Annotated in this window: 42 protein-coding genes, 1 tRNA gene and 2 pseudogenes (2 of these 45 running past the window's edge); 24 read left to right on the top strand and 21 right to left on the bottom strand. The window is 73.0% G+C overall.

The genetic code is table 11. The features are described from left to right. The 3 genes from GHR20_RS26905 to polA all read right to left on the bottom strand — a co-directional run. Nucleotides 1-991, bottom strand: the 5' portion of a protein-coding gene (locus GHR20_RS26905) for a lytic transglycosylase domain-containing protein (protein ID WP_153814625.1). It extends 788 nt beyond the left edge of the window; only the first 991 of its 1779 coding nucleotides appear in the window; the start codon lies at nucleotides 989-991; its stop codon lies beyond the left edge, outside the window. Nucleotides 992-1301: 310 nt separating this feature from the next. Further along, complete coding sequence (locus GHR20_RS26900; RefSeq protein ID WP_153814624.1) at nucleotides 1302-1703, bottom strand: hypothetical protein; 402 nt, start codon at nucleotides 1701-1703, stop codon at nucleotides 1302-1304. 229 nt (nucleotides 1704-1932) lie between these two features. Further along, the gene (polA, locus tag GHR20_RS26895) at nucleotides 1933-4659 is read right to left on the bottom strand and encodes a DNA polymerase I (RefSeq protein WP_153814623.1); all 2727 of its coding nucleotides are present in this window, start codon (nucleotides 4657-4659) and stop codon (nucleotides 1933-1935) included. A gap of 846 nt (nucleotides 4660-5505) precedes the next feature. Between polA and GHR20_RS26890 the strand changes: the two genes are divergently transcribed. The 7 genes from GHR20_RS26890 to GHR20_RS26860 all read left to right on the top strand — a co-directional run bounded on the left by GHR20_RS26890 (nucleotide 5506) and on the right by GHR20_RS26860 (nucleotide 14693). Then, entirely contained in the window at nucleotides 5506-7809 is a 2304-nt protein-coding gene (locus GHR20_RS26890) for an FdhF/YdeP family oxidoreductase (RefSeq protein WP_153814622.1), read from the top strand. Nucleotides 7810-7889: 80 nt separating this feature from the next. Further along, nucleotides 7890-8378, top strand: coding sequence for a hotdog fold thioesterase (locus GHR20_RS26885; protein ID WP_148027318.1), 489 nt, complete (start codon nucleotides 7890-7892; stop codon nucleotides 8376-8378). A 584-nt stretch (nucleotides 8379-8962) separates the two neighbouring features. After that, nucleotides 8963-10186, top strand: a complete 1224-nt coding sequence (locus GHR20_RS26880) for a branched-chain amino acid ABC transporter substrate-binding protein (protein ID WP_187279371.1) — start codon at nucleotides 8963-8965, stop codon at nucleotides 10184-10186. Between the two features lie 108 nt (nucleotides 10187-10294). Next, entirely contained in the window at nucleotides 10295-11224 is a 930-nt protein-coding gene (locus tag GHR20_RS26875) for a branched-chain amino acid ABC transporter permease (protein ID WP_111582470.1), read from the top strand. Between the two features lie 5 nt (nucleotides 11225-11229). Beyond that, nucleotides 11230-13002 carry a branched-chain amino acid ABC transporter permease gene (locus GHR20_RS26870; RefSeq protein WP_153814621.1) on the top strand — a complete coding sequence of 591 codons (1773 nt, stop codon included), beginning with the start codon at nucleotides 11230-11232 and terminating at the stop codon, nucleotides 13000-13002. A gap of 6 nt (nucleotides 13003-13008) precedes the next feature. Next, entirely contained in the window at nucleotides 13009-13980 is a 972-nt protein-coding gene (locus tag GHR20_RS26865; RefSeq protein WP_148027319.1) for an ABC transporter ATP-binding protein, read from the top strand. After that, a complete protein-coding gene (locus GHR20_RS26860) occupies nucleotides 13977-14693 on the top strand; it encodes an ABC transporter ATP-binding protein (protein WP_148027320.1) in 717 nt (238 codons plus the stop codon). The genes GHR20_RS26865 and GHR20_RS26860 overlap by 4 nt, the downstream gene beginning before the upstream one ends. A gap of 74 nt (nucleotides 14694-14767) precedes the next feature. On the opposite strand, the gene GHR20_RS26855 is transcribed toward GHR20_RS26860, so the two are convergent. Then, nucleotides 14768-15424, bottom strand: coding sequence for a response regulator (locus tag GHR20_RS26855; RefSeq protein ID WP_037653222.1), 657 nt, complete (start codon nucleotides 15422-15424; stop codon nucleotides 14768-14770). Nucleotides 15425-15524: 100 nt separating this feature from the next. Between GHR20_RS26855 and GHR20_RS26850 the strand changes: the two genes are divergently transcribed. Next, a tRNA-Leu gene (locus tag GHR20_RS26850) sits at nucleotides 15525-15599 on the top strand. 96 nt (nucleotides 15600-15695) lie between these two features. Here GHR20_RS26850 and pyk read toward each other — a convergent pair. The 3 genes from pyk to GHR20_RS26835 all read right to left on the bottom strand — a co-directional run bounded on the left by pyk (nucleotide 15696) and on the right by GHR20_RS26835 (nucleotide 20069). Beyond that, the gene (gene pyk / locus GHR20_RS26845; RefSeq protein ID WP_153814620.1) at nucleotides 15696-17135 is read right to left on the bottom strand and encodes a pyruvate kinase; all 1440 of its coding nucleotides are present in this window, start codon (nucleotides 17133-17135) and stop codon (nucleotides 15696-15698) included. A 127-nt stretch (nucleotides 17136-17262) separates the two neighbouring features. After that, nucleotides 17263-18714: a SidA/IucD/PvdA family monooxygenase gene (locus GHR20_RS26840; RefSeq protein WP_153814619.1), complete on the bottom strand. Its 1452-nt coding sequence runs from the start codon at nucleotides 18712-18714 to the stop codon at nucleotides 17263-17265. Continuing rightward, a complete protein-coding gene (locus GHR20_RS26835) occupies nucleotides 18711-20069 on the bottom strand; it encodes an aminotransferase class V-fold PLP-dependent enzyme (protein WP_153814618.1) in 1359 nt (452 codons plus the stop codon). Before GHR20_RS26835 ends, GHR20_RS26840 begins: the two co-directional genes overlap by 4 nt. A 179-nt stretch (nucleotides 20070-20248) precedes the next feature. Between GHR20_RS26835 and GHR20_RS26830 the strand changes: the two genes are divergently transcribed. Next, the gene (locus GHR20_RS26830) at nucleotides 20249-20794 is read left to right on the top strand and encodes a GNAT family N-acetyltransferase (RefSeq protein ID WP_194859000.1); all 546 of its coding nucleotides are present in this window, start codon (nucleotides 20249-20251) and stop codon (nucleotides 20792-20794) included. A 496-nt stretch (nucleotides 20795-21290) separates the two neighbouring features. Here GHR20_RS26830 and GHR20_RS26825 read toward each other — a convergent pair whose 3' ends face one another. The 4 genes from GHR20_RS26825 to GHR20_RS26810 form a co-directional block, all read right to left on the bottom strand. Next, entirely contained in the window at nucleotides 21291-22115 is an 825-nt protein-coding gene (locus GHR20_RS26825) for an NAD(P)H-binding protein (RefSeq protein WP_153814616.1), read from the bottom strand. Between the two features lie 105 nt (nucleotides 22116-22220). Then, nucleotides 22221-24713, bottom strand: a complete 2493-nt coding sequence (gene pepN / locus GHR20_RS26820; RefSeq protein WP_194858999.1) for an aminopeptidase N — start codon at nucleotides 24711-24713, stop codon at nucleotides 22221-22223. Nucleotides 24714-24836: 123 nt separating this feature from the next. Beyond that, nucleotides 24837-25169 carry a chorismate mutase gene (locus GHR20_RS26815; protein WP_046426519.1) on the bottom strand — a complete coding sequence of 111 codons (333 nt, stop codon included), beginning with the start codon at nucleotides 25167-25169 and terminating at the stop codon, nucleotides 24837-24839. Between the two features lie 34 nt (nucleotides 25170-25203). Then, on the bottom strand, nucleotides 25204-26106 hold the full coding sequence (locus GHR20_RS26810; protein WP_111582462.1) for an AraC family transcriptional regulator: 903 nt from the start codon (nucleotides 26104-26106) through the stop codon (nucleotides 25204-25206). A 99-nt stretch (nucleotides 26107-26205) separates the two neighbouring features. On the opposite strand from GHR20_RS26810, the gene GHR20_RS26805 reads away from it, so the two are divergent. Together GHR20_RS26805 and GHR20_RS26800 are read left to right on the top strand one after the other, a co-directional pair. Continuing rightward, nucleotides 26206-28020, top strand: a complete 1815-nt coding sequence (locus GHR20_RS26805; RefSeq protein ID WP_153814614.1) for a beta-galactosidase family protein — start codon at nucleotides 26206-26208, stop codon at nucleotides 28018-28020. 98 nt (nucleotides 28021-28118) lie between these two features. After that, nucleotides 28119-29000 carry a hypothetical protein gene (locus GHR20_RS26800; protein WP_153814613.1) on the top strand — a complete coding sequence of 294 codons (882 nt, stop codon included), beginning with the start codon at nucleotides 28119-28121 and terminating at the stop codon, nucleotides 28998-29000. Between the two features lie 65 nt (nucleotides 29001-29065). Here the strand turns inward: GHR20_RS26800 and GHR20_RS26795 are convergent, their stop codons facing one another. Further along, complete coding sequence (locus GHR20_RS26795; protein ID WP_153814612.1) at nucleotides 29066-29980, bottom strand: SDR family oxidoreductase; 915 nt, start codon at nucleotides 29978-29980, stop codon at nucleotides 29066-29068. 7 nt (nucleotides 29981-29987) lie between these two features. Further along, nucleotides 29988-30746, bottom strand: a complete 759-nt coding sequence (locus tag GHR20_RS26790; protein ID WP_153816149.1) for an SDR family oxidoreductase — start codon at nucleotides 30744-30746, stop codon at nucleotides 29988-29990. Nucleotides 30747-30889: 143 nt separating this feature from the next. On the opposite strand from GHR20_RS26790, the gene GHR20_RS26785 reads away from it, so the two are divergent. The 4 genes from GHR20_RS26785 to GHR20_RS26770 are packed head-to-tail and all read left to right on the top strand — an operon-like array spanning nucleotide 30890 to nucleotide 34373. Continuing rightward, nucleotides 30890-31654: an enoyl-CoA hydratase family protein gene (locus tag GHR20_RS26785; protein ID WP_153814611.1), complete on the top strand. Its 765-nt coding sequence runs from the start codon at nucleotides 30890-30892 to the stop codon at nucleotides 31652-31654. Continuing rightward, nucleotides 31655-32506 (top strand): CoA-transferase, encoded by an 852-nt coding sequence (locus GHR20_RS26780; RefSeq protein ID WP_153814610.1) that lies wholly within the window; start codon nucleotides 31655-31657, stop codon nucleotides 32504-32506. Next, nucleotides 32503-33243, top strand: a complete 741-nt coding sequence (locus tag GHR20_RS26775; RefSeq protein WP_153814609.1) for a CoA-transferase — start codon at nucleotides 32503-32505, stop codon at nucleotides 33241-33243. The genes GHR20_RS26780 and GHR20_RS26775 overlap by 4 nt, the downstream gene beginning before the upstream one ends. Next, nucleotides 33243-34373, top strand: a complete 1131-nt coding sequence (locus tag GHR20_RS26770) for a nitronate monooxygenase (RefSeq protein WP_153814608.1) — start codon at nucleotides 33243-33245, stop codon at nucleotides 34371-34373. The genes GHR20_RS26775 and GHR20_RS26770 overlap by 1 nt, the downstream gene beginning before the upstream one ends. 36 nt (nucleotides 34374-34409) lie before the next feature. On the opposite strand, the gene GHR20_RS26765 is transcribed toward GHR20_RS26770, so the two are convergent. From GHR20_RS26765 to GHR20_RS26755, 3 genes are read right to left on the bottom strand one after another with little or no spacing between them, the layout of a single operon-like run. Next, a complete protein-coding gene (locus GHR20_RS26765; RefSeq protein WP_153814607.1) occupies nucleotides 34410-35567 on the bottom strand; it encodes an acetyl-CoA C-acetyltransferase in 1158 nt (385 codons plus the stop codon). Nucleotides 35568-35598: 31 nt separating this feature from the next. After that, nucleotides 35599-36276: a TetR/AcrR family transcriptional regulator gene (locus tag GHR20_RS26760; protein ID WP_243878139.1), complete on the bottom strand. Its 678-nt coding sequence runs from the start codon at nucleotides 36274-36276 to the stop codon at nucleotides 35599-35601. Nucleotides 36277-36306: 30 nt separating this feature from the next. Then, a complete protein-coding gene (locus GHR20_RS26755) occupies nucleotides 36307-37092 on the bottom strand; it encodes an SDR family oxidoreductase (protein ID WP_153814606.1) in 786 nt (261 codons plus the stop codon). 53 nt (nucleotides 37093-37145) lie between these two features. Between GHR20_RS26755 and GHR20_RS26750 the strand changes: the two genes are divergently transcribed. After that, nucleotides 37146-38285 (top strand): acyl-CoA dehydrogenase family protein, encoded by a 1140-nt coding sequence (locus GHR20_RS26750; protein WP_153814605.1) that lies wholly within the window; start codon nucleotides 37146-37148, stop codon nucleotides 38283-38285. Next, nucleotides 38285-39247, top strand: coding sequence for an acyl-CoA dehydrogenase family protein (locus GHR20_RS26745; RefSeq protein WP_153814604.1), 963 nt, complete (start codon nucleotides 38285-38287; stop codon nucleotides 39245-39247). Before GHR20_RS26750 ends, GHR20_RS26745 begins: the two co-directional genes overlap by 1 nt. 10 nt (nucleotides 39248-39257) lie before the next feature. Here GHR20_RS26745 and GHR20_RS26740 read toward each other — a convergent pair whose 3' ends face one another. From GHR20_RS26740 to GHR20_RS26725, 4 genes and pseudogenes are all read right to left on the bottom strand, one after another. Beyond that, on the bottom strand, nucleotides 39258-39983 hold the full coding sequence (locus GHR20_RS26740) for a VWA domain-containing protein (protein WP_111582452.1): 726 nt from the start codon (nucleotides 39981-39983) through the stop codon (nucleotides 39258-39260). 484 nt (nucleotides 39984-40467) lie between these two features. Then, nucleotides 40468-41931 carry a glutamate synthase subunit beta gene (locus GHR20_RS26735; protein ID WP_148027337.1) on the bottom strand — a complete coding sequence of 488 codons (1464 nt, stop codon included), beginning with the start codon at nucleotides 41929-41931 and terminating at the stop codon, nucleotides 40468-40470. Then, a pseudogene (gene gltB / locus GHR20_RS26730) lies at nucleotides 41924-46434 on the bottom strand (glutamate synthase large subunit). The gene GHR20_RS26735 and the pseudogene gltB overlap by 8 nt, the downstream one beginning before the upstream one ends. A gap of 561 nt (nucleotides 46435-46995) precedes the next feature. Continuing rightward, the gene (locus tag GHR20_RS26725) at nucleotides 46996-47727 is read right to left on the bottom strand and encodes a VIT1/CCC1 transporter family protein (protein WP_111582449.1); all 732 of its coding nucleotides are present in this window, start codon (nucleotides 47725-47727) and stop codon (nucleotides 46996-46998) included. A 275-nt stretch (nucleotides 47728-48002) separates the two neighbouring features. Between GHR20_RS26725 and GHR20_RS26720 the strand changes: the two are divergent. The 7 genes and pseudogenes from GHR20_RS26720 to GHR20_RS26690 form a co-directional block, all read left to right on the top strand. After that, a pseudogene (locus tag GHR20_RS26720) lies at nucleotides 48003-48980 on the top strand (ADP-ribosylglycohydrolase family protein); the annotation flags it as partial. Between the two features lie 1372 nt (nucleotides 48981-50352). After that, a complete protein-coding gene (locus GHR20_RS26715; protein WP_111582448.1) occupies nucleotides 50353-51468 on the top strand; it encodes an ADP-ribosylglycohydrolase family protein in 1116 nt (371 codons plus the stop codon). 7 nt (nucleotides 51469-51475) lie between these two features. Further along, nucleotides 51476-52780: an ADP-ribosylglycohydrolase family protein gene (locus tag GHR20_RS26710; RefSeq protein ID WP_153814603.1), complete on the top strand. Its 1305-nt coding sequence runs from the start codon at nucleotides 51476-51478 to the stop codon at nucleotides 52778-52780. Beyond that, nucleotides 52768-54129, top strand: coding sequence for an ADP-ribosylglycohydrolase family protein (locus GHR20_RS26705; RefSeq protein ID WP_153814602.1), 1362 nt, complete (start codon nucleotides 52768-52770; stop codon nucleotides 54127-54129). The genes GHR20_RS26710 and GHR20_RS26705 overlap by 13 nt, the downstream gene beginning before the upstream one ends. Further along, entirely contained in the window at nucleotides 54126-55019 is an 894-nt protein-coding gene (rbsK, locus tag GHR20_RS26700) for a ribokinase (protein WP_111582446.1), read from the top strand. The genes GHR20_RS26705 and rbsK overlap by 4 nt, the downstream gene beginning before the upstream one ends. Next, nucleotides 55016-56296 carry a CoA transferase gene (locus tag GHR20_RS26695; protein ID WP_275549793.1) on the top strand — a complete coding sequence of 427 codons (1281 nt, stop codon included), beginning with the start codon at nucleotides 55016-55018 and terminating at the stop codon, nucleotides 56294-56296. The genes rbsK and GHR20_RS26695 overlap by 4 nt, the downstream gene beginning before the upstream one ends. Then, nucleotides 56293-57099: a CoA ester lyase gene (locus GHR20_RS26690; RefSeq protein ID WP_153814601.1), complete on the top strand. Its 807-nt coding sequence runs from the start codon at nucleotides 56293-56295 to the stop codon at nucleotides 57097-57099. Before GHR20_RS26695 ends, GHR20_RS26690 begins: the two co-directional genes overlap by 4 nt. A 93-nt stretch (nucleotides 57100-57192) precedes the next feature. On the opposite strand, the gene lgt is transcribed toward GHR20_RS26690, so the two are convergent. Beyond that, nucleotides 57193-57671, bottom strand: the final stretch of a protein-coding gene (gene lgt / locus GHR20_RS26685; RefSeq protein ID WP_194858998.1) for a prolipoprotein diacylglyceryl transferase. 517 nt of this gene lie beyond the right edge of the window; 479 of the gene's 996 nt are visible here — the last part of the coding sequence; the start codon falls outside the window, past its right edge; the stop codon is at nucleotides 57193-57195.

The raw sequence follows: 57671 nt of genomic DNA, 5'->3' as shown, positions 1-57671 counted from the left end.
GCCGCGGGGCCGGGTCGCCGCCGTCCTGGCCGCCGCCGGGCTTCGACGGCGAGGGTGAGGGGCCCGGCCGGCCGCCCTGGTCCTTCGAACCCGGCTTGCCCTGGTGCGGGTCCGCGGGCTCGGCGGGGACGGACGGCGTGGTGCGCGGGGTGCCGTCGTCGCTGCGGCGGCCGGGCGCGGTGCCGGTGCCGTCGGGCACGGAGTAGGTGCCCTTGCTGTAGTACTCCATCCACGACAGGACGGTGTTCAGGTAGTCCTGCGAGTTGTTGTAGCCGAGGATCGCGCTGCGCAGATCGGCCGCCTGGGACAGGTCCCGGTCGCCGCGGCACAGGTAGTGGCCGGCGGCGAGGGCGGCGTCGTAGATGTTGTTGGGGTCCTTGACGCCGTCGCCGTTGCCGTCGCGGCCGGCCCAGGCCCAGGTGGACGGGATGAACTGCATGGGGCCCACGGCCTGGTCGTACTGGGCGTTGCCGTCGTACAAGCCGTGGTCGGTGTCCTGGATGAGCGCGAAGCCGTTGCCGTCGAGGACCGGGCCGAGGATCGGTCGCAGCGTCTTGCCGGTGGCGTCGACCTCGCCGCCGCGGGCCTGGCCGGACTCCACTTTGCCGATGGCGGCGAGGAGTTGCCAGGGCAGGTTGCAGCCGGGCTTGGAGCTGCGCAGCTCCGTCTCGGCCTTCTTGTAGGCGTCGAGGACCGTGGCGGGTATGCCGGCCTCGGCGGCGCCCTGGGCGACGGGGGTGCCGGTGCTCGGTGAGGGGCTCGGGTTGGGGCTGTTCAGGGGCGGCAGGTCCGTGTAGTACGGCGAGTTGCCCGTGGCATCGTCGCCGATGGAGTCCGGTACGGGGGCGGAGGCGCCGGCCGTCGTCTGTCTGCCGTGGTCCTCGCCGGTCGCTCCCGGAGCCTGGGACGCGGAGAGAGCCGCGACCGCTGCCGCGGCCACGGCGGTGGTCGCCGCCCCCTTGCGCAGCCGCCTGCCGATATGCGCCGCCATAGAGTGAACCCCTCCCAAGGACGCCCTGCGTCCGTATCCACGTGTGTGTCTCGCCCTGGTCTGACGTACGACCCGGCGTTCCGGTTGCCCCTGCGCGGCCCTTTCCCTGCGTGACGTGTCCGGCTCGTGCGCCCGGCACCGCGCCGCAGGCGACCCTACGGCAACTTGCTTTGCCGGGGCACCCGTTCATGCCCGATTTTCACCGGTTGGCCACCTGCCGTTGAAGTGGGCGCGCCGGGCGGTCGGCCAGGGCGGTGACAATGGCCCGCTGTTGAGTTGGGGGGAGGGGGAGGCTTGCGGGGGCCTGCCTCTAGCGGACGGCGCGCGGTCCGGGGTCGCGGGGGTCCTGGCGGGCCGGGCGTTCGGCGAGGGGGGCGACGAAGACCGTGAGGGTGGGACGGGGGCGGGATCTCGGGATCAGGGTGAGCGTGAGCGCGAGATAGCCGCGGACCAGATCGGTCCACTGGCGCCAGTCGTGGGCGCGGGCGGCGGCCCCGGTCCGGGCGGTGCGGTCCCTGAGGCCGCGCCGGACGTTCCGGGCGGCCCTGCGGACGGTCACGGCCGGGTCGGCGGGGATGCGGGCGGTGCTTGCGTCGGCCGCGAGGGCCGGGACCGGCGAGGCGGGCAGTGCCTGTGCCTGCGCCGAGGCGGTGTCCGCCCAGACCCGGGTGACTGCCTCGGGCGTCCGGCGGTGAAGCATGCGTATACCCATGCCCGCAGTTTTGCGGCTGCGGGGGGTGCGGGGCGTTTTGGCGGGGGCCACGTGAGTGACGGTCCCGCCGGGGGTTGAGCCGTCTTTGTGGTGCTGACGCGGAATGGCCGATTCCGGGTTGCGCGAGCCGAAGGGGGCGCCGTGTTCCGTCGGAATACGGCGCCCCCTTCACAGGTGCGGTCCAGGACAGGTGCGGTCCGGGTCGGTGGCTCCTGCGGTGGCGCGGCGGCTAGTGCGCGGCCGACTCCCAGTCCGGGCCCACGCCGACCGAGACGTCCAGGGGAGCCTTGAGGGTCACCGCGGCGGACATCTCCCGGCGGACGATCTCCTCGACTCGGGCGCGCTCGCCGGGGGCGATCTCCAGGACGATTTCGTCGTGGACCTGGAGCAGCATCCGGGACTTCAGGTCCGCGGCCCGCAGGGCGGTGTCCACCTTGAGCATGGCGATCTTGACGATGTCCGCCGCCGTGCCCTGGATGGGCGCGTTGAGGGCCATCCGCTCGGCGGCCTCGCGGCGCTGGCGGTTGTCGCTGTTGAGGTCGGGCAGGTAGCGGCGGCGCCCGAAGACGGTCGCGGTGTAGCCCGTGGCCCGGGCCTCGTCCACCGCGCGGCGCAGGTAGCCGCGGACCCCGCCGAAGCGCTCGAAGTACGCGTCCATCAGGGCGCGGGACTCCGCCGCCTCGATGTTCAGCTGCTGGGAGAGGCCGAACGCGGACAGGCCGTACGCCAGGCCGTACGACATCGCCTTGATCTTGCGACGCATCTCCGCGTCCACCGCGGCCGGCTCGACGCCGAAGACCTGGGAGGCGGCGGTGGTGTGCAGGTCCTCGCCGGAGGTGAACGCCCTGATCAGGCCCTCGTCCTCGGAGAGGTGCGCCATCACGCGCAGCTCGATCTGGCTGTAGTCGGCGGTCATCAGGGACTCGAAGCCCTCGCCGACCACGAAGCCGCGGCGGATCGCCCGGCCCTCGTCGGTGCGGACAGGGATGTTCTGGAGGTTCGGGTCCGTGGAGGACAGCCGGCCGGTCGCGGCCACCGTCTGGTTGAAGGTGGTGTGGATACGGTCGTCGGTCGCGATGGTCTTGATCAGGCCCTCGACCGTGACGCGGAGCTTGGCCTGCTCGCGGTGGCGGAGCATGATCACCGGCAGCTCGTTGTCCGTCTGGGTGGCGAGCCAGGCCAGGGCGTCGGCGTCCGTGGTGTAGCCGGTCTTGGTCTTCTTCGTCTTCGGGAGAGCCAGTTCGTTGAAGAGGACCTCCTGGAGCTGCTTGGGCGAGCCCAGGTTGAACTCGTGGCCCGCGGCCGCGTGCGCCTCCTTCACGGCCTGCTGCACCGCGCCCGCGAACATCTGCTCCATGGCGTCGAGGTGCGCGCGGTCCGCGGCGATGCCGTGCCGCTCCATGCGGGCGAGCAGGGCGGAGGTGGGCAGCTCCATGTCGCGCAGCAGATCGGCGGCGCCGACCTCCTCCAGACGCCCTTCGAACGCCTCGCCGAGGTCCAGGACGGCGCGGGCCTGGATCATCAGGGCCTCGGCCTCGGCGGCCTCGTCCGTGCCGAAGGCCAGCTGGCCGTCGGCCGCGGCGGCGGGGACCAGCTCGCGGTGCAGGTACTCCAGGGAGAGCGCGTCCAGGTCGAAGGAGCGCCGGCCGGGCTTGACCAGGTAGGCGGCGAGCGCGGTGTCCATGCGCACGCCCTCGATGCTCCAGCCGTGCTCGGCGAAGACGCGCATGGCGCCCTTGGCGTTGTGGAACACCTTGGGGCGCTCGGCGTCCGCCAGCCAGGCCGCGAAGGCGTTCTCGTCGGCCTCGTCCAGCTCCGCGGGGTCGAACCAGGCGGCCGCTCCCCCGGCCGCCGCCAGGGCGACCTCGGCGACCGAGCCGGTGCCCAGCGCCCAGGTGTCGACGGTGGCGACGCCCAAGGGCTGCGTGGCGTGCTCGGCGAGCCAGGAAGCCAGCTCGCCGGTGCGCAGCACGGTGCCGTCGATCTCGACGCCCTCGGTGGTGACCGGGGTGGTGTCGGTCTCCTCGGCTCCGGGATCGACGGCGAAGAGGCGCTCGCGCAGGGACGGGTTGCGGATCTCCAGGGTGTCCAGGACCAGCGAGACGCCCTTGCGGTCGTACGGCGCGCGCTCCAGGTCGGTGACCGCCTTCGGCAGCTCGACCTGGCGCTCCAGCTCGGTGAGGACCCGGTTGAGCTTGACCGACTCCAGGTGGTCGCGGAGGTTCTGGCCCGCCTTGCCCTTGACCTCCTCGGCCCGCTCGACCAGCTCGGCGAAGGAGCCGAACTGGTTGATCCACTTCGCGGCGGTCTTCTCGCCGACGCCGGGGATGCCGGGAAGGTTGTCGGACGGGTCACCGCGCAGGGCGGCGAAGTCGGGGTACTGGGCGGGCGTCAAGCCGTACTTCTCGAAAACCTTCTCCGGGGTGAACCGGGTCAGCTCCGAGACGCCCTTGGTCGGGTAGAGCACCGTGGTGTGCTCGCTGACCAGCTGGAAGGAGTCGCGGTCGCCGGTGACGATCAGTACGTCGAAGCCCTCGGCCTCGGCCTGGGTGGCGAGGGTGGCGATGATGTCGTCGGCCTCGAAGCCGTCGACGGCGAAGCGCGGCGCGTGCATCGCGTCCAGGAGCTCGCCGATCAGCTCGACCTGGCCCTTGAACTCGTCGGGGCTCTTGGAGCGGTTCGCCTTGTACTCGGTGAAGCGCTCGGAGCGCCAGGTCTTGCGGGAGACGTCGAAGGCCACGGCGAAGTGGGTGGGCGCCTCGTCACGCAGGGTGTTGGCCAGCATCGACGCGAACCCGTAGATCGCGTTCGTCGGCTGGCCCGTCGCGGTGGTGAAGTTCTCCGCGGGCAGCGCGAAGAACGCGCGGTAGGCCAGCGAGTGCCCGTCCATGAGCATCAGCCGGGGACGGGAGCCGCCGGGGGTCTTGTCGGTCTTCTTCGATGCTGTCTCTGCCACGCCACCGATCCTGCCACGCCCCACTGACACTCCGGACCGCGTGTGCCTCCGGCGGCCGGGCGGACGGTGCCGGCGGGGCCCGGTCCGGCGTCATCGGGCCCCATGGGTCGCCGCCGTCGCGCCCGCTCGCCGGAAGGCCACCGGCTGGGGAGAGCGACACATCGCGGGCGGCCCGGCGCCGGGCCCCGAGGGGGCGCTCGGCCGGGCCCCAAGGGGGCGCTCAAGGGCAGCGGGCGGCCGAGGACGGCCCAGGTCGCGGACCGGGCCGCCGACCGGCGCGGGCGGGGGCGCGGGCCGGGCACCGTCGCGGCGGGGAAGGGCGCCCCGGTCAGGCCGACCGATCGCCGCCGTCGCGCTTCACCGCCTCGCGGCGAATAAACCGGCGGCCCCGGGCGGAACAGACCGGAGCCCCGGGCGGAGACACCGCACGGGCAGCCCCCTCGGAGCCCCGGGGACGGCGGCTCACGAGGCGGCGGGGGCGGCGCAGGACGGTCCCGTATCGCCGCCGCGCCGGGTCACCGTCGGGCTTCCCCAGGTAAGCCGATCACCATCACCCGCTGACCAGCCTCCAGGCAAGCCCATCCCCGCCACCGCTTACCGCCCTCCAGGCGAGCCCATCCCCGCCCACCGCTCACCGCCCTCCCGGCCGAGAAACCCCACCCCACCGGCCGTCCCACGAACCCCGGCAAGCCGGACCCGCACGCCCCCGCCGCCGCGCCCCCACCCTCCTCCCTCGCTCCCTCCTCGCGCCCTCCCCGCCCCCCTGGAGCCGCCCGTTCCCCCTGTCAGTCCCCCGTGGGAGGATCGGCCTTGTACGTGGTACACGCAGTCGAAGGGGAGCGCGCGATGGCGACGAAGCCGCCCAAGGGTGATCCGGTGCAGGACGCGCCGCAGGTCGCGGAGCCGAAGCACGCGGCGGCGGGGTTGCCGGCCATCGGGCACACCTTGCGGATCGCCCAGCAGCAGATGGGGGTCCGGCGCACCGCGCTGACCCTGCTGCGGGTGAACCAGAAGGACGGCTTCGACTGCCCGGGCTGCGCCTGGCCGGAGCCGGAGCACCGGCACACCGCGGAGTTCTGCGAGAACGGCGCGAAGGCGGTGGCCGAGGAGGCCACCCTGCGCCGGGTCACCCCGGAGTTCTTCGCCGCGCACCCCGTCGCCGACCTGGCGGACAGGAGCGGGTACTGGCTGGGCCAGCAGGGGCGGCTCACCCATCCCATGTACCTCCCCGAGGGGGCGGCGCACTACGAGCCGGTCACCTGGGAGCGCGCCTTCGGCATCATCGCCGAGGAGATCGCCGCCCTCGCCTCCCCGGACGAGGCCGTCTTCTACACCTCGGGCCGCACCAGCAACGAGGCGGCGTTCCTGTACCAGCTCTTCGCCCGCGAGCTGGGCACGAACAACCTGCCGGACTGCTCGAACATGTGCCACGAGTCCTCGGGCTCGGCGCTCACGGAGACCATCGGCATCGGCAAGGGCAGCGTCCTCCTGGAGGACCTGTACCAGGCCGATCTGATCATCGTGGCGGGCCAGAACCCGGGCACCAACCACCCCCGGATGCTGTCCGCGCTGGAGAAGGCCAAGGCGAACGGCGCGAAGGTGGTCAGCGTCAACCCGCTGCCCGAGGCGGGCCTGGAGCGGTTCAAGAACCCGCAGACCCCGCAGGGCATGCTCAAGGGCGCCGCGCTCACCGATCTGTTCCTCCAGATCCGCATCGGCGGCGACCAGGCACTCTTCCGGCTCCTCAACAAGTTGATCCTGGAGACGGACGGCGCGGTCGACGAGGAGTTCGTGCGGGAACACACGCATGGATTCGAGGAGTTCGCCAAGGCCGCGGAGTCCGCCGACTGGGACGAGACGCTGGCCGCGACCGGCCTGAGCCGCGCGGAGATCGAGCAGGCGCTGGAGCTCGTGCTCGCCTCCGAGCGGACCATCGTCTGCTGGGCGATGGGCCTGACCCAGCACAAGCACTCCGTGCCGACCATCCGCGAGGTCGTCAACTTCCTGCTGCTGCGCGGCAACATCGGCCGGCCCGGCGCGGGCGTGTGCCCGGTGCGCGGTCATTCGAACGTGCAGGGCGACCGCACGATGGGCATCTTCGAGCGGCCCGCGCCCGCCTTCCTGGACGCCCTGGAGCGGGAGTTCGGGTTCGCGCCGCCCCGGGAGCACGGCTTCGACGTCGTACGGGCGATCCGCGCGCTGCGCGACGGCGAGGCCAAGGTGTTCTTCGCCATGGGCGGCAACTTCGTCTCCGCGTCCCCGGACACCGAGGTGACCGAGGCGGCGATGCGGCGGGCGCGGCTGACGGTGCACGTGTCGACGAAGCTGAACCGCTCGCACACGGTCACCGGCGCGCGGGCGCTGATCCTGCCCACCCTGGGCCGTACCGAGCGCGATGTGCAGGCGAGCGGCGAGCAGTTCGTGACCGTCGAGGACTCCATGGGCATGGTGCACGCCTCGCGCGGCCGGCTGGCGCCCGCGAGCACGCGGCTGCTGTCCGAGCCGGCGATCGTGTGCCGGATGGCGCGCGCGGTGCTCGGGGAGCGCAGCGTGGTGCCGTGGGAGGAGTTCGAGAAGGACTACGCGGCCGTCCGCGACCGGATCGCGCGGGTGGTCCCGGGGTTCGGGGACTTCAACGCGCGGGTGGCCAGGCCCGGCGGTTTCGCGCTGCCGCACGCGCCGCGCGACGAGCGCCGCTTCCCGACCGCCACCGGCAAGGCCAACTTCACCGCGGCGCCGGTGGAGTACCCCGAACTGCCCGAGGGGCGGCTGCTGTTGCAGACGCTGCGTTCGCACGACCAGTACAACACCACGATCTACGGTCTGGACGACCGCTACCGGGGCATCACGGGCGGCCGCCGGGTGGTGCTGGTGAACGCCGAGGACGCGCGTTCGCTCGGGTTCGCCGAGGGGACGTACGTGGATCTGGTGAGCGAGTGGCGGGACGGCGTGGAGCGGCGGGCGCCCGGTTTCCGGGTGGTGCTCTACCCGACGGCCCGGGGCTGCGCGGCGGCGTACTACCCGGAGACCAATGTGCTGGTGCCGCTGGACGCGACGGCCGACACCAGCAACACCCCGGCCAGCAAGTCGGTGATCGTACGCCTGGAGGCGCGCGCGGAAGGCCGTCTGGAACAATCGACGACCGACTGAGCGTTCGCTCAGGTCACGACAGATGTCAGGTCATGGCGGATGTCGGGTCACGACAGGCGCACGACGAACGGAGCCGGCTCATGGGCGAGCAGCAGCAGGTGCAGTTCCCGCAGGAGGTCATCGAGGAGTACGCGGCGCTCGGTGTGGACCTGCCCGCGCTGTTCTCGGCCGGTGACCTCGGCACGCGGATGGGCGTGGAGATCGTGGAGGCGTCCCCGGAGAAGGTCGTCGGCACGATGCCGGTGGAGGGCAACACCCAGCCGTACGGCCTGCTGCACGGCGGCGCCTCGGCGGTGCTCGCGGAGACGCTGGGCTCGATCGGCGCGATGCTGCACGGCGGCAGCACCAAGGTCGCGGTCGGCGTGGACCTCAACTGCACGCATCACCGCGGGATCCGCTCGGGCCTGGTGACCGGTGTGGCCACGCCCGTGCACCGGGGCCGTTCGACGGCGACGTACGAGGTCGTCATCAGCGACGAGCAGGGCCGCCGGGTGTGCAGCGCCCGGCTGACCTGCCTGCTCCGTGATCTTGGAAAGCAGAGCGGCGAGCAGGCGCCCGCCGCGGTCTGACGCTCCCTCACAAAAGGCCCGGTCCGCTCCCCAAAAGGGGTGCGACCGGGCCTTTTTGTCACCGATGCGGCGTCATCCCCCGCACGGAAAAGTGGAATTCTTTCGTCCGGGCGGTACGACCCCTTGACGGCCGCCGGGAGCGGGGCGGGGATATCGGCATCCGGCCGCGCGAAATTGCTGTACACCGCACCTTTCTTTTCCGGCGTAACGCTGCGTAACGCGCGCGCAATAAGCACCCCTCGCGTCCCCTCCGGGGGCGCACCCCTGGGTGATCTTCCCCGGGCGCCCCGGGGCCACGGCGCCCACCGGCCCGCGACCTCGGCTCGAGGGCCAACCGGAAGTGCGCATTCTCAAAATGTGGACCGAGCGGAAATTCCGCCAAATCGGCCGAGAGTATCCCCGGCGGAACTTTCCCGTCCACGCCGTCATAACAAGAAAGTCACAAGGACGCCTACGGCGCTGCCCAGGTCTCCATAGCGGGCTTAGAGTCACGGCCAGTCACCGCTCCAACGGGAGTTCGGTACCAACGCGGCTTCATGCCGTCCCGTTCCAGGGACCGCTCATGCCTGCGGAAAGGATCGATTGTGCGACAGCGTTCTCTGGTGATTCTTACCTCCGTTCTGACGACCGGGGCTCTGACTCTCACCGCCTGCGGCTCCCGCAACAATGACAGCAAGGGCGGCGACAACGGCGACGTCACGGTCACCATCGGCGTGGACGCCCCGCTGACCGGCCAGAACTCCGCGACCGGCCTCGGCATCCAGTACGGCGCGCAGATAGCGGTCGACGACGCGAACAAGAACAAGACGGTCCCCGGTGTGACCTTCAAGGTCAAGGCGCTGGACGACAAGGCGATCCCGGCCACCGGCCAGCAGAACGCCACCCAGCTGGTCGCCGAGAAGGACGTCCTCGGCGTGGTCGGCCCGCTCAACTCCGGTGTGGCCACCCAGATGCAGCAGGTGCTGGACACCGCCAACCTGGTGGAGATCTCCCCGTCGAACACCGCTCCGGAGCTGACCCAGGGCAAGAACTGGCAGACCAAGAAGGTCCGCCCGTTCAAGAACTACTTCCGCACCGCGACCACCGACGCCCTCCAGGGCGCGTTCGCGGCGGACTACGCCGCCAACGGTCTGCACAAGAAGAAGGCGTTCGTCGTCGACGACAAGCAGACCTACGGCGCCGGCCTCTCCAAGATCTTCAAGGAGCAGTTCGCCAAGCAGGGCGGCAAGGTCATCGGCACCGACCACGTCAGCGTGGGCGACCGCGACTTCTCCACCCTCGTCACCAAGATCAAGAACTCCGGCGCCGACATCCTGTACTACGGCGGCCAGTACGACGAGTCCCAGGTGCTGACCAAGCAGCTCAAGGACGCCGGCGCCAAGATCCCGCTGTTCGGCGGCGACGGCATGTTCACCCCGACCTACATCAACACCGCCGGCAAGGCCGCCGAGGGCGACCTCGCGACCTCCATCGGCGTCCCGGTCGACACCCTGCCCGCCGCCAAGGACTTCGTGGCCACCTACAAGGCCAAGAAGTACCCCGGTGACTACGGCACCTACGGCTCGTACTCCTACGACGCCACCACCGCGATCATCAAGGCCGTCGGCCAGGTCATCAAGGACGGCAAGCTCCCCGACGACGCCCGCGCCAAGGTCGTCGACGCGGTCCAGCACAACTCCTTCGACGGTATCTCCGGCAAGATCTCGTTCGACGAGTTCGGTGACACCACCAACAAGCAGCTGACCGTCTACCAGGTCGTCAACGGTGCGTGGAAGTCCGTCAAGAGCGGCGTCGCCAACCCCAAGTAGCCCGCGGCACACATCGCGACTCCAGGGCCGCGCGGCACCGACCACCGTCACCGCGCGGCCCGCCCTCTACCGCCCCCTTGACTCTCCCCACCACATGGAGGCCATGCGGTGAACACCCTGCCGCAGCAGCTGGCCAACGGGCTGTTCCTCGGCTCGATGTACGGTCTGATCGCCATCGGATACACGATGGTGTACGGCATCGTCCAGCTCATCAACTTCGCTCACGGCGAGATCTTCATGACGGGAGGCTTCGGCGCCCTCACGGTGTATCTCGTCCTGCCGGACGGCGTATCCATGTGGATAGCCCTGCCGGCGATGCTCGTCGGCGGCGCCCTGGTCGCCGTACTCATCGCCGTCGGCGCCGAACGCTTCGCCTACCGGCCGCTACGCGGCGCGCCACGCCTGGCGCCGCTCATCACGGCCATCGGTCTCTCGCTCGCGCTCCAGCAGCTCGTGTTCAACCTGTACCCGAACGCCAAGTCCGCCCGGGTCTTCCCCCAGCTTCCCTTCGGGCCCTACCACCTGGGCTCGGTCACCGTGCAGAGCGGCGATCTCTTCCTGATCATCGCGGCCCCGGTGTGCATGGCGATCCTCGCCTTCTTCGTGCGGCTCTCGCGCACCGGCCGCGCCATGCAGGCCACGGCGCAGGACCCGGACACCGCCCAGCTGATGGGCATCGACACCAACCGCATCATCGTGATCGCGTTCGCCATCGGCGGCCTGTTCGCGGCGGTCGCGGGCACCGCGTACGGCCTCAAGTACGGGGCCGTCGACTACCAGATGGGCTTCCTCGCCGGTCTCAAGGCGTTCACCGCGGCGGTCCTCGGCGGCATCGGCAACATCTACGGCGCCATGCTCGGCGGTCTCGTCCTCGGACTCGCCGAGGCCATGGCCACCGCCTACATCGCGGACATCCCCGGCATGCACCAGCTCGGCGGCCAGGGCTGGGCGCCGGTCTGGGCCTTCGTCCTCCTCATCCTCGTACTCCTCTTCAGGCCACAGGGCCTGCTCGGCGAACGCGTCGCGGACAGGGCGTGAGCACCATGACCGACACCTCTCTCCAGACCCCGGCGGAGCGCGGTCCCCTGCCGCTCCCGGCCGCCGTGGCCCGGCCGCTCATCGCCGTCGGCGCCGTCGGCACCATCGCCAGCGCCTTCATGAGCTGGACCTGGACGCCCGACTTCCCGGGCAACCTGACCATCTACGGCTACCCGGCCGGACTCCAGATCCTGGCCCTGGTCGCCGGCGCGCTCACCCTGCTGTACGCGCTCGCCCTGTGGCGGGTGAAGGGCCTCGGCTGGCTGAACCCGTCGGGCGCCACCAGCCCGGTGTTCCTGACCGCCCTGTCGGCGTTCGCCGTCTGCTGGTTCACCGGTATCGCCATCGCCGTCGATCTCGGCGGCCTGGTCAACCTCGACCCGGGCGCGTTCGTCGCGATGGTGGCCTCCCTGCTTCCCGTGCTCGGCGCGCTCGCCCTGCCGCACCCGGCCCCGGGCACCGGTCTCAAGGGCTATCTCACCAAGCCCGACCAGCCCCGCCCCGGCACCCTGTCGCCGCTCATGGAACGCGCCGCCGTCACCGTCGGCACCGCCGTCGGCCTGGTGGTCTTCACCTACGGCATCGGCATCGACGACGACGACAGCGAGACCTTCATCGGCTTCCTGCTGATCTGCGTCTTCGCCGCCTGGGGCCTGGTGCACGCCGGACTCCTCGACCGGTACACGACGATGTCCACCCGCCACAAGGGCTTCGCGGCCTGCCTGGCGTTCGTGGCCGCCGTGATCTTCCCGTTCACGCAGAGCAACGACCACAACGCCAACATCGGCGTGAACATCCTCATCTTCGCCACCGTCGCGCTCGGCCTGAACATCGTCGTCGGCCTCACCGGTCTGCTCGACCTCGGTTACGTCGCGTTCCTCGGCGTCGGCGCCTACGCGGCCGCCCTGGTCTCCGGCTCCGAGTACTCGCCCTTCCAGGTCCATTTCCCCTTCTGGGCCGCCGCGCTCACCGGCATGGCGGCCTCGCTGGTCTTCGGTGTCCTGATCGGCGGTCCGACGCTGCGGCTGCGCGGTGACTACCTGGCCATCGTGACGCTCGGCTTCGGAGAGATCTTCCGCATCACCGTCAACAACCTGGACGGCGACTCCGGTCCGAACGTCACCCGCGGGCCCAACGGCATCACCCAGATCCCCGACATCCAGCTCTTCGGGTTCAACCTGGGCGACTCCCACACGCTCGGCTCCTTCACCCTCGGCCGGTTCGCCAACTACCTGTTCCTGATGCTGATCATCACGGCCATCGTGGTGCTCGTCTTCACCCGTGCCGCCGACTCCCGTATCGGCCGCTCCTGGATCGCCATCCGCGAGGACGAGACCGCCGCGACCGCCATGGGCATCAACGGCTTCCGGGTCAAGCTGATCGCGTTCGCGCTCGGCGCCTCCCTGGCGGGCCTGGCCGGCACCGTGATGGCGCACGTGAACTACAGCGTCAACCCGCAGCCGTACCAGTTCGCCGGCGCCGCCCCGCCCAACTCGGCCTTCCTGCTGGCCGCCGTCGTCCTCGGCGGCATGGGCACCGTCAGCGGCCCGCTGCTCGGCGCCAGCCTGCTCTACCTCATCCCGGAGAAGCTCCAGTTCATGCAGAACTACGAGCTGCTCGCCTTCGGTGTGGCGCTGATCCTGCTCATGCGCTTCAGGCCGGAGGGCATCATCGCCAACCGCCGCCGCAAGCTGGAGTTCCACGAGACCGGCCAGCTCGACGTACCGGCACAGACGACGCTGTCCGAGGACGCGGTCGTCACCAAGGCAGGGGCGTAAGGAACCATGACGACACCTGTACTCGAAGCCCGTGACGTCACCATGCGGTTCGGCGGTCTGACCGCCGTACGGTCCGTGGACTTCACGGTGAACAGCGGCGAGATCGTCGGCCTGATCGGGCCGAACGGCGCCGGCAAGACCACCTTCTTCAACTGCCTCACCGGCCTGTACATCCCCACCGAGGGCACCGTCGCCTACCAGGGCAAGGTGCTGCCGCCCAAGCCGCACCTGGTGACGCAGGCGGGCATCGCGCGGACCTTCCAGAACATCCGGCTCTTCGCCAACATGACCGTTCTGGAGAACGTCCTGGTGGGCCGCCACACGCGGACCAAGGAGGGCCTGTGGTCGGCGCTGCTGCGCGGCCCCGGCTTCCGCAAGGCCGAGCGCGAGTCCGAGGCGCGGGCCCTGGAGCTCCTGGAGTTCGTCGGCCTCGCCGGCAAGCGCGAGCACCTGGCGCGCAATCTGCCCTACGGCGAGCAGCGCAAGCTGGAGATCGCGCGGGCGCTCGCCAGCGAACCGGGCCTGCTGCTCCTGGACGAGCCGACGGCGGGCATGAACCCGCAGGAGACCCGGGCCACCGAGGAACTGGTCTTCGCCATCCGGGACATGGGCATCGCCGTCCTCGTCATCGAGCACGACATGCGGTTCATCTTCAACCTGTGCGACCGCGTCGCCGTGCTCGTGCAGGGCGAGAAGCTGATCGAGGGCACCTCCGAGGTCGTCCAGGCCGACGAGCGGGTCATCGCCGCCTACCTGGGCGAGCCCTTCGAGGGCGAGCCGGGCGAAGCGGAGGCCGCCGAGGTCGAGGCGGCTGAGGCCGGCGTGGCCACGGCCGGAACCGTGGCCACGGCGAAGGCCGCGGCGACCGCGGCCGACACCGCGCGCGCGGGCACGGCCGAGGGCGAGGCGACGGAGGCCGGCGCGGCCGAGGTCGAGGCGGCTGGTTCCGCCGACAGCACAGAGGGAGAGACCCAGTGACCGCACTGCTGGAGGTCGAGGACCTCAGGGTCGCCTACGGCAAGATCGAGGCCGTCAAGGGCATCTCGTTCAGCGTCGAGGCCGGCCAGGTCGTGACCCTCATCGGCACCAACGGCGCCGGCAAGACGACCACCCTCCGCACCCTGTCCGGGCTGCTCAAGCCGGTCAGCGGCAAGATCCTGTTCGACGGCAAGCCGCTCACCGGCGTCCCCGCGCACAAGATCGTCGCCCTGGGCCTCGCCCACTCCCCCGAGGGCCGGCACATCTTCCCGCGGCTGAGCATCGCGGAGAACCTCCAGCTCGGCGCCTTCCTGCGCAAGGACAAGGACGGCATCGAGCGGGACATCCAGCGCGCCTACGACCTCTTCCCGATCCTGGGCGAGCGGCGCAAGCAGGCCGCGGGCACCCTCTCGGGCGGCGAGCAGCAGATGCTGGCCATGGGCAGGGCGCTGATGTCCCGGCCCAAGCTGCTGATGCTGGACGAGCCGTCCATGGGTCTGTCGCCGATCATGATGCAGAAGATCCTGGCGACCATCGCGGAGCTGAAGTCCCAGGGCACCACCATCCTGCTGGTCGAGCAGAACGCCCAGGCGGCGCTCTCGCTCGCCGACCAGGGCCATGTGATGGAGGTCGGCTCGATCGTGCTCTCCGGCAGCGGACAGGATCTGCTGCACGACGAGTCGGTCCGCAAGGCGTATCTGGGCGAGGACTGACGCCCTTCTTGTACGACGGTGCCCGCGCCCCCTTCCGGAAGGGGGCGCGGGCACCGTCGTACGCGGGAGCGGGCTCAGCCGTTCTTGGCGGCCTTCTTCTCCTCGTTGTCCGTGATCACGGCCTCGGCGACCTGCTGCATCGACATGCGGCGGTCCATGGAGGTCTTCTGGATCCAGCGGAAGGCGGCCGGCTCGGTCAGGCCGTACTCGGTCTGGAGGATCGACTTGGCGCGGTCGACCAGCTTGCGGGTCTCCAGGCGCAGGGTGAGGTCGGCGACCTCCTGCTCCAGCTGCTTCAGCTCGGTGAAGCGGGAGACGGCCATCTCGATCGCCGGCACCACGTCGCTCTTGCTGAACGGCTTGACCAGGTACGCCATCGCACCGGCGTCCCGGGCGCGCTCGACCAGGTCGCGCTGGGAGAAGGCGGTGAGCATCAGGACCGGGGCGATGGACTCCTCGGCGATCTTCTCGGCCGCGGAGATGCCGTCCAGCTTGGGCATCTTCACGTCCAGGATCACCAGGTCCGGCCGGTGCTCACGGGCCAGCTCGATCGCCTGCTCGCCGTCGCCGGCCTCACCGACGACGGTGTACCCCTCCTCCTCCAGCATCTCCTTGAGGTCGAGCCGGATCAGTGCCTCGTCCTCGGCGATGACGACACGGGTCGTCAGCGGAGGCACGTGCGACTTGTCGTCGTCGGGCGCGTCTACGGGCTGGGGCGACTCGGCGGTCACGGGGGCTCCTCGTTCGGTGCAGGGCTACTGCTGACAAGAGCCTACCTAGCTACGGTATGGTGGACGCGCGGAGGGTCGGGGGAAACCTTTGATTCTGCGAGCCCCGGTAGCCCAATTGGCAGCAGGCAACGGATTCAAAACCCGTACAGTGTCGGTTCGAGTCCGACCCGGGGCACCTTTTCCTTGTTTTCCAAGGTCACCGGATTTCGTGATCCGCAGGTTTGTGCGGGCCCCTTTCACGAAGGGGCCCTTTTTCGTACCTGCCGGTCGCCTACGCCTCGGAGTCGTCGTCCTCGCCGATGCGGTGGACGCGGACCATGTTGGTGGAGCCGGAGACCCCGGGCGGGGAGCCCGCCGTGATCACCACGACGTCGCCCTTCTCGCAGCGGCCGTACCGCAGCAGCAGCTCGTCCACCTGGTCGACCATGGCGTCGGTGGAGTCCACGTGCGGGCCGAGGAAGGTCTCGGCGCCCCAGGTGAGGCTGAGCTGGGAGCGGGTGGCCGGCTCGGGGGTGAAGGCGAGCAGCGGGATCGGCGGGCGGTAGCGGGAGAGCCGGCGGGCGGTGTCCCCGGACTGGGTGAACGCCACCAGGAACCTGGCGCCGAGGAAGTCGCCCATCTCGGCGGCCGCGCGGGCGACCGCGCCGCCCTGGGTGCGCGGCTTGTTCCGCTCGGTCAGCGACGGCAGCCCCTTGGCCAGCATGTCCTCCTCGGCCGCCATGACGATCTTCGCCATGGTGCGCACGGTCTCGACCGGGTACTTGCCGACGCTGGTCTCGCCGGAGAGCATCACCGCGTCCGTGCCGTCGAGGACCGCGTTGGCCACGTCGGACGCCTCGGCGCGGGTGGGCCGGGCGTTGTCGATCATGGAGTCGAGCATCTGGGTGGCGACGATGACCGGCTTGGCGTTGCGCCGGGCCAGCTTGATGGCGCGCTTCTGGACGATCGGCACCTGCTCCAGGGGCATCTCCACGCCGAGGTCGCCGCGCGCGACCATCAGCCCGTCGAAGGCGGCCACGATGCCGTCCAGGTCGGCCACCGCCTGCGGCTTCTCGATCTTGGCGATCACCGGGAGGCGGCGGCCCTCCTCGGCCATGATCCGGTGCACCACCCGGGCGTCGTCACCGCTGCGCACGAAGGACAGGGCGATGATGTCGACGCCGATGTGCAGCGCCCAGCGCAGGTCCTCCTCGTCCTTCTCGGACAGGGCGGTCACGGAGACGGCGACGCCGGGCAGGTTGAGGCCCTTGTGGTCGGAGACCATGCCGCCCTCGACCACGCGGGTGCGCACCCGGGGGCCGTCGACGGCGGTGACCTCCAGGCAGACCCGGCCGTCGTCCACCAGGACGCGCTCGCCGGGGGCGACGTCCCCGGCGAGTCCCGCGTAGGTGGTGCCGCAGCGGTGGCGGTCGCCCTCCACGCCGTCCTCGACGGTGATGGTGAACTCGTCGCCGCGTTCAAGGAGTACCGGTCCTTCGGCGAACCGGCCGAGGCGGATCTTCGGACCTTGAAGGTCGGCGAGGATTCCGACACTGCGGCCGGTGTCGTCGGCAGCCTTGCGCACGCGCTGGTAACGCTCCTCGTGTTCGGCGCGGGTGCCGTGGCTGAGGTTGAAGCGGGCGACGTCCATTCCGGCCTCGACCAGTGCCTTGATCTGGTCGTACGAGTCGGTGGCGGGCCCCAATGTACAGACGATCTTTGCTCGGCGCATGGTTCGAGCCTAGGGCTTACCCGTCGGTAGAGATTCCGGGCCGCATGACCACTCAACAACCTTTACGTGAAGCCTTATTGACAAGTGTTGAATTGTGCGGACGGCCGCTCCTATGAGCGAATTCCGCTCACTTCTCTTCGACGAGCGGAGTGAGTTGCCGGGCGGAGTGCCGGGCCTGAGGGACGGCGGAATGCGGTTCGCGCAGGCCGAAGGTGGTGAAGGCCGTACGGGCCGGAAGGGGGTACGGGTCCTTTCCGGTGAGCGAGTTGAGAATGGTGGCGCCGCGCCAGGCGGCGAGGCCCAGGTCGGGGGCGCCGACGCCATGGGTGTGCAGTTCGGCGTTCTGGACGTAGACGGAGCCCGTGACCGAGGGGTCGAGGACCAGGCGGAAGTCCGCGTCGACGCGCGGCCGGTCGCCGGCGTCGCGGCGCACATAGGGGTCGAGCCCGGCGAGCAGCCGGCCGAGGGGCCGCTGCTGGTAGCCGGTGGCGAGGACGACGGCGTCGGTGGCGAGCCGGGAGCGGCTGCTCTCCTCCAGGTGCTCCAGATGGAGCTCGATCTTGTTGCTCGCGATCCGGCCCGCGGTGCGCACCCGCACGCCCGGGGTGAGGACGGCGTCGGGCCAGCCGCCGTCCACGGTGCGCCGGTACAGCTCGTCGTGGATGGCGGCGAGGGTGCCGGCGTCGACGGCCTTGTGCAACTGCCACTGGGTGCCGACCAGCCGGTCGCGGACGGGTTCGGCGAGGGCGTGGAAGTAGCGCGTGTAGTCGGGGGTGAAGTGCTCCAGGCCGAGCTTGGAGTACTCCATCGGGGAGAACGCGGGGCTGCGGCCGATCCAGTGCAGCCGCTCCTCGCCGGCCGGGCGGCGGCGCAGCAGGTCGAGGAAGATCTCGGCGCCGGACTGCCCGGAGCCCACCACGGTGATGTGCCCGGCGGCCAGCAGTTCCTCGCGGTGGTCGAGGTAGTCGGCGGCGTGTACGACGGGCAGGCCCTCGGCGTCGACCATGGGCTTGAGCGGGGCCGGCACATGGGGGACGGTGCCGACACCGAGGACCAGGTTGCGGGTGTAGGCGCGGCCGAGGGCGTCGGCCTCGCCGTCGGCGTCGAGCTGGGTGAAGTCGACCTCGAACAGGGCGCGTTCGGGGTTCCAGCGGACGGCGTCGACCTGGTGCCCGAAGCGCAGTCCTGGCAGGTTGCGGGCGGCCCAGCGGCAGTAGGCGTCGTACTCGGCGCGTTCGATGTGGAAGCGCTCGGCGAAGTAGAACGGGAACAGTCGTTCGCTGGTTCTGAGGTAGTTGAGGAAGCTCCAGGGGCTGGTGGGGTCGGCGAGGCTCACCAGGTCGGCGAGGTAGGGCACCTGGATGGTGGAGCCGTCGATGAGCAGGCCGGGGTGCCAGCTGAAGCCGGGCCGCTGTTCGTAGAAGACGGCGTCGAGTTCGGGCAGCGGCTGGGCGAGGGCGGCGAGGGAGAGGTTGCAGGGGCCGATGCCGATGCCGACCAGGTCGCGGGGGGCGTCGGGGTCGCGGCGGGGCAGCAGGGTGGTCCGGGGGGCCGTCTGGGGAGCCGGGTGGGGGGTCATCTGGGGGTGCTTCCTTCGACGAGTTTCAACAGGTGGGCCAGGTCGTCCGGCCGGGTGTGGGGGTTGAGGAGGGTGGCCTTGAGCCAGAGGCGGCCGTCGAGCCGGGCGCGGCCGAGGACGGCCCGGCCCTCGTGCAGCAGGGCGCGGCGGGCCTCGGCCACGGCGGCGTCGGTGGCCTCGGCGGGGCGGAACAGGACCGTGCTGATGACGGGCGTGTCGTACAGCTCGAAGCCGGGGTGTGCCTCGATGAGCGCGGCGAACTCGCGGGCCAGGTCGCAGACGTGGTCGACCAGGGCGCCGAGGCCGCGGCGGCCGAGGGTCCGCAGGGTGACGGCGGCCTTGAGGATGTCGGGGCGGCGGGTGGTACGCAGGGAGCGGCCGAGCAGGTCGGGGTGGCCGGCCTCGGTGTCGTCGTCCGCGTTCAGGTAGTCGGCCCGGTGGTGGAGTACGGCGAGTTCGGCCGGGTCGGCGACGGCGAGCAGGCCGGCGGCGACCGGTTGCCAGCCGAGTTTGTGCAGGTCGAGGGTGACGGTGTGGGCGGCGTCGAGTCCGGCGAGACTGGCGCGGTGCCGGTCGCTGAAGAGCAGTCCGCCTCCGTAGGCGGCGTCGATGTGCAGCCGGGCGCCGTGGGCCCGGCACAGGGCGGCGATCTCGGGCAGCGGGTCGATGAGACCGGCGTCGGTGGTGCCGGCGGTGGCGGCGACCAGGAGGGGGCCGGGGAGCGCGGTGAGGGCGGCGTCGAGGGCGGCCGGGTCGAGGGTGCCGCCGGGGGCCGGGACGAGCACCGGGTCGGGCAGTCCGAGCAGCCAGGCGGCGCGGGCCAGCGAGTGGTGGGCGGCGCCGCCGCAGACGAGCTGGACGCTGCCGTGGCCCGCCTCGCGGGCGAGCAGCAGGGCGAGTTGGTTGGACTCGGTGCCGCCGGTGGTGACCAGGGCGTCGGCCAGTCCGGCCGCCCGCGCGAGGGCCCGGGTGACGACGGCTTCCAGGGCGGTGGCGCCGGGGGCCTGGTCCCAGGAGTCGAGGGAGGGGTTGAGCGCGCTGACCGCGAGGTCGGCGGCGGTGGCCACGGCGAGGGGCGGGCAGTGCAGATGGCCGGCGCACAGCGGGTCGGCGGGGTCGGCGGCGCCCTCGGCGAGCAGCCGGACGAGAGCGCGCAGGCCGTCCGGGTCGCCCTCCTCCGGCAGTACGTCCCCGAGCGCGTCGGCGACCTGCCGGGCGGTCGCCTCGGGTCCGCCCGCGGGCAGGGGCCCGCCGCGCGCCTTGCGGCCTTCCGCCAGCGCGTCCAGCACCGTGTCCAGGAGGGGGCGGAGGGCGTCCGGGCCGTACGGGCCCGAGGCGAGGGACTGGGTGGGCATGGGCTGGCCTCCGCTCTCGGGGCTGCTCGGGGGCGTGCCGCGTGGGCTCCGGGTGGTGCGGGAACAGGGGCGGGTGTCCCGTACGTCCAACGAGCGGAACCCGCATGTGGGTACTGCCGTACGGGGAAAACTTGTCGGAGCGGGGGGATCCGCGAAGATCTGCCACTACCGTCGGCCGGATGGTGGACACGTGGATGCTCGAAGTGCCCGGCGAACGGGTGGTGGTGCGGGAACTCGCCCCGGCGGACGAGGCGCCGCTGATCCGGCTGTTCGAGGAGTGCGAGGACTGGTTCCTGGCGGCCACCGGGCTGCCGTCGGCGCCGGGCGATGTGCAGAGCCTGTATTACGGCCTGCCCGAGGGCGCGCACCCCGAGGACAAGGTGCTGCTGGTGCTGGAGCGGGACGGGGTGGTCGCGGGCGTCGTGGACGCGGTGCGCGAGCACCCCGAGCCGGGCGCGATCGCCGTCGGCCTGTTCCTGCTGGCCCCCTGGGCCCGGGGGCGCGGCCTCGGCCACCGCCTGGCCCGCTCCCTGCTGGCACGGGCCGGGGACCCGCCCCTGGTGACGGCGACGGTGCCGCCCGGCTGGCACCCTGGCGAACGCTTCCTGGAACGGCTCGGCTTCAGCCTGGACCCGGAGCCCGGTCCGGGCAGCGCCAACCGCAGGCAGGGGCCGCGGGAGACGGCGGTGCGGCGGGCGGTGCTGAGGCGGGGCGGGGCCGTGTGAGGCGGGGGCCTGTGAGCTGCGGCGGGGTTGAGCCGGGGCGGGGCGTGTGAGCCGCAGCGACGCTGAGGGGTGGCGGAGGTTTGCGAGCCGCGGTGGCGCCAAGGCGGGGCGGGGGTTGGCGAGCTGCGTCGGAGCGGGGCGTGTGAGCCGCAGCGACGCCGAGGCGTGGCGGAAGTTTGCGAGCCGCGAGGGCGCCAAGGCGGGGCGAGGGTTTGCAAACCGCGGCAGCGCTGAGGCGGGGGCTGGGCTTGCCAGCCACGGCGGCGCTGAGCCGGGACGGGGGCTTGCGCACCGCGGCGGAGCCGAGGCGGGCCGGGGTTTGCGAGGCGTGACGGCGCCGAGGCGGCCCGGTGGCCGCACGCGCCGCTGAGCGCCAAGCCCCGAAATCGCCCTCCGGGGCCTGTCCGGCGGATCATGCCGGAGTCGCGACGAGCCCCCGCTCCCCCGCGCCGCTGAGGCACCGTCGGCCGACGCCCGGCTGATCCGCCGGACGGCCCTACGCGCCGAAGTCCGCCGCGTGGTCCCGGGCCCACCGGGCGAAGGTGCGGGCAGGGGTGCCCGTGATCCGCTCGACCGTGTCGGTGATCTCCGGGGGGACGCCGATGGTGTCCTCGAAGGTCTTCAGGAGACGGTCGAGCATGCGCGGGTCCAGATGGGGGAACAGCTCGGGGCCGGCCGCGGCGGGGTCGATCTCGACGAAGGTCAGCTCCTTGCCGACGGCCGCGCCGATCGCCGCGACCTGGTCGGCGTTGGTGGCCGCCTCCGGCCCGGTCAGGCGGTGTACGGCGCCCTGGTGGCCGTCGTCCAGGAACACGCGCTCGGCGACGGCGGCGATGTCGTCCTCGTGGATCGGCGCGGTGACCGCGTCCGCGTAGACGCCCCGGACGGTGTTCCCGGCGCGGATCTGGGCGGCCCACTGGAGGGCGTTGGTGGCGAACCCGTTGGGCCGCAGGAACGTCCAGTCCAGGCCGCTGTCGCGGATCAGCCGCTCGGCGGTGGCGTGCAGGACGTGGATGGGGTGGGTCTCGTCGGCGCCCTCCTGGACGATGCCGCTGGAGAGCAGGACGGCGTGGCGGACCCCGGCCGCGCGGGCCGCCGCCAGCAGGGGCTCGGTGACGGCCTGCGCGTAGAGGAAGACCCCGGTCACCCCCTCGAACTGGGCGGCCGGGTCCTCGGGACGGAACCGCACCACCTCGGCCCGCTCGGGCAGCGCGGCCCGCTCCGGATCGCGGGTCAGCGCGCGTACCGGCCGGTCCGCGGCGAGGAGTCGGTCCACCAGGGCGCGGCCCACGTTCCCGGTCGCGCCGGTCACTGCGATCACGATGTTGCCTCCCGGCTCGGTCGATCTTGTCGGTCCACCGAGCCTAGGAGGGTGCCCCGGGCGCCGCATCGGCATTAAGGACCAGCGGAGCCTAGGCCGTCGGTCCTACTGCCGTGCCTCCTGCTCGCGGGCCCGCAGCGCGCGGCCCAGGTCGTCCAGGCGGTCGGCCAGGGCGCGGCGCAGGGACGGGGTGAGGTCGTCGCGGTCCAGGCATGCCTCGCCGAGGTGCACGTGCTCGGCGTCGACGACGTGGGCCGGGAAGCACCAGCGGCCGACGGAGGCCGCGATGGCGGGGCCGCGGCGGGCGGCGAGGGGGACCGACCCCTCGTAGAAGCGCGGCACGTACTCCCGTACCAGGTCGGCCTGTTCGGGCTGCCAGAAGCCGTGGGCCGTGGCCGTGAACAGGTAGTTGGACAGGTCGTCGCCGTCGAACATGGCGGCCCAGGCCGCGCGCTTGGCCTCCGGGTCGGGCAGGGCGGCGCGGCAGCGGGCGGCGCCCTCCTGGCCGGTGGCGCTCGGGTCGCGGGCCAGTTCGGCGGCGATGGCGGCCTCGTCGGTGGCGCCGAGTACGGCGAGCCGGGCGAGGATGCGCCAGCGCAGGTCGGGGTCGAGTTCGGGGCCGCCGGGCACGGTGCCGTCGGCGAGCCAGGCGTCGATGGTGTCCGGGTGCGCGGCCACGTTGATCAGATGGCGGACGGCGATCAGCCGCAGACCGGGCTGGTCGCCGTCCTCGGTGCGGCGCAGCAGGTCGCGGCAGAGGGCGGTGAGCGTGGCGAGGGCGGCCGGGCGCTTCTCGGCCGGGAGGTACTGGTCGGCGATCTGGGCGCTCGCGAAGACGAGCACGCCCTGCACGATGGCGAGGTCGGTCTCGCGCGGCAGATGGGCGCGGGCGATCTCCAGGTAGGCGCCGGGCGCGAGTTCGCCGTCGCGCACCGCGTCGCGCAGGGAGTTCCAGACGATCGCGCGGGTGAGCGGGTCGGGCAGCCCGGACAGGCTGCTGCCCACCGACGCGAAGGAGGCGGCGTCGAAGCGGACCTTGGCGTAGGTGAGGTCGCCGTCGTTGAGCAGGATCAGCGCGGGGCGCTTGCCGATGGGGCGCGGGGCGTCCTGCGGGACGTCGAGTTCGAGGCGCTCGCGCAGGATCAGCCGGCCCTCGTCGGCGACGTCGTGGTCGTACAGCCCGGCGACGATGCGGTGCGGGCGGCTGCCCTGGTGGTCGACGGTCAGCGCGCAGGCGCCGTCGACGGTCTCGATCACGGGCGTGAGGGTGTCGACGCCGGTGGTGCGCAGCCAGCTGTCGGCCCAGGCGCGCACATCGCGTTCGGTGACGGAGGCGAGGGAGTCGAGGAAGTCGGCGAGGGTCGCGTTGCCGAACTTGTGGCGGGCGAAGTGGGTGTTGATGCCCGCGAGGAAGTCCTTCTCGCCCAGCCAGGCGGCCAGTTGGCGCAGTGCGGAGGCGCCCTTGGCGTACGAGATGCCGTCGAAGTTGAGCAGGGCGGTGGCGGCGTCGTCCACGCCCTCGGGGGCGACCGGGTGGGTGGTGGGGCGCTGGTCCGCCTCGTAGCCCCACGCCTTGCGGGTGACGCCGAACTCGGTCCAGGGGTCGGTGAAGCGGGTGGCCTCGGCGGTGGTCTGGTAGCCCATGTACTCGGCGAAGGACTCGTTCAGCCAGATGTCGTCCCACCACTTGAGGGTGACCAGGTCGCCGAACCACATGTGGGCCATCTCGTGCGAGATGACCATGGCGCGCAGCTGGCGCTCGGTGTCGGTGACGGCGGAGCGGTAGACGAACTCGTCGCGGAAGGTGACGAGGCCCGGGTTCTCCATGGCGCCCGCGTTGAACTCGGGCACGAACGCCTGGTCGTAGGAGTCGAAGGGGTACGGCTCCTCGAACTTCTCGTGGTAGCGGTCGTAGCACGCGCGCGTGACCTCGAAGATCTCCTCGGTGTCGACGTCGAGGTAGGGCGCGAGGGAGCGGCGGCAGTGGATGCCGAAGGGCAGCCCGCGGTGCTCGGTGCGCACCGAGTGCCAGGGGCCGGCGGCGACGGCGACCAGGTAGGTGGAGATCGGCGGGGTGGGCGCGGCCCGCCAGATGCCGTCCGAGCCGCGCTCGGTGACGCCGTTGGCGAGCACGGTCCACGCGTCGGGCGCCTTGACCGAGACCTCGAAGACGGCCTTCAGGTCGGGCTGGTCGAAGGCGGGGAAGACGCGCTGGACGTCGTCCATGGCCAGCTGTGTGTACAGGTAGGTCTCGCCGTCGACCGGGTCCGTGAAGCGGTGCATGCCCTCGCCGGTGCGCGAGTAGCGCATGGCCGCCTCGGCGCGCAGCTCGTGCTCGCCCGCGGCGAGGTTCTTCAGCAGCAGCCGGTCCTCGCGCAGCGCGTCCGGGTCCAGGGGCTGTCCGTCGAGGGTGACGGAGCGCAGCTCGGCGGGCTTCACCTCGAGGAACGTGTCGCCGTCGGACCGCATGGCGAACCGGATCACGGTCCGGGAGTCGAAGGTCTCGTCCCCGGTGGTGAGGTCCAGTTCGACCGTGTAGCGGTGGACGTCGAGGAGCTGAGCTCGGAGCTGCGCTTCATCGCGCGTGAGTACGGACATGCACGCCATGCTGCCCGATGGGACTGACAGCGCACAGCGGAGGAGCGTTACACGGTTATTATCCGACCCGCCCCTTTCCTTCCCCTTGTTCGGAATTCGGTGCCCGGTATCCGGGTTCCGGATTCAGCTCCCGTTGGTGTCCTCGGCGATGCGTTCGTGGTGCCTGATCACCTCGGCGATGATGAAGTTCAGGAACTTCTCGGCGAACGCGGGATCGAGCTTGGCGTTCTCGGCGAGCCGGCGCAGCCGGTCGATCTGGCGGGCCTCACGGGCCGGGTCGGCGGGCGGCAGCTGGTGCACGGCCTTGAGCCGGCCGACCTGCTGGGTGGCCTTGAAGCGTTCCGCGAGCATATGGACGACGGCGGCGTCGATGTTGTCGATGCTGTCGCGCAGCCGCTCCAGTTCCTGGCGGACCGCGGGGTCCACGTCACCCGTACCCGTGTTGCTGGTGGTCATGGACGCCAACCCTATGTGGTCGACGGGCCGGGACTCATACGGTGTCCGGTGGATGGATCGCCGGACGGATGACCGGGGGGTCGTCCGGGTCCGGGACCAGGTCGCTCCAGCCGCCCGGGACGCTGCGGCCCTGCTGGGCGCGGAAGCGGACCGGGGCGAGGCCGACGCGGCGGGTGAACAGGCGGGAGAAGTAGGCGGGATCGTCGTAGCCGACGCGGCGGGCGACGGCGGCGACGGGCAGTTCGGTGGCGGCGAGGAGTTCCTTGGCGCGGCCGAGCCGGATGCCGAGCAGATAGTCCTTGGGGGTGCAGCCGGCCGCCCGGCGGACCGCGCCGCGCAGTTCGGCGGTGGTCATGCCGTGCCGGGCGGCGTGGCCGGCGACGCTGAGCGGGGCGCAGGCGTCCCGGGCGAGGGCTTCGAGCACCTGGTCGCCGTCGGGGGCGAGGTCGGCGCGGGCGCGGCGCAGGGCGACCAGCAGTTCGTGCACGGCGGCGCCGGTCTCCACCTCCAGGAGGGGGTTGCCGCGGCGGGCGGCGCGGGCGATGCGGGCGACGACCGCGCGCGGGCCCGCGGCGTCGGAGAGGGCCACGACGGGCCGTTCGGGCTCGATGTAGCCCAGTTCCGTGTAGGTGGTGGCGGCGGGCCCGGCGAAGTCCACGAAGCCCTCGTCCCAGCCGGTGTCCGGATCGGGGGCGTAGTGGTGGGACACGCCGGGGGTGAGCCAGAGCAACGCGGGCGCGGTGACGGTCGTACGGCGGCCGTCCGCGCCGGCGTACCAGCCGCCGCCGGAGCTGATCACGACGGCCACATGGTGGTCGAGGGTGCGCGGGCCCACGGTGGGCAGCGCGCCGTGCTGGAGTCCGACGCCGAGGCAGACCAGGCCGAGGCGGTGGTGGGCGGGGCCGGGGCTGAAGAACCGCATCCAGGTCTGGTACATCGCTGCTCCTGCCGGCGTCGGCGGCGGCCGGTCTTTAATCCAAGTGGTGCCGATCTTCGTCCATGGCACCGGGCACCGGAAGGGGTGAGCCTTGGCGGTATGAGCGAGTTCACCGTGGGCGAGCGGGACTTCCTGCTGGACGGGCGGCCGGTGCGGCTGCTGTCCGGCGCGCTGCACTACTTCCGGGTGCACGAGGAGCAGTGGGGGCACCGGCTCGCGATGCTGCGGGCGATGGGTCTCAACTGCGTGGAGACCTACGTGCCGTGGAATCTGCACGAGCCGGCCCCGGGAAGTCACCGGGACGTGGCGGCGGTCGGCCGGTTCCTGGACGCGGCGCGCGCGGCGGGCCTGTGGGCGATCGTGCGGCCCGGCCCCTACGTCTGCGCCGAGTGGGAGAACGGCGGCCTGCCGGCCTGGCTGACGGGCGAGCTGGGCGGGCGCGTACGTACCCGGGACGAGCGCTACCTGAGCCATGTCCGCGACTGGTTCGGCCGGCTGCTGCCGGGGATCGTGTCCCGGCAGGCCGACCGCGGCGGTCCGGTGGTCCTGGTCCAGGTGGAGAACGAGTACGGCAGCTACGGCTGCGACGCGGACCATCTCGCCGAACTGGTCGCCCTGTTGCGCGCCGAGGGGGTCACCGTGCCGCTGTTCACCTCCGACGGCCCCGAGGACCACATGCTGACCGGCGGGACGGTGCCCGGGGTGCTCGCCACGGTGAACTTCGGCTCCCGCGCGCGCGAGTCCTTCGCCGCGCTGCGCCGCCACCGGCCCGGGGGCCCGCTGATGTGCGCGGAGTTCTGGTGCGGCTGGTTCGACCACTGGTCGGGCACGCCCGCCGTGCGCGATCCCGGGGAGGCCGCCGAGACGCTGCGGGAGATCCTGGAGTGCGGTGCCTCGGTGAACCTCTACATGGCGCACGGCGGTACGAGCTTCGGCGGCTGGGCGGGCGCGAACCGGGCCGGCGAGCTGCACGAGGGTGAGCTGCGGCCGGATGTGACGTCGTACGGCTACGACGCCCCCGTGGACGAGTACGGCCGCCCCACGGAGAAGTTCTGGCGCTTCCGGGAGGTGCTGGCGCGCCACCAGGAGGGACCGTTGCCGACGCTGCCGCCGGAACCCGTGCGGCTGGCCTCCCCGGTGGAGGTTTCGCTCACCGAATGGGCGCCTATGGACGCCGTGCTGGCCGCACTCGGCGGTGCGGAGACGACACGCGTCCTGGCTCCCACGTTCGAGGATTTGGGCGTCACCCGCGGCCTGGTGCGCTACGAGGTGGACGTGCCCGGGCCGCGCGAGCCGTACCCGCTGTCCGTGCGGGGGCTCAGGGATCTGGCCGTGGTGTACGTCGACGGGGTGCGGGCCGGGGTGCTCACCGAGGCGGAACCGCGGCTCAAGGAGCCCGTCGCGGGTCCGGCGCGGGTGGAACTGTGGGTGGAGTCCCTCGGCCGGGTGAACTACGGGCCGCTCCTGGGCGAGGCGAAGGGGATCACCGGGGGTGTGCTGCACGAGCGGCAGTACCTGCACGGGGTGCGGGCCCGGGGGCTGGACCTGGACGCGTTCGAGGACGGCGTGTCGGGGGTGCCGTTCACCGCGCCGCCCCCGGCGGGGGGACCGGGGCTGTACCGGGGCACCGCCACGGTCCTCGGGGCGCCCGGGGACGCGCGGCTGGAACTGCCCGGCCTGACGCGCGGATTCGTGTGGGTCAACGGCTTCTGCCTCGGCCGCTACTGGGCGGTGGGACCCCAGCGCTCGCTGTACGTCCCCGGGCCGGTGCTGCGGGAGAGGGAGAACGAGGTGTGGGTGCTGGAGCTGGAGAACACGGAGAGCGCAGAAAACGCAGAAAGCGCGGGGAACACGGAGGGCGCGGCGGGGGCGCAGGGGGCGGGGGCGGCCGTGCCGCGGCTGCTGCCGGTGTGAGGGGCGCGGCGGGGGCGGCGCGGCCCCTACCCTGGAGGGACGGTCGCCGAGGCTCGTCGGGGACCGGCGCGGGATGTCCGGTGTCTGGGGGTGCCGAGGTGGCGAACGGCGGACCGGTGGAGCACGGGTTCCCGCATCTGGAGACGGTGCGGGCGGCGATCACCGCGCTGTACCGGCGGCTGTCCCCGACGACCGTACAGACGTTCGCGACCAGCGTGGCCCCCGCGGACGTGGCGTTCTGCGACACCGACGATCTGCATCTGGGGGCGCAGCGGGTGGCCCGGGAGATGGTGCGGCACTTCCGGTTGCCGGACGCGCGGCTGATCGTCGGCTTCCGGGAGATGACCCACGCGGCGAACATCGAACTGGCGGCGGGGCCCGAGTACTTCGTGGAGCTGAACGACCGTTTCCGCACCCATCGCGAGGACATCGGCGCGGCGCTCGCGCACGAGGTGGCGCACGTCTATCTGCACCGCCTGGATCTCGCCTTCCCCACGACGGCGGAGAACGAGATCCTCACGGACACGGTGACGACGTACCTGGGCGCGGGCTGGCTGCTGCTGGACGCCTACCGGGAGGACGCGCTCTCCTCGCAGAAACTGGGCTATCTCACCCCGGAGGAGTTCGGGTACGTGCTGGCCAAGCGGGCCCTGCTGTTCGACGAGGACCCCTCGATCCGGTTCACCAGCCCCCAGGCGTACACCGCGTACACCGAGGGGCTGGCGCGGGCCCGCCAGGACACCCGGCAGCCCCCGCTGACCGGCGCCGGCTGGACGGGCCGCCGCCGCTACGCGCACGACCGCCGCCACGCCGCACCGGCTCTATCGGGCGCCCCCTACTCCTTCGGCACCGACCCCTCCGGCGCCCTCCAGGTCACCTTCCCCTGCCCGACCTGCCACCAACGGATCAGGGTGCCGGTGCGGGGGCGGGTGCGGGCGCGGTGCGGGTTGTGCGGGGCGGTGTCGGAGTGCGATACGTGAGGGGAGCCTGCCGGTGAGGGGCACGGGGCTCCGCAGACCGCGCCCCTGGCCGGCCGACTGCCGGGTCAACCGAGCTCCGTCCCGTACACCGCCCCCGGTCGTTCCGCCTCCCCCAGCAGCCGCAGCGCCTCCTTGCCCACCTCCTCGACCTCCCAGCGGGCCCCCTTGTCCGCCGTGGGGCCGCGGTGCCAGCCCTCCATCACGCTGAGCCGACCACCCTCGATCTCGAACACCCGTCCGCTCACGCCCGCGCTCGCGGCCGAGCCCAGCCACACGACCAGCGGCGAGACGTTTTCCGGGGCCATGGCGTCGAAGCCGGTCGCCGGGGCGGACATCGTCTCGGCGAAGGCGCGCTCGGTCATCCGGGTCCGGGCCGCGGGGGCGATGGCGTTGACCTGGACGCCGTACCGGGACAGTTCGGCCGCGGCGACCAGGGTGAGCGCCACGATCCCGGCCTTGGCCGCGCTGTAGTTCCCCTGCCCGAGCGAGCCCAGCAGACCGGCGCCGCTGCTGGTGTTGACGACCCGCCCCGCCGGCCCGCGCCCGCCCTTCGCCTCGGCCCGCCAATACGCGGCGGCGTGCTTCAGCGGCAGGAAGTGTCCCTTGAGATGGACCCGGAGCACCGCGTCCCAGTCGTCCTCGCCGAGGTTGACGAGCATCCGGTCCCGCAGGAAGCCCGCGTTGTTGACGAGTGTGTCGAGCCGCCCGTACGCCTCCAGCGCGGTCCGCACCAGCGAGGCCGCGCCCTCGCCGGTCGCGATGTCCCCGCCGTGCGCCACCGCTTCGCCGCCCGCCGCGCGGATCTCCGCGGCGACGGCCTCCGCCGGGTTCCCACCGCCGGGCCCGCCGTCCAGCCGTACCCCGAGATCGTTGACGACGACCCGCGCGCCCTGCGCCGCGAAGGCGAGGGCGTGCGCCCGCCCCAGCCCCCGCCCGGCGCCGGTGACGACGACCACCCGTCCCGCACAGACTCCGCTCACGCCCATCTCAGCTCTCCTTTGGGGAAGTCGGACATTGCGCGGACCCCCGCCCCACCGCTCCCAGGAACCCCGGCCACTCCCCGCCTCCGTGCACCTGGAGGCTCGCCCCGCTGATGTACGCCGCGGCGTCGGAGGCGAGGAAGACGGCGGCGGTGCCGACGTCGGCGGGAGTGGCCAGCCGGCCGAGCGGGACGGTGCGGGCGACGGCGGCGACCCCGTCGGGTCCGCCGTAGTGCGCGGCGGACCGCTCGGTGCGCACCATGCCCACCACGAGCGTGTTGACCCGCACATCCGGCGCCCACTCCACCGCCATGGACGCGGCCAGAGCGGCGAGCCCCGCCTTGGCCGCGCCGTAGGCCGCCGAGCCGGGCGAGGGGCGGCCGCCGCTGACGCTGCCGATCATCACGAGGGAACCCCGGCTGCGCCGCAGGTGCTCGTACGCGGCGAGGGACGCGGTCAGCGGGGCGGTCAGGTTCAGCTCCAGGACCCTGGCATGGTGTTCGGCGTCCGCGTCGAGCAGCCGCCGGTACGGCGTCCCGCCCGCGTTGTTGACGAGTACGTCGAGCCGGGGCAGCGCGCCGAAGAAGGCCCGGACGGCGGGCGGGTCCCGCAGATCGAGCGGGGTGAACCCGACGCCGTCCAGCGGCTGTTCGGGAGGTCTGCGGGCGCAGGTCAGGACGTGGGCGCCCGCGTCCGCGAAGGCCCGTGCGATGCCGGCGCCGACCCCGCGGGTGCCGCCGGTGACGAGGACGGTGCGGCCGCGCAGGGAGCCGGCCGGGTCGTGCCAGGAGTTGTCCACAGGACGCGCGGTCGAGTTTTCCACAGGGCCTCCCGCTGGTCCGCGGCGGCTGCTAATTTCGAAGCCATCGCACCTAACAAATGTTTGGTGGAAAGGTAGCTGATGCGCCCATGGGTGTCTCCCGTTCGTCCCCGGAAAAAGGGATTTCCGTGGTCACCGTCGACTTCCCGCCGGTCAACGCGCTCCCGGTGACCGGCTGGTCCGCGCTGGCCGAGACCGTGCGCGCGGCGGGCCGCGACCCCGAGGTCCGCTGTGTGGTGCTGGCCGCCGAGGGCCGGGGGTTCAACGCGGGCGTGGACATCAAGGAGATACAGGCGCACGGCCGGCGGGCGCTGATCGGCGCGAACCAGGGCTGCGCCGACGCCTTCGCCGCGGTGTACGAGTGCGAGACGCCCGTGGTCGCCGCGGTGCAGGGGTTCTGCCTGGGCGGCGGGATAGGGCTGGTGGGCAACGCGGACGCGATCGTGGCGAGCGAGGACGCCGTCTTCGGGCTGCCCGAGCTGGACCGGGGCGCGCTGGGCGCCGCGACCCATCTGGCCCGGCTGGTCCCGCAGCATCTGATGCGCGCCCTGTACTACACGGGGCGGACGGCGAGCGCGGCGGAGCTGCACCGGCACGGCTCGGTGTGGCGCGTGGTGCCGGGCGCGGAGCTGCGGGCGGCGGCGCTGGAGCTGGCCCGGGAGATCGCCGCCAAGGACGGCGGGCTGCTGCGCATGGCCAAGGCCGCGATCAACGGCATCGATCCGGTCGATGTGCGCCGCAGCTACCGCTTCGAGCAGGGCTTCACCTTCGAGGCGGGCCTCAGCGGCCTGGCCGACCGGGTGCGCGACACCTTCGGCAGGGACACGGGCGGGGACGGGAAGGAGGGGGCGTAGATGGGCGACAAGACGATGACCGCCGAGGAGGTCGTCGGGCGGCTGGAGAGCGGAATGACCCTGGGCATCGGCGGCTGGGGCGCGCGCCGCAAGCCGATGGCCCTGGTGCGGGCGCTGCTGCGGTCCGGGTTACGCGATCTCACGGTCGTCTCCTGCGGCGGCCCGGACATCGGGATGCTGGCCGCCGCGGGAAAGGTGCGAAGGCTGGTCACGGCCTTCGTCACCCTCGACTCGATCCCGCTCGAACCGCACTATCGGGCGGTCCGCGAGCGCGGCGGACTGGAACTGACGGAGGTGGACGAGGGGATGCTGCTGCGCGGTCTGGAGGCGGCGGCGCAGCGGCTGCCCTTCCTGCCGGTGCGGGCGGGCGTCGGCTCGGACGTCATGCGGGTCAACCCCGCCCTGCGGACGGTCACTTCGCCGTACGAGGACGGGGAGACACTGGTGGCGATGCCCGCGCTGCGGCTGGACGCGGCCCTGGTGCACATGCACCGCGCCGACCGGCTGGGGACCGGCCAGTGTCTGGGCCCGGACCCGTATTTCGACGATCTGTTCTGCGCGGCGGCGGACGCGGCCTACGTCTCCTGCGAGCGGATCGTGGACACCGCCGAGCTGACCAAGGAGGCGCCGGCGGAGTCGCTGCTGCTGCGGCGCCTGACGGTGACGGGCGTGGTGGAGGCGCCGAACGGCGCGCATTTCACGTCCTGTGCGCCGGACTACGCGCGGGACGAGGAGTTCCAGCGGCTGTACGCGAGGACGCCGTGGCCGGAGTTCGCCGGGCGGTTCCTCGGCACCGACGAGGGCGGTTACCGGGCGGCGGTGGCCGAGTGGCGTGCGGAGGAGGGGCGATGAGGGCGACCCGGGCCGAGTACTGCGTGATCGCCTGCGCCGAGGCGTGGCGCGGGGCCGGGGAGATACTGGCGAGCCCGATGGGGCTGATCCCCTCGCTGGGCGCCCGGCTGGCCCGGCTCACCTTCGCGCCGGACCTGCTGCTGACCGACGGGGAGGCCCTGCTGGTCCGCCCGGACGGCACCCCGGAGGGCCGGCTGACCTTCCGGGAGCATCTGACGCTGGTGGCGGGCGGCCGCCGGCACGTGATGATGGGCGCGAGCCAGATCGACCGGTACGGCAACCAGAACATCTCCTGCGTCGGCGACTGGGCCCGCCCCCGCCGCCAGCTGCTCGGGGTGCGCGGTGCGTCGCTCAACACGCTGAACAACCCGACGAGTTACTGGGTCCCCCGGCACTCGCGGCGGGTGTTCGTGGAGCGGGTGGACATGGTGTGCGGGGTGGGGTACGACCGGGCGGCCGCGCTCGGCCGGACGGCCCGCTTCCATCACCTCGGGCGGGTCGTCTCCGACCTCGGGGTCCTGGACTTCCCGGCGCCGGACCACGCGATGCGGCTGGCCTCGCTGCATCCGGGGGTGAGCGTGGCCGAGGTGCGGGAGGCGACGGGGTTCGAGCTCGTGATGCCGGACGAGGTCCCCTTCACCCGGGAGCCCGCGCCGGACGAACTGCGGCTGATCCGCGAGGTGCTGGACCCGGACGGGGCCCGTGAGCGCGCGGTGCCCGAGGGGGTGCGGGGCTGATGGAGACCGCGCTCACCCGGCTGACCGGCGTCCGTCATCCGGTGGTGCAGACCGGGATGGGCTGGGTGGCCGGACCCCGGCTGGTGTCGGCGGCGGCGAACGCGGGCGCGCTGGGCATCCTGGGCTCGGCCACGATGACACCCGCTCAGCTGCGGGCGGCGATACGGGAGGTGCGGTCGCGCACGGGGGCGCCGTTCGGGGTGAACCTGCGCGCGGACGCCGGGGATGCGGCCGAGCGGGTGGAGATCCTGCTGGCGGAGGGCGTGCGGGTGGCCTCCTTCGCGCTGGCTCCCTCCCGCGAGCTGATCGACCGGCTCAAGGAGGCGGGGGTGGTGGTGATCCCGTCCGTCGGGGCGCGACGGCACGCGGAGAAGGTCGCCGCGTGGGGCGCGGACGCGGTGATCGTGCAGGGCGGCGAGGGCGGCGGCCACACCGGCGAGGTGGCCACGAGCGTGCTGCTGCCGCAGGTGGTCGACGCGGTGCGGATACCGGTGGTCGCGGCGGGCGGGTTCTTCGACGGGCGGGGCCTGGTGGCGGCGCTGGCGTACGGGGCGGCGGGGGTGGCGATGGGCACCCGGTTCCTGCTCACCTCGGACTCGACGGTGCCGGATCCGGTGAAGGCCAGATATCTGGCGGCCACGGTCCGGGACGTCACCGTGACCCGCGCGGTGGACGGCCTGCCGCACCGCATGCTGCGCACGGACCTGGTGACGGCGCTCGAACGCTCCGGCCGCATACGGACCCTCGGGCACGCGGTGCGGCGGGCGGCCGGATTCCGGCGGCTGTCGGGGCTGACCTGGCGGCAGCTGGTCCGCGACGGTCTCGCCCTGCGGCACGGCAAGGAGTTGGCCTGGGGTCAGCTCCTGCTCGCGGCGAACACACCGGTGCTGCTCAAGTCGGCGATGGTGGACGGCCGTACGGACCTGGGGGTGATGGCCGCCGGGCAGGTCACCGGGCTGATCGAGGACCTGCCCTCGTGCGCGGAACTGGTGGAGCGGATCGTGAAGGAGGCGGAGGAAGTACTGGAGCGGCTGGAAGGGTTGACGGAGAGGGCGGGGGGCGCGGGGGCCGATGGGGCCGGCGTGGACGGGAGACCGGCGAACCCGGGAGCCCGGCGGACCCGGGGCTGACGGGTCCCGGGCCCGGAAGAGAGGGGCGGCTCGCGCTCAGAGGCGTTCGATGATCGTCACGTTGGCCTGGCCGCCGCCCTCGCACATGGTCTGGAGGCCGTAGCGGCCGCCGGTGCGCTCCAGTTCGTGGAGCAGGGTGGTCATCAGGCGGGCGCCGGTCGAGCCGAGGGGGTGGCCGAGGGCGATCGCGCCGCCGTTGACATTGACCTTCTCGGGGTCGGCGCCGGTCTCCTTCAGCCAGGCGAGGACGACCGGGGCGAACGCCTCGTTGATCTCCACGAGGTCGAGGGCGTCGATGGTCAGGCCGGTCTTCTTCAGGGCGTGCGCGGTGGCCGGGATGGGGGCGGAGAGCATGCGGATGGGGTCCTCGCCGCGCGCGGAGAGGTGGTGGACACGGGCGCGGGGACGCAGTCCGTGGTCGCGTACCGCGCGTTCGGAGGCGAGGAGGAGCGCGGCGGCGCCGTCGGAGGTCTGGGAGGAGCAGGCGGCGCTGATGGTGCCGCCGTCGAGGACCGGCTTCAGGGCGGCCATCTTCTCCAGGGAGGTGTCACGGCGCGGGCCCTCGTCCACGGCGACCGGACCGTAGGGGACGGTCTCGCGCTCGAAGCGGCCGGTGTCGATGGCCCACACCGCCCGGCGGTGCGAGCGCAGGGCGAACTCCTCCTGCTCGGCGCGGCCGATGCGCCACTGGGCGGCGATGGCCTCGGCGCCGGCGAACTGGTTGACGGGTCTGTTGCCGTAGCGGGCGCGCCAGCCGGTGCTGCCGAGGAAGGGGCCCTCGGTCAGGCCGAGCGGGTCGGCGGCCCGGCGGGAGGCGAAGGCGATGGGGATCTGGGACATGTTCTGCACACCGCCCGCGACCACCAGGTCCTGGGTGCCGGAGAGCACGGCCTGTGCGGCGAAGTGCACGGCCTGCTGCGAGGAGCCGCACTGCCGGTCCACGGTCACACCCGGCACCTCCTCGGGCAGTCCGGCGGCCAGCCAGCTGGTGCGGGCGATGTCCCCGGCCTGGGGGCCCACCGCGTCCAGACAACCGAACACGACGTCCTCGACGGCGGCCGGGTCGACGCCGGCCCGCTCCACGAGGGCGCGCAGGACATGGGCGCCCAGGTCGGCCGGGTGGACGCCGCTGAGTCCTCCCCCGCGTCGCCCGACGGGCGTGCGGACCGCTTCGACGATGTATGCCTCGGCCATGCCACTCGACTCCCTCACCAGGAAAGGGGTGTTATCCGCTGTGCCCGCTCTTCTCGCTGCGCCCTTCGTGCTCTTGGCGCTTTTCACGCTCTTCGTGCTGTGTGCGTACGGCGATGCCGTCCAGCACCATCGACAGGTACTGGCGGGCGATCTCCTCGGGGCTGTGCTGCCCGCCGGGCCGGTACCAGGAGGCGGCGACCCACACGGTGTCGCGGACGAACCGGTAGGTGAGCCGGACGTCCAGGTCGGCGCGGAAGACGTGTTCGGCGACGCCGCGTTCCAGAGTGGAGAGCCAGGCCCGTTCGAACCTGCGCTGGGACTCGGCGAGGAAGGCGAACCGGTCCTGGGCGACGAGTTGCCGGCTCTCCTTCTGGTAGATGGCGACGGCGGCGCGGTGCCGGTCGATCTCCCGGAAGGACTCGGTGACGAGGGCCTCCAGCGTCTCGCGGGGCCCGAGTCCGGCGGCGAGGACGGTGTCGTAGCCGCCCCACAGCTCGTCGAGGAAGGTCCGCAGGATCTCTTCCAGCATCGACTCCTTGGAGTCGAAGTGGTAGTAGAGGCTGCCCGCGAGCATGCCGGCGTGGTCGGCGATGCGGCGGACGGTGGTGGCGTTGTAGCCGTGCTCGGCGAACACGTCGGCGGCGGTGTTGAGGAGTTCGCCGCGCCGGACCGCGGCGGCGGTCACCTGGGGCTTCTTCTTGGTCGGCACGCACCCATTCTGGACGCTCCCCCGCTCGCCCTAGGCGCGCTGGCTGCTGACGGCGACGGTCTCGCCGGTCATGTACGAGGAGTAGTCGGAGGCGAGGAACACGATCACGTTGGCCACCTCCCAGGGTTCGGCGGCGCGGCCGAACGCCTCGCGTCCGGTCAGGTCCGCGAGGAGTTCGGGGGTGGTGACCTTCACCAGGTGGGGGTGGTGGGCGAGGCTCGGCGCGACGGCGTTGACCCGCACCCCGTAGGCGGCGGCCTCGATGGCGGCGCAGCGGGTCAGGGCCATCACCCCGGCCTTGGCGGCGGCGTAGTGGGCCTGTCCGGCCTGGGCGCGCCAGCCGACGACGGAGGCGTTGTTGACGATCACCCCGCCGCCGGTGGTGCGCAGGGCGCGCAGGGCGGCGCGGGTGCAGCGGAAGGTGCCGTTCAGGGTGACGTCCAGGACGCGGGTCCACTGGTCGTCGGTCATGTCGGCGAGGGGCGAAGTGCCGCCGAGGCCCGCGTTGTTGACGACGATGTCCAGTCGGCCGTGCTCGGCGGCGGCCGTCTCGAACAGGGCCTGGACCTGCCGCTCGTCGGTGACGTCGCAGGGCAGGGCGGTCACCGCGCCCGGGAACCGCCGGGTCAGTCCGGCCGCGCACTCCGCGAGGCGCCGGGGGTGTGCGTCGCTGAGCAGGACGCGGGCGCCCTCCTCCAGGAAGCGGCGCGCGGTGGCCCCGCCGATGCCGGTGCCGGCCGCCGCGGTGACGACGGCGGTGCGGCCGTTGAGCAGTCCGTGCCCGGGGACGTAGGCCGGGCTCTCGACGCCTGTCATAGGGCCACGCTAACCTACCAAACACTTGTTAGGGAAGGATGGTGACGGCGGCCATGGACCTGACCTTCTCCCCGGCCGACGAGGAGTTACGCGCCGAGGCCCGCGCCTGGCTGGCGGCGCATGTGCCGCGGGTGCCGCTGCCCTCGCTGGAGACCGCGGCCGGGTTCGCCGCCCATCGCGCCTGGGAGGCCGAACTGGCCGCGGACCACTGGTCGGTGGTGTCCTGGCCGCGGCGGTACGGCGGGCGGGACGCGGGACTGCTGGGCTGGCTGCTGTTCGAGGAGGAGTACTGGGCGGCGGGCGCGCCGGGCCGGGTCGGGCAGAACGGGACCGATCTGCTGGCGCCGACCCTGCTGGCGCACGGGACACCGGAGCAGTGCGCGCGGGTGCTGCCGCCGATGGCCTCGGGCGAGGTGGTGTGGGCACAGGCGTGGTCGGAGCCGGAGGCGGGTTCGGATCTGGCCTCGCTCAGCTCCCGGGCGGTGCGCGCGGACGGCGGCTGGCTGCTCAGCGGCCAGAAGACCTGGTCCTCGCGGGCGGCCTTCGCGGACCGGGCCTTCGGGCTGTTCCGCAGCGATCCGGGGGCGGAGCGCCCGCATCAGGGGCTGACCTATCTGATGTTCGACCTGCGCGCCCGGGGGGTCACGGTGCGTCCGATCGGCCGTCTCGACGGCAGGCCCGCGTTCGCGGAGCTGTTCCTGGACGAGGTGTTCGTGCCGGACGGGGACGTGATCGGCGAGCCGGGACAGGGCTGGCGGATCGCGATGTCGACGGCGGGCAACGAGCGGGGGCTGACGCTGCGTTCACCGGGCCGCTTCCTCGCGGCGGCGCACCGGCTGGTCGCGCTGTGGCGGGCGCGCGGCTGCCCCGAGCACGCGCGGGAGCGGGTGGCGGACGCGGTGATCGGCGCCCGCGCCTACCGGCTGTTCACCTACGCGGCCGCCTCCCGGTTCCTGGCCGGCGACCGGCTCGGCCCGGAGACCAGCATGAACAAGGTGTTCTGGTCCGAGCTGGACCTCGCACTGCACGAGACGGCGCTCGATCTGCTGGGCCCGGAGGGCGAGGCGGCGGAGGGCGCCTGGGCGCAGGGGTACGTGTTCGCGCTGGCCGGGCCGGTCTACGCGGGGACCAACGAGATCCAGCGCGACATCATCGCCGAGCGGCTGCTCGGTCTGCCGAAGGGACGCCGCTGATGCGCTTCCTGCCCGATGCCGAACAGCGGGCCTTCACCGGCGTGCTGGACGCCCTGCTGACGGCGGCGGACACCCCGGCGGTGGTCCGGGAGTGGGGCCGTGGCGAGCACGCGCGCGGGCGGGCGCTGTGGGCGCGGCTCGGAAAGGCGGGGGTGTTCGGGCTCGCGGTGCCGCAGGAGTACGGCGGGGCGGGGCGGCGCCCGGTGGAACTGGCCCTCGCGTTCGTGGAGCTGGGGCGGCACGCGGTGCCCGGCCCGCTGGTGGAGACGGTCGTGGCGGCGGTGCTCCTGGACGCGCCGCCGTACGCCGGGCGCTTTCTGCCGGGGCTCGCGGCGGGCGAGGAGGCGGCCACCGTGGCGCCGCCCGGCGGTCTCGCCCTGGACGGGGACGCGGCCGCGCTCCGGCTCGCGCTCACCCCCGGCGGCCTGTACCTGGCGAAGCCGGGGCCGGTGCGCGCGTCCCTCGATCCGGCCCGCCGGCTGACCCCGCTCGCCCCGGACGGCGCGCCGCTGCTCACCGCTCCCCCCTGCGAACGGGCCCTCGGCTGGGCCCGGCTGGCCGTCGCCGCCCAGGCCCTCGGTGTCGGCCTCGCGCTGCTCGACCGCACGGTGCGTTACGTCGGGCAGCGCACCCAGTTCGGGGTGCCCGTCGGCTCCTTCCAGGCGGTCAAGCACCGGCTGGCCGACGCGAAGACGGCCCTGGAGTTCGCCCGGCCCCTCGTGCTGGGCGCGGCGGTGTCGATGCGTCCGGCGGACGTGGCCGCGGCCAAGCTCAGGGCGTGCGAGGCGGCGTACACCACCGCGCGGACGGCGCTGCATCTGCACGGCGCGATCGGCTACACCGCGGAGTACGACCTCTCCCTGTGGCTGACCAAGGCCCGTGCGCTGCGCACCGCGTGGGGGACGCCCGAGGAGTGCCGGGCGCTGGTCCTGGCCGACGCCCTCGGGGAGGTGGCGCCCTGAGCGGGCCGGTTCAGGAGGGGCGGACGACGCCCGCGGCGCGCGCGGCCGACAGCCAGGAGGGGAACTCGCCGACGAGACGGTCGTACAGCTCGGTGTCGGGGACGCGCCGGGGGTCCTCGCCCGCGTGGAAGAAGCCGGCGTTGTCCACGATCCGCTTGCCGGGCACCGGGAGTTCGTCGAGCTTGCGCAGGAAGTCGAACTGCTTGCTGTGCGGGTCGCCGAAGCCGATGAACTGCCAGAACAGGGGGAGCTTGGCGGACTTGCAGAGATAGCGTTCCGCGGCGAGCTTGTTGATCGGGCCGCCGTCGGTCTGGAAGACGACCAGGGCGGGATCGGTCGCGCCGCTGTCCAGGTAGTGGTCGATGACGGCGTCCATCGCCAGGTGGTAGCTGGTCTTGCCCATGTGGCCGAGCCCGGCGACGATCCGCTCGACGCTGCCCGCGTGCCGGGCGAGGGGGATGTCGGTGACGGCGTCGATGTCGGTGGAGAAGAACACCACCGGCACCCGGCCGTCGTCGTCCAGGTGCGCGGACAGCCCGAGCACCCGGTCGGCGAGCGCCTGGACGCTGCCGTCCTGGTAGTAGGGGCGCATGGAGCCGGAGTGGTCGAGGACGAGGTAGACGGCGGCGCGCAGTCCGTCCAGGCCGTGTTTGCGCAGGCTGACCCCGGCCGAGCGGTAGGCGCCGACGAGCGCGGGCGCGGTCTCCTCCACCTTGCGCAGGCTGATCGCGGCCATGGCCCCCTCTGGCTGTTCCGAGGGGCCGAGCCTACGTGATCACGCGCACGGGGCGGCACGGCCGGCCCACCGGTTCGCTGTTTTGTTCGCCGCCGAGTCCCTCGTGACGACCTGTTGACCCGGCTGGGCCGCGTGCGCTCCCTCGCCCTGTATCCGCTGTCGGCGCTCGGCGGTTCGGTGGGGCTCACTTCCTGGCAGGGCAACCTCGGGGGCTGCTCTCGGGCAGCCGCGGTGACGCCGGCGTACGCCTACGCGCCCCGCGAGGGGCGGCGCGCGCTGGTGCAGGCGGGGGTGTGCGTGGCCCTGCTCGCCCTGCTGCTCGCGCTCGCCTGGCTGACGGCGGCCTCGCTGACCGCCGGAGCCGGGGCACCGCGCGGCGGGGCGGAAAAGTCAACGGCGTCTGCCCGGTCGTCCGGTCGGGGACAGGTGGGCAGACGCCATTGGTGTTCCGCACGCCTTTGTGCGGGACGTTCCAGGGGTGCCGTCAGACCGCGAGCGCGCGGTCGGTCGGGCGGATCGGGGCCGGCAGGTCGCTGGCCCCGGTCAGGTAGCGGTCGACGCCGCGGGCGGCCGAGCGGCCCTCCGCGATCGCCCAGACGATGAGGGACTGCCCGCGGCCGGCGTCACCGGCGACGAACACCCCCGGCACATTGGTCTGGAAGTCGGCGTCGCGGGCGATGTTACCGCGCTCGTCGAGGTCTAGACCAAACTGCTCCACCAGACCGTTCTCCCGGTCGGTGCCGGTGAAGCCCATCGCCAGGGTGACCAGCTGGGCCGGGATGCGGCGCTCGCTGCCCGGCTTCTGGGTCGGCTTGCCGTCCACGAACTCGACCTCGGCGATGTGCAGCCACTGCACATTGCCCTCCTCGTCGCCCTCGAAGTGGGTGGTGGAGGCGGAGTAGATCCGGTCGCCGCCCTCCTCGTGGGCCGAGGTGACCTTGTAGAGGATCGGGAAGGTGGGCCAGGGCTGCCCGGTCGGGTGCCGCTCGTCGTTCGGGCGGGGCATGATCTCCAGCTGGGTGACCGAGGCCGCGCCCTGCCGGTGGGCGGTGCCCACGCAGTCCGCGCCGGTGTCGCCGCCGCCGATCACGACGACGTGCTTGCCCTCGGCCGTCACGGGCGGGGCCACGTAGTCGCCCTCCTGGACCTTGTTGGCCAGCGGCAGGTACTCCATCGCCTGGTAGACGCCCTTCAGCTCCCGCCCGGGGACGGGCAGGTCGCGGGCGGTGGTGGAGCCGGCGGCGATCACGATCGCGTCGTAGCGCTTCTTCAGGTCACGGGCGCTGAGGTCGCGGCCGACCTCCACACCGGTGCGGAAGCGGGTGCCCTCCGCGCGCATCTGCTCGATACGGCGGTTGATGTGCCGCTTCTCCATCTTGAACTCGGGGATGCCGTAGCGCAGCAGGCCCCCGATGCGGTCCGCGCGCTCGTAGACGGCGACCGTGTGGCCGGCCCGGGTCAGCTGCTGGGCGGCGGCCAGGCCGGAGGGGCCCGAGCCGATCACCGCGACCGTCTTGCCGGACAGGCGCTCGGGGATGCTCGGGGCGACGTGCCCGCCCTCCCACGCCTTGTCGATGATGGAGACCTCGACGTTCTTGATGGTGACCGGCTGCTGGTTGATGCCGAGCACGCACGCCGACTCGCACGGCGCGGGGCACAGCCGCCCGGTGAACTCCGGGAAGTTGTTGGTGGCGTGCAGCCGCTCGTAGGCGGCGGCCCAGTCCTCGCGGTAGGCGTAGTCGTTCCACTCGGGGATCAGGTTCCCGAGCGGACAGCCGTTGTGGCAGAACGGGATGCCGCAGTCCATGCACCGGCTGGCCTGCTTGCCGATGATCGGCAGCAGGGAGCCGGGGACGTAGACCTCGTTCCAGTCCTGGACACGCTCACCGACGGGACGGGTCGTGGCGACCTCGCGGCCGTGGTTGAGGAAGCCCTTCGGATCAGCCATTGGTCGCCGCCTCCATCATCTTCTCGGTGATCTCGGTCTCGGAGAGACCGGCTCGCTCGGCGGCGTCCTTGGCGGCGAGCACTGCCTGGTACGTGCTGGGGATGATCTTGCTGAACCGGGCCGCGGCCGCGTCCCAGTCGGCGAGCAGCTTCGCGGCGACGGTCGAACCGGTCTCCTCGGCGTGCCGGCGCACGACGTCGTGCAGCCACGCCTTGTCGGACTCGGTCGGCTCCTGGACCGCGTCCGCGTTGCCCGCGTTGACGTTGTCGGGGTCGAGGTCGATGACGTAGGCGATGCCACCGGACATGCCCGCCGCGAAGTTGCGGCCGGTCGGGCCGAGGACGACCGCGTGACCGCCGGTCATGTACTCGCAGCCGTGGTCGCCCACGCCCTCGGAGACGACCAGCGCGCCGGAGTTGCGCACACAGAACCGCTCACCGGTACGGCCGCGCAGGAACAGCTCGCCGCCGGTGGCGCCGTAGCCGATGGTGTTGCCCGCGATCGTCGAGTACTCGGCGAGGTGCTCGGCGGCACGGTCCGGGCGGACCGCGATCCGGCCGCCCGAGAGGCCCTTGCCGACGTAGTCGTTGGCGTCGCCCTCCAGGCGCAGCGTGACACCACGCGGCAGGAAGGCGCCGAAGGACTGGCCCGCGGAACCGGTGAAGGTGATGTCGATGGTGTCCTCGGGCAGGCCCGCGCCGCCGAACTTCCGGGTCACCTCGTGGCCGAGCATGGTGCCGACCGTGCGGTTGATGTTGCGGATGGCGACCTGGGCGCGCACCGGCTGGGCCTCGGTCGCGTCGTTCGCGGCCAGGGCGTCGCCGGCGAGCTTGATCAGCTCGTTGTCCAGGGCCTTCTCCAGGCCGTGGTCCTGGGCGATCAGCCGGTGGCGGACGGCGCCCTCGGGCAGGTCCGGCACGTGGAACAGCGGCTCCAGGTTCAGGCCCTGCGCCTTCCAGTGGTCGACGGCGCGCCGCACGTCCAGCGCCTCGGCGTGGCCGACGGCCTCCTCGATGGAGCGGAAGCCCAGCTCGGCGAGCAGCTCGCGGACCTCCTCGGCGATGAACCGGAAGAAGTTCACGATGTGCTCGGCCTTGCCGGCGAAGCGCTCGCGCAGCACCGGGTTCTGGGTGGCGATGCCGACCGGACAGGTGTCCAGGTGGCACACGCGCATCATGACGCAGCCGGAGACGACGAGCGGCGCGGTCGCGAAACCGAACTCCTCGGCGCCGAGCAGCGCGGCGATGACCACATCGCGGCCGGTCTTGAGCTGACCGTCGGTCTGGACGACGATCCGGTCGCGCAGCCCGTTGAGCAGCAGCGTCTGCTGGGTCTCGGCCAGGCCCAGCTCCCAGGGGCCGCCCGCGTGCTTGAGGGAGGTCAGCGGGGAGGCGCCGGTGCCGCCGTCGTGGCCGGAGATCAGCACGACGTCCGCGTGCGCCTTGGACACACCGGCCGCGACCGTGCCGACGCCGACCTCGGAGACCAGCTTGACGTGGATCCGCGCCCGGGGGTTGGCGTTCTTGAGGTCGTGGATCAGCTGGGCGAGATCCTCGATGGAGTAGATGTCGTGGTGCGGCGGCGGGGAGATCAGGCCCACGCCGGGCGTCGAGTGACGCGTCTTGGCGACCCACGGGTAGACCTTGTGGCCGGGCAGCTGGCCGCCCTCGCCGGGCTTGGCGCCCTGGGCCATCTTGATCTGGATGTCGTCCGCGTTGACCAGGTACTCGGAGGTGACGCCGAAGCGGCCGGAGGCGACCTGCTTGATCGCCGAGCGGCGCGCCGGGTCGTACAGGCGCTCCGGGTCCTCGCCGCCCTCACCCGTGTTGGACTTGCCGCCCAGCTGGTTCATGGCGATGGCGAGGGTCTCGTGCGCCTCCTTGGAGATGGAGCCGTACGACATCGCGCCGGTGGAGAACCGCTTGACGATCTCGCTGACCGGCTCGACCTCCTCGACCGGGACCGGCTCCCGGCCCGAGGCGAAACCGAACAGGCCGCGCAGCGTCATCAGGCGCTCGGACTGCTCGTTCACGCGCGCGGTGTACTTCTTGAAGATGTCGAAGCTCGCGGTGCGCGTGGAGTGCTGGAGGCGGAAGACCGTCTCCGGGTCGAACAGGTGCGGCTCGCCCTCGCGGCGCCACTGGTACTCGCCGCCGATCTCCAGGGCGCGGTGCGCCGGGGCGATGCCGGAGGCGGGGTACGCCTTGGCGTGGCGGGCGGCGACCTCGCCGGCGACGACGTCGATGCCGACGCCGCCGATCTTGGTGGCGGTGCCGTTGAAGTACTTCTCCACGAAGCCCTCGTCCAGGCCGACGGCCTCGAAGACCTGGGCGCCGCGGTAGGAGGCGACGGTGGAGATGCCCATCTTGGACATGACCTTCAGGACACCCTTGCCGAGGGCGTAGATCAGGTTCTTGATGGCCTTCTCGGGGTCGGCGCCGTCGAGGAAGGTGCCCGCGCGCACCAGGTCCTCCACCGACTCCATCGCCAGGTACGGGTTGACCGCGGCGGCGCCGAAGCCGATCAGCAGGGCGACGTGGTGGACCTCGCGGACGTCGCCGGCCTCGACCAGCAGGCCCACATGGGTGCGCTGCCTGGTGCGGATGAGGTGGTGGTGGACGGCCGCGGTGAGCAGCAGCGAGGGGATCGGCGCGTGCTCGGCGTCGGAGTGCCGGTCGGAGAGGACGATCAGGCGGGCGCCGTTCTCGATGGCCGCGTCGGCCTCGGCGCAGATCTCCTCGATGCGGGCGGCCAGCGACTCGCCGCCGCCGCTCACCCGGAACAGACCGGAGAGGGTCGCGGCCTTGAAGCCGGGCATGTCGCCGTCGGCGTTGATGTGGATGAGCTTGGCCAGCTCGTCGTTGTCGATCACCGGGAAGGGCAGCAGGACGGACCGGCAGGAGGCGGCGGTCGGGTCGAGCAGATTGCCCTGCGGGCCGAGCGCGCTGCGCAGGGAGGTGACCAGCTCCTCGCGGATGGCGTCCAGCGGCGGGTTGGTGACCTGGGCGAACAGCTGGGTGAAGTAGTCGAAGAGCAGCCGGGGGCGCTCGGACAGGGCCGCGATCGGGGAGTCGGTGCCCATGGAGCCGATCGGCTCGGCGCCGGCGCGGGCCATCGGGGCGAGGATGACGCGCAGCTCCTCCTCCGTGTAGCCGAAGGTCTGCTGGCGGCGGGTGACCGAGGCGTGGGTGTGCACGATGTGCTCGCGCTCGGGCAGGTCGCCCAGCTCGATCTCGCCGGCCTCCAGCCACTCGGCGTACGGCTGTGCGCCGGCGAGGCCGGCCTTGATCTCGTCGTCCTCGATGATGCGGTGCTCGGCGGTGTCCACGAGGAACATCCGGCCGGGCTGGAGGCGGCCCTTGCGGACGACCCGGGCGGGGTCGATGTCGAGGACGCCGACCTCGGAGCCGAGGACGACCAGGCCCTCGTCGGTGACCCAGTAGCGGCCGGGGCGCAGACCGTTGCGGTCGAGCACGGCGCCGACCTGGGTGCCGTCGGTGAAGGTGACGCAGGCGGGGCCGTCCCACGGCTCCATCATCGTGGCGTGGAAGCCGTAGAAGGCGCGCCGGGCCGCGTCCATGGAGGCGTGGTTCTCCCATGCCTCCGGGATCATCATCAGCACGGAGTGCGGCAGCGAGCGGCCGCCGAGGTGCAGCAGCTCCAGGACCTCGTCGAAGGAGGCGGAGTCGGAGGCGCCGGGGTGCAGAGGGGGAAGATCCGCTCCAGCTTCTCCGGGGGGCCGAACAGGTCGGAGGCCAGCCGGGACTCGCGGGCGCGCATCCAGTTGCGGTTGCCCTGGACGGTGTTGATCTCACCGTTGTGGGCGATGAAGCGGTACGGGTGCGCCAGCGGCCACGACGGGAAGGTGTTCGTGGAGAACCGGGAGTGCACCAGCGCGATCGCGGAGGCGAAGCGGCGGTCGGACAGGTCCGGGAAGAAGGGCTCCAGCTGGCCGGTGGTCAGCATGCCCTTGTAGACGATGGTGCGCGCGGACAGCGACGGGAAGTAGGCGGCCGCCTCGCGCTCGGCGCGCTTGCGCAGCACGAACGCCTTGCGGTCCAGGGCGATGCCCTCGCTCGCACCGTCGGTCACGAAGATCTGCCGGAAGACCGGCATGGTGGCGCGGGCGGTGGCGCCCAGCAGCTCGGGAGCGACCGGCACCTCGCGCCAGCCGAGGACGGTCAGGTCCTCCTCGGCGGCGATCGTCTCGATCGCCGAGACGGCGTCCTCGGTGCCCTCGCCGGGCAGGAAGGCGATACCGACGGCGTACGAACCGGCGGCGGGCAGTTCGAATCCGGCCACCTGGCGGAAGAAGGCGTCCGGCACCTGGGAGAGCAGGCCGGCGCCGTCGCCCGAGTCCGGCTCGGAACCGGTGGCGCCGCGGTGCTCCAGGTTGCGCAGCACGGTGAGTGCCTGCTCGACCAGGGTGTGGGATGCCTCGCCGGTGAGAGTGGCGACGAAACCGACGCCGCAGGCGTCGTGTTCGTTGCGGGGGTCGTACATACCCTGCGCAGCAGGGCGAGCATCCATGAACGACCAGTTCTGGCCGTTCTCGGAATGCTGGGACGGCTGGCGCGGCGTACGCATCGGCTCTCCCGTCGTCGTCATATGGCATGTGGCGTGTGCCGAGGGACGACGTTGGCCCTCTGCGGAGATGGCGAAATTTCGTGCAGGTTACATGATGGCCCGGTTCTCGGGAAGTGGATACTCCGTTTCATCATGCGGACACCACGGGGGTTCTGGGCGGGTGTCCGGAAGCCGCGCGAGACGGCCTGTCACCGCACGAAGCGGCCGGTGCCGCATGGCGCGACGACCGGGTGCCGCAGGGGGCGACCTGGTCGCCGCGGTGGCGGCGAACGCGTGGGGGGTGGACCGCTGGGCACCATCGGTCGGATCGGTGGCCATCGGTCCGGGGGGAGCAGGGGGGTCTTCGTCGGCCCGTCCCACAGGGGTGCGGCAGGCGTCATTGCCCACAGCGCTTACGGCTCATGCCCCGTGGTCACGCATCCGAAACCAACGGGTAACGGGTACTTATTCGCCACCACGTATAAGTACCGGCGCGCATCATCCTACGGCCGTTCCGAACAGTGCGCCGAGGGCGTACGTCACACCGGCGGCCGCGCCGCCCAGGGCGAGTTGCCGCAGTCCGCTGAACCACCAGCTGCGCGCGGTCACCTTGGCCACGACGGCGCCACAGCCGAAGAGCCCGAGCAGCGCGAGCAGCAGGGCGGGCCACAGGACGGTCGCGCCGAGCAGGTACGGCAGCAGGGGCAGCAGCGCGCCGAGCGCGAAGGAACCGAAGGAGGAGACGGCCGCGACCAGCGGGGAGGGCAGGTCGCCCGGGTCGATGCCCAGTTCCTCGCGGGCGTGTATCTCCAGGGCCTGCTCGGGGTCCTTGGACAGCTGCCGGGCGACCTCGCGGGCCAGTTCGGGGGTCACGCCCCGGGCCACGTAGAGCGCCGCGAGCTCGTCCTCCTCGTCCTGGGGGTGGCGGCGCAGTTCACGGCGCTCGACGGCCAGCTCGGCCTCGACCAGCTCGCGCTGGGAGGCGACGGAGGTGTACTCGCCGGCGGCCATGGAGAAGGCGCCGGCGGCAAGACCCGCGAGTCCGGTGATGACGATGGTCTGATGACCCACGGCGCCACCGGCCACACCGGTCATCAGGGCGAGGTTGGAGACCAGGCCGTCCATCGCGCCGAAGACGGCGGGGCGCAGCCAGCCGCCGTTGACATCGCGGTGCGTGTGGTTGTCGCGGTGCGCTTCGTGCAGCGCCGCCGTGGTCTCGATGAGGGCCATGATCTTCTTCCCCGATTTAGCTTAGCCAAAGCTAACTTTGGACGAGTTCTACTTTTCGACACTCCAGAATCTACGCCGTTCCCGATCACTCCGCCAGCAAGGAAAGGCTGGGCTAACCTGGGGTTTTACGGTTTTTGCGCTCATCCGCGCTCCTTACCGCTCAGGTTGCCGAGCGGGTGACAGGCCCCCGCCCCAGGCTCGTACGGCGGCTCGCCGTGGGACACATCCGCAAAGGGTCCGCGGGCCCAGGTGGGCCCCGCCGAAGGAGGCCGCCCATGGCATCGACCGCCTGCACTCCCCCGCTCCCGGCGCCCGGGGAGCTCGTCGGTCCCCGGTCCCGGGCCCGGGGCGCGCTGCTCGGCCTGGCCGTCGGCGACGCGCTCGGCGCCCCCGCGGAGAACCTGAAGCCCTCCGAGATCCGGGCCCGCTGGGGCCGTATCACCGGGTACGTCGCGGATCGGCCGCAGGGCACGGACGACACCGAGTACGCGCTCTTCTCGGGGCTGCTGCTCGCCCGGCACGGCTCCGCGCTCACCCCGGCGCACGCGGAGGCGGCCTGGCACGAGTGGATCGCCGAGCGGGCGGCGTTCCGCGGCGCGGGCTTCAGCGAGCGGGGCACGCTGGAGAATCTGCGCCGGGGCCTCGCGGCACCGATCTCCGCGCAGCACCGGCACGCCTGGAGCGACGGGCTCGCGATGCGCGCGGCTCCCTTCGGGGTGTTCGCGGCGGGCCGCCCCGGGGAGGCGGCCCGGCTGGTGGCGATCGACGGTTCCGTCAGCCACGAGGGCGAGGGCATCTACGGCGGCCAGGCCGTCGCGGCGGGGGTGGCGGCGGCGATGGCGGGCGCGCCGGTCCCGGTGGTGATCGCCGCGGCTCTCGCGGTGATCCCGGACGACTCCTGGACGGCCCGGTCGCTGCGCCGCGCGGTGGCCGTCGCCCACCGCGGCGAACGCGCGGTCCGCTCCGCGGTCGTCATCGGCGGCTACCCCTGGACCGACCTCGCCCCGGAGGCGGTCGCCCTGGCCTTCGGCGCCTACGCCACCGCCGACGGCGACTTCCGCGAGGCGGTCCTGACCGCCGTGAACATGGGCCGCGACGCGGATACGACGGCGGCGGTGGCGGGCGCGCTGTCGGGCGCGACGCAGGGCCTGCCGGCCATCCCGCCCGCCTGGGCCGCCGCGATCGGCCCGGCACGGGGGCGGTGCCTGCCGTCGATGGGGGGCCGGCATGTGCTGGAGGTGGCGGATCTCCTGGTGCGGAAGGCGAGCGCGGGTCCGGCGGGCGAGGCGAGTGGCCGACAGGGGACCGAGGGGGCCGGCGAGCGGGCGAGAGCTGAGGAGGCGAGCGTGCAGGTCGGGGACCTGGAGGCGAGCGGGCAGGTCAGGGTCCAGGGGGCGGTGGGCAGGGGGGAGTCGAGGAGACCGGTGGGCAGACGAGGGTCCAGGAGGCGAGCGGGCTGGGGGAAGTCGAGAAAGCCGGTGAACAGGCGAGGGACCAGGAGGCCGGTGGACAGGGGGGAGCCGAGGAAGAGGCGAGGGACCAGGAGGCGAGCGGGCAGGCAGGGGCCCAGGGAGTTGATGGACAGGGAGAGGCCGAGGAAGCCAGCGATCAAGTACGGAGCCAGGAGGCCGGTGGGCAGGGAGGAGCCGAGGAAGCCGAGGAAGAGGCGAGGACCCAGGAGGCGAGCGGGCAAGGGGGAGCCGAGGAGGTCGGGGGCAGGGGGAAGCCGAGGGGGTCGGCGGGCGGGGAGGAGAAGGGGGCAGAGAGCGGACGGCGGGGGAAGCGGGCGAGGCGGCCCGCGAGCGAGTCCCCGGCGTGATCTTGCCGACGCGGCTCCGCGAGCCGTGCTTGCCCACTCCGGCTGCTCCCGTCGCTCTGGTCGTTCCGACCACTCTGACCACTCCGGTCGCTCCGGTCGCTCCGGTCGCTCCGGTCGCTCCGGTCGCTCCGCCCCAGCCCACACCACCGGACCTGCGGCCGGCCGCCGCCCTCAGGGCCGCCCTCACGTCCCTGCAACCGACCACCCCACCCCGATCCGCCCTCGCGCCCCTCCAGCCAACACTCACCCCCACCCCCCAGCCGACCGCCGCGCCTCAGCCCGCCCCCACGTCCCGCCGGCCGGCCACCACTCCCCTGCTCGTCCCCACCCTCCAGCCGACCGATCCGCCCCAGCCCGCAACCGCCGCCCGGCCGACCGCTCCGCCCCCACCCGCCGCCATCCAGCCCCGCGACCCATCCCCACCTCCTCCCACGACGGCCCGGACCGCCGAACCACCCCCACCCGCCACTCCCCGGCCCTCCGAACCGCCGCCGCCCCCACCTGCCACCTCCCCGCCCTCCGAACCGTCCCCGCCCCCACCCACCGCTTCCCCGCCCTCCGAGCCACCCCCACCCCTCTCCACAACCCGCCGCCCGATCACTCCACCCCCGCCCCTCGCTCCGGCCTCCCAGCCGACGGATTCGGATGGTGGGTGGGCGAGGGGCCCGGGGTCCGGGGGCGGGGCCCCTTGGACGGGGCGGGCGTCGCCGGGGCGGCGACGTGGGTGTGGTCGGCGTCGATGCCGGGGGCGGCGGCACGGACGTGGCCGGCGTCGATGCGGGGGTCGGCGAAGAGGGGGCGCCGTGATGGCCGGGCGCGTCGAAGGGATGCTGCTGGGGCTCGCCGCCGGGGACGCCGCCGGCTGGCCCGCCGCCCGGCACCGCGCCGCCCGCATGCCCGAGTGGACCCGCCGCCTCACCCGTGAGCTGGACACCTTCGCGGAGCAGAACGCGACCACCACCCTCCCGGTGCCGATCGCCCTCAACCAACCCCCCGAGCCCCTCCGCCTCGGCCCCTCCGACGACGCCGAATGGGCGGCCTTCGCCGCGGAGGCGGTCCTGCGGGCCGGTGCCGACGACGCCTTCGGCGACCTCAGCCGTGACCGTCGTATGCGGGCCGCCATCGACCTCACCTGGTCCGCCGTCGCCTGCGAGGTCGCCGCCGCCGCGGACCGCGCGCCGGAGATCGAGTCCGCCGTACTGCCGCTGCGCGCCCGCATCTCCGTCCGCGCGGGCCTCGGCAACCTGGCCACCGGCCTGCGCCCGCCCGCCAGCGGCCACGACAACCCGCACTACTTCGACGACGCCGCCTGCGTACGCGCCTGCGCCCTCGCCGTGGCCCACCCCGGCGACCCCGAACGCGCCGCCGACCTCGCCGAGTTCGACGCCCGCTACACCCAGGACGGCGACGGCGTGCACGGCGCCCGGGCCATGGCGGCGGCCGTCTCGCTCGCCCTCACCGGCGCGGACACCGCCGCCTGCGTCACCGCCGCCCTCGCCGAACTCCCGCCCGACACGGAGATCGGCCGCAACGCCCGGCACGCGCTCGCCCTCGCCGCGGACGGCGCGTCCGCCTTCGCCCTCGTACCACTCCTCGAACACCAGATCGTGGACCACGTCTACAGCTACGGCGTCGCCGCCGCCGAGACCGTCCCCGTCGCGCTCGCGCTGGCCACCGCGACCGACGGCCGGATCGCCGAAGCCGTACCCGCCGCCGCCTGCCTGTCCCGGGTCGCCGACTCCGCCCCCGCCCTCGCGGGCGCCCTCACCGGCGCGCTCGGCGGCGCCGCCGCGATCCCGGAGCCCTGGCGGGACGCCTGCCGGGTGCTGCCCGGCTGCGCGCTGCCCCGGCTCACCGGCACCGACCTGGTGGAACTCGCCGGACTCCTGGAAGCCGCGCAACCGGCCCGCCCGGGAGGATGATTCGGGCATGACGCCCAAGCAACCCAAAGGCACCGGACAGTCCGATCTGGACGAACGGATCACCGGCGCCCTCGTCGGCGCCGCCGTCGGCGACGCCCTCGGCGGACCGGTCGAGGGTTACTCCCCCGACCAGATCACCGAGCGCCACGGCGGTCTGGTGCACGGCGTCGTCGGCCCCTGGCACGGCGACGCCTGGCGCACCGCCCGCCCGCTGGCGCCGTACCACAAGGGCGACGGCCACGTCACCGACGACACCTTGATGACGCACGCCCTGGTCCGGGTCTACGACCGCGTCCGCGACCACCTCGACGCCTACGCGCTCGCCGAGCACCTGGTGCCCGACCTGATGACCAACCCCCGCTGGATCCCCGAGCTGGAGGCGGAGGCGCTGCCGCTGCACCGCCTCTTCCTCGCCGAGAAGTGGCTGGTGGCCCGGCTCGCCTACGGTCACGCGGACCCCCGGGAGGCGGGCGTGGGGAACATCGTCAACTGCGGTGCGGCGATGTACATGGCCCCCGTCGGCCTGGTCAACGCGGCCGACCCGCGCGCCGCCTACGCCGAGGCGCTGGACGTCGCCGGTGCCCACCAGTCGTCGTACGGCCGGGAGGCGGCCGGTGTCTTCGCCGCGGCCGTCGCCGCCGCCACCGCGCCGGACGCGACGGCGGACTCGGTGGTGACCGCCTGCCTGGCGCTGGCCAAGGACGGCACCCGCCAGGCGATCGAGAAGGTCTGCGAAGTGGCCTGCCGGCACACCGACTTCGCCTCGGCGCTCGGTCCGCTGCGCGCGGCGGTCGAGCCGTACGACACCGTCGGCCCCGACTATCGCGCCCCCTCGCTCGGCGCCCGCCGCCCCTCGCGGCTGCACTCCATCGAGGAACTCCCCGTCGCGCTCGGCATGCTGGTGGTCTCCGGCGGCGACTACCGGCACGCGGTGCTCGGTTCGGTCAACTACGGGCGCGACTGCGACTCGATCGCCACCATGGCCGGTGCCCTCGCGGGCGCGCTCGGCTCGCCGGTGCCCGAGGAGTGGGCGAAGACGGTCGCGGAGGCGAGCCGCCTGGACCTGTGGCAGCCGGCCCGGACGCTCGCCCAGGTCGCGCGCGAGGTGTTCGCCCTCGACCGCGCCCGGCGCCGCGCCCATGAGCGGGCCTTCGCGGCCCTGGGAGGCGCCCCGGACCCGGGCGACGCGACCCCCTCCGACCAGGGAGGCACCCCGGCCCCGGGCAACACGGCCCCCTTCGAACCGGGGAGCACCCCGGCCCCGGGCGACACGGCCCCCTCCGACCAGGAGGGCGCGCCGTGCTTCGGCTGACCTGGGTCCAGCCCGAGGATCTGCTCGGGCACGAGCTGCGCCAGGCCCGCCTCGACGGCCGCGAGCCGTCCCGGATCGAGGAGCGCTGGCGCGCGGCGGGCGGCCCGGACGCCCCGGACCGCGCGGGCGCCTCCCCGCACCGCGTCTCCCGCTATCTGCGGCTGCTCGCCGAGGACCTCTTGGACGAACTGGCCGATCTGCCCAGCCGGCTGGCCGAGGACGAGCCGACCGAGCTGTCCGCGATCCGGGCCGCCTGCCCCGACTGGCCCACCGCGCGGCTCGCCGGGACGCCGGGGCCGCTCGCCTTCGAGGCGTCCTGGCTGGGCCGGGCCGCCGGCTGTCTGCTGGGCAAGCCGGTCGAGAAACTGCCCCTGGACGCCGTGCGCGCCCTCGCCCGGGCGAGCGGCAACTGGCCGCTGAACGGCTACTTCACCGCCCGGGGCGTGCCCGCCGAACTGCTCGACACGCATCCGTGGAACCGCCGCTCGGCCGCCACCTCGCTCGCCGAGAACATCGACGGCATGCCCGAGGACGACGACCTCGACTACCCGCTGCTCAACCTGCTGCTGCTCCAGCGGCACGGCAAGGGCTTCAGCACCGCGGACGTCGCCCGGCTGTGGCTCGAAGAGCTGCCGCCGGGACGCACGTTCACCGCCGAGCGCCTCGCCTACCGCAATCTCCTCAGCGGTGTGGAGCCCCCGCACACCGCCCGCCACCGCAACCCCTTCCGGGAGTGGATCGGCGCCCTGATCCGCGCCGACGTGCACGGCTGGACCAACCCGGGCGACCCGGCCGCGGCGGCCGAACAGGCCCACCGCGACGCGGCGTTGACCCACACGGCCAACGGCGTCTACGCGGCCATGTTCACCGCCGCCACGCTCGCCGCGGCCGCCACCGGCGACCACGATGTGCACGCCTGCCTGCGCGCGGGCCGTTCGGTCGTCCCGCACCGCTCCCGGCTGGCCGAGGCCGTCGACCACGCCGTTCGACTGGCCGCCGGACACGAGGACTTCGACACCGTGGTGGACCGACTCCACGCCCGCTACTCCGCCACCCACCACTGGGTGCACGCCCTGCCCAACACCGCCCTGCTGGCCGCCGCGCTCACCCACGCGGACGGCGACTTCACCGGCTCGATCCGGCGGGCCGTCGCGGGCGGTCTGGACACCGACTCGGTCGGCGCGAGCGCGGGCAGCGTCGCCGGGCTCCTCGCGGGCTCCCCCGCCGCGCTCCCCGAGCACTGGCGGGCCCCGCTGAAGAACCGGCTCGCCACCACCGTCGCCGACTTCGACGGCACCGGCTTCGACACCCTCGCCCACCTCACCCACCTGGAGGCGAACCGCCCATGACCCATATCGCCGTGCTCGGCAGCACGAACATGGACCTCGTCACCTTCGTCGCCAAGGCCCCGCAGCGCGGCGAGACGGTGACCGGCCGGGAGTTCCGTACGATCCCCGGCGGCAAGGGCGCCAACCAGGCGATCGCCGCCGCGCGGGCCGGCGCCACCGTCTCGATGGTCGGCGCGGTGGGCAACGACGCGGCCGGGTCCCGGCTGCGGGAGACCCTCGAACACTCCGGCGTGGACACCGACTTCCTGCGCACGGTCGAAGGCCCCTCCGGCACCGCGCACATCGTGGTGGACGACGAGGGCGGCAACTCCATCGTGGTCATCCCGGGCGCCAACGGCACCGTCGACCATCTCTCGCCCGGCGACGAGGGGCTGATCGCCTCCGCCGACACCCTGCTGCTCCAGCTGGAGATCCCGCTGGCCGCGGTGGTCGCGGGCGCCGCCGCGGCGCGGCGGCACGGGGTTCGGACGATCCTCACGCCTTCCCCCGTCCAGCCGCTGCCGGACGAACTCCTCGCCGCCACCGACCTGTTGGTGCCCAACCAGTACGAGGCGATCACCCTCACCGGCCGCACCGACCCGCGCGAGGCCGCCACCGCGCTCCTCGAACTGGTGCCGCGCGCGGTGGTCACCCTGGGCGCGACGGGCTGCCTGTACGTCTCCCGGGACGCCGAGCCGCTGGTGGTGCCCGCGCCCCGGGCCGAGGCGGTGGACAGCACGGGCGCGGGCGACACCTTCACCGGGGCGCTCGCGGTGGCCCTCGCCGAGGAGAAACCCGTACGGGAGGCCCTGTCCTGGGCCGCCGCCGCGGCGTCCCTCTCGGTCGAGCGGGCCGGGGCGTCGGCGTCGATGCCGTACCGCCCGGAGATCGACGCCCGGTTCACCGCATGAACGGGGCCACGGGAGCAGGGGCGAGCGGGGATACCGGAGAAGGGGCGCGCGGAGGTAAGGGAGGAGAGGCGCGCGGGGGTACGACGGCGCGCGCCGCGGCGCTGGACGGGCTGCGGGTGCTGGACCTGGCGACGCTCTTCGCCGGGCCGATGGCCGCGACGCTGCTCGGCGACTTCGGCGCCGAGGTGATCAAGGTCGAGCATCCGGGGCGCCCCGATCCGTCCCGGGGGCACGGTCCGGCGAAGGACGGGGTCGGCCTGTGGTGGAAGGTGCTCGGCCGCAACAAGCGGGCGATCACCCTGGACCTGTCCCGGCCGGGCGGGCGGGCGACCCTGCTGCGGCTCGCCGCCACCGCCGACGTCGTGATCGAGAACTTCCGCCCCGGGACGCTGGAGAAATGGGACCTGGGCTGGGCGGAGCTGTCCGCGGCCAACCCGCGCCTGGTACTCGCCCGGGTCACCGCGTTCGGGCAGTTCGGACCGTATGCGCACCGGCCCGGGTTCGGCACCCTCGCGGAGGCGATGAGCGGCTTCGCGGCGCTCACCGGGGAGCCGGACGCGCCGCCGGTGCTGCCGCCCTTCGGACTCGCCGACTCGGTCGCGGGCCTCACCACCGCGTACGCCGTGCTCACGGCGCTGGCCGCGCGGGAGCGCACCGGCATCGGGCAGGTCGTGGACATGGCGATCATCGAGCCGATCCTGTCCGTGCTCGGCCCGCACGCCACCTGGTACGACCAGCTCGGCTACGTCCAGGAACGCACCGGCAACCGGTCCGCGAACAACGCCCCGCGCAACACGTATCGCACGGCCGACGGCACCTGGGTCGCCGTCTCCACCTCCGCGCAGTCGGTGGCGGAGCGGGTGCTGCGGCTGGTGGGGCGGCCGGAGCTGATCGAGGAGCCCTGGTTCGCTACGGGCGCGCAGCGGGCCGCGCACGCGGAGGTGCTGGACGCGGCGGTCGGCTCCTGGATCGCCGGCCGCACCCGTACGGAGGTCCTGGCGGCGTTCGAGAAGGCGGAGGCGGCGATCGCGCCGGTGCAGGACGTGCGGGACGTGTTCGAGGATCCCCAGTACCAGGCGCTGAACACGGTGACGACGGTGCCGGACCCGGAGCTGGGTTCGCTTCGCCTGCAGAACGTGCTGTTCCGGCTGTCCGCCACGCCCGGCGCGATCCGCTGGGCCGGGCGGCCGCACGGCGCGGACACCGACGCGGTCCTCGCCGAGCTGGGCCTCGCCCCGGCCGACATCGCCGCCCTGCGCGCGGAGGGCGCCCTGTGACCCCGCTGACCTGGTTGTACGTCCCCGGGGACCGGCCCACCGTGGTCACCAAGGCGCTGGCGGCGGGCGCGGACGTGGTGGTGATCGACCTGGAGGACGCGGTGGCACCGGAGCGCAAGGAGTACGCGCGCGCCGCCACGGCGGAGCGGCTCACGGCGGCGCAGCCGGTGCCGGTGCATGTGCGGGTGAACGCCCAGGACACCCCGTGGGCGGCCGCCGACCTGGCCGCGCTGCGGGGGCTGCGCGGACTGTCGGGGCTACGGCTGCCGAAGGTGACCGGTCCCGCGGAGGTGCGCCGGGTCGCCGCCGCCGTGCCGTTCCCGCTGTACGCGCTCCTGGAGTCGGCGCCGGCCGTCGAGCACGCCTACGCCATCGCGGGCGCGCATCCCTCGCTGCGGGGCATCTCCCTCGGGGAGGCGGACCTGCGGGCGGACCTCGGGGTACGCGCCGACTCGGGGCTGGACTGGCCGCGCTCCCGGGTGATCGTCGCCGCGCGCGCCGCCGGGCTGCCCCCGCCGGCGCAGACCGTGCACCCCGACATCCGGGACCTCGACGGCCTGGCCGCCTCCTGCGCGCACGGCCGCGCCCTCGGCTTCCTCGGCCGGGCCGCGATCCATCCCCGCCAGCTCCCGGTCATCGAGCGCGCCTATCTGCCCACCCCCGCCGAACTGGAGCACGCCGAGACCATCCTCAAGGCCGCCACCGCCGAACCCGGCGCCCAGGCCCTCCCCGACGGCCGCTTCATCGACGCGGCGGTGGTGGCGATGGCCCACCGCACACTGTCCCTGGCCCGGCGAAGGTGATCGCAGGGGTGCCCGGCCCGGCCGTGCCCGGTGCCGGAAACGCCGAGGGCGCCCGGGGTGATCCGGGCGCCCTCGGCGTCGTACGGGCGGGCGTCAGCTCTTCTTCGTCGCCGGCCCGGTCTCCTCGGCGGTCGCCTTCGGCTCCGGCTCGTCCGCCGGTTCGTCCTCCGGCTCCGCAGCCGCGGGCTTACCGGTCTCGGTGTCCGGCTCCGCAGCGGCGGGCTTCCCGGTCCCGGCGTCCGGCTCCGCGCCGCTCTCGGCCGAAGCGCCGGAGGCGAGCGGTTCCACGACCTCTTCGCGGCCGGGGCGGAGGCGGGCCGAGACGATCATGTAGGTGACCGCCAGGAGGAAGACGATCAGCGCCGTCCAGTCGTTGAGGCGCAGACCGAGGATGTGGTGGGCGTCGTCCACCCGCATGTACTCGATCCAGCCGCGGCCCACGCAGTACGCGGCGACATAGAGGGCGAACGCCCGGCCATGGCCCAGCGTGAAGCGGCGGTCGGCCCACATCACCAGGAAGGCGACGCCGATGCACCACAGGGACTCGTAGAGGAAGGTCGGGTGGTAGTACC

The organism is Streptomyces sp. SUK 48 (assembly GCF_009650765.1).
Taxonomy (GTDB): Bacteria; Actinomycetota; Actinomycetes; order Streptomycetales; family Streptomycetaceae; genus Streptomyces.
Note: the sequence above shows the minus strand (reverse complement) of the source record. Positions and strands in the feature narration are given on the sequence as shown.

Excerpts from the sequence above, each read along its gene's own strand:
- GHR20_RS26755 (WP_153814606.1), bottom strand. The coding sequence starts at position 37,092 with ATGACAGGCGTCGAGAGCCCGGCCTACGTCCCCGGGCACGGACTGCTC.
- GHR20_RS26745 (WP_153814604.1), top strand. The coding sequence starts at position 38,285 with ATGCGCTTCCTGCCCGATGCCGAACAGCGGGCCTTCACCGGCGTGCTG.
- GHR20_RS26805 (WP_153814614.1), top strand. The coding sequence starts at position 26,206 with ATGAGCGAGTTCACCGTGGGCGAGCGGGACTTCCTGCTGGACGGGCGG.
- GHR20_RS26885 (WP_148027318.1), top strand. The coding sequence starts at position 7,890 with ATGGGCGAGCAGCAGCAGGTGCAGTTCCCGCAGGAGGTCATCGAGGAG.
- GHR20_RS26725 (WP_111582449.1), bottom strand. The coding sequence starts at position 47,727 with ATGGCCCTCATCGAGACCACGGCGGCGCTGCACGAAGCGCACCGCGAC.
- GHR20_RS26900 (WP_153814624.1), bottom strand. The coding sequence starts at position 1,703 with ATGGGTATACGCATGCTTCACCGCCGGACGCCCGAGGCAGTCACCCGG.
- GHR20_RS26890 (WP_153814622.1), top strand. The coding sequence starts at position 5,506 with ATGGCGACGAAGCCGCCCAAGGGTGATCCGGTGCAGGACGCGCCGCAG.
- GHR20_RS26810 (WP_111582462.1), bottom strand. The coding sequence starts at position 26,106 with ATGTACCAGACCTGGATGCGGTTCTTCAGCCCCGGCCCCGCCCACCAC.
- GHR20_RS26865 (WP_148027319.1), top strand. The coding sequence starts at position 13,009 with ATGACGACACCTGTACTCGAAGCCCGTGACGTCACCATGCGGTTCGGC.
- GHR20_RS26710 (WP_153814603.1), top strand. The coding sequence starts at position 51,476 with ATGACGCCCAAGCAACCCAAAGGCACCGGACAGTCCGATCTGGACGAA.
- GHR20_RS26770 (WP_153814608.1), top strand. The coding sequence starts at position 33,243 with ATGGAGACCGCGCTCACCCGGCTGACCGGCGTCCGTCATCCGGTGGTG.
- GHR20_RS26740 (WP_111582452.1), bottom strand. The coding sequence starts at position 39,983 with ATGGCCGCGATCAGCCTGCGCAAGGTGGAGGAGACCGCGCCCGCGCTC.
- GHR20_RS26765 (WP_153814607.1), bottom strand. The coding sequence starts at position 35,567 with ATGGCCGAGGCATACATCGTCGAAGCGGTCCGCACGCCCGTCGGGCGA.
- GHR20_RS26785 (WP_153814611.1), top strand. The coding sequence starts at position 30,890 with ATGGGTGTCTCCCGTTCGTCCCCGGAAAAAGGGATTTCCGTGGTCACC.
- GHR20_RS26735 (WP_148027337.1), bottom strand. The coding sequence starts at position 41,931 with ATGGCTGATCCGAAGGGCTTCCTCAACCACGGCCGCGAGGTCGCCACG.
- GHR20_RS26775 (WP_153814609.1), top strand. The coding sequence starts at position 32,503 with ATGAGGGCGACCCGGGCCGAGTACTGCGTGATCGCCTGCGCCGAGGCG.
- GHR20_RS26840 (WP_153814619.1), bottom strand. The coding sequence starts at position 18,714 with ATGACCCCCCACCCGGCTCCCCAGACGGCCCCCCGGACCACCCTGCTG.
- GHR20_RS26830 (WP_194859000.1), top strand. The coding sequence starts at position 20,249 with ATGGTGGACACGTGGATGCTCGAAGTGCCCGGCGAACGGGTGGTGGTG.
- GHR20_RS26835 (WP_153814618.1), bottom strand. The coding sequence starts at position 20,069 with ATGCCCACCCAGTCCCTCGCCTCGGGCCCGTACGGCCCGGACGCCCTC.
- rbsK (WP_111582446.1), top strand. The coding sequence starts at position 54,126 with ATGACCCATATCGCCGTGCTCGGCAGCACGAACATGGACCTCGTCACC.
- pyk (WP_153814620.1), bottom strand. The coding sequence starts at position 17,135 with ATGCGCCGAGCAAAGATCGTCTGTACATTGGGGCCCGCCACCGACTCG.
- GHR20_RS26750 (WP_153814605.1), top strand. The coding sequence starts at position 37,146 with ATGGACCTGACCTTCTCCCCGGCCGACGAGGAGTTACGCGCCGAGGCC.
- GHR20_RS26715 (WP_111582448.1), top strand. The coding sequence starts at position 50,353 with ATGGCCGGGCGCGTCGAAGGGATGCTGCTGGGGCTCGCCGCCGGGGAC.
- GHR20_RS26780 (WP_153814610.1), top strand. The coding sequence starts at position 31,655 with ATGGGCGACAAGACGATGACCGCCGAGGAGGTCGTCGGGCGGCTGGAG.
- pepN (WP_194858999.1), bottom strand. The coding sequence starts at position 24,713 with ATGTCCGTACTCACGCGCGATGAAGCGCAGCTCCGAGCTCAGCTCCTC.
- GHR20_RS26695 (WP_275549793.1), top strand. The coding sequence starts at position 55,016 with ATGAACGGGGCCACGGGAGCAGGGGCGAGCGGGGATACCGGAGAAGGG.
- GHR20_RS26870 (WP_153814621.1), top strand. The coding sequence starts at position 11,230 with ATGACCGACACCTCTCTCCAGACCCCGGCGGAGCGCGGTCCCCTGCCG.
- GHR20_RS26815 (WP_046426519.1), bottom strand. The coding sequence starts at position 25,169 with ATGACCACCAGCAACACGGGTACGGGTGACGTGGACCCCGCGGTCCGC.